The sequence below is a fragment of the Lewinella sp. IMCC34183 genome (assembly GCF_003390915.1).
Taxonomy (GTDB): Bacteria; Bacteroidota; Bacteroidia; order Chitinophagales; family Saprospiraceae; genus Neolewinella.
Genome location: NZ_QMEM01000001.1, coordinates 114,667 through 172,337, shown reverse-complemented (window position 1 = coordinate 172,337; position 57,671 = coordinate 114,667). Strand labels below are relative to the sequence as shown.

Here is a 57,671-nt window from a genome sequence, read left to right as displayed (position 1 = left end):
CCGCCACCTTCACGGTGGAGATCGACCCCAGCCTGGCCGGCGTCTACGAGTACGGCTTCCGCCTGCGCCCCACCCACGACCTGATGCCCCACGCCCAGGACCTCAACCTGGTCTACTGGATCTAAGCCGACCCATGGAATCCGCCACCGTACAGATGCTGAACCTCCGCCTGCCCACCGACCCCCGGTGGGTGGACCTCGCGGAGATGGACCTCGGCGAGATCCTCACCGATCACGCCTACTGCGAGCAGAAAGCGGCAACCAGCTGCATCTCGCTCATCCAGGGTTACCCAGACCGGGAGGAACTGGTACGGGAGCTCGCGCCCATCGTCACCGAAGAGTGGGGGCACTTCCGTGCCGTGCTCGCCGAACTGGACCGGCGGGGACTCAAGCTGGGGCGGCAACGCAAGGACGAGTACGTCAACGCGCTCATGAATTTCTCACGGAAGGGCGGCGGTCGCGACGCCGCCCTTCTCGAGCGCCTGCTCATCTTCGCGCTGATCGAGGCGCGAAGCTGCGAACGCTTCCGCCTGATGAGCCTCTACGTGTCCGACGAGGACCTGCGCAAGTGGTACCACAAGTTCATGGTGGCTGAAGCCGGCCATTACGTGCTGTTCATCGAGTTGGCCCGCAAGTACTTCCCCCGGGAAGAAGTGGACGCCCGCTGGAAGGAGTACCTGGCCTTCGAAGCCGACCTGATGACAAAACTGGAGGTGCGGGGCGACCGCATGCACTAGCTTAGTTACCGGCGGCCCGCTCGTCGCGCACCCGCAGCCAGCGCAGCAGGCCGGTCACGCTCATGTACGGTGGGTTGGCGGCGAGGTAGGAGGCTATGTCCTGCTCCCCCACCCCGGCGGCCCGCAGCTCGTCGGTGTAGAATTTCTTGAAGAGCGGCTCGATCGTTGCCGCCTCCGATCCGTCGCGATAGTACGGTTCGATCCACGCTACGTAGCGCGTCAGTCGCTGGCCCAGCGCATCGAGGTGGGCCGTCGTATCGGTAATACGGCCGTAGTGAGTGAGGAAAAACGCCTCGGCGTCGAGCGAGCGCAGCCGGTCGATGGATTCTCGCCACGCTTCCGCGTCGATATCGGGAGGCGGGCAGGGCGGCACTACCGGACCGCCGTGAATACGGCACCCGCCGACGTCTCCGGTGAAGACCACGTTGTCCAGTTGCCAGGCGATGTGGTGACTGGCGTGTCCGGGCGTATGGTGGGCGGTCCACTTCCGGCCGCCGATCTCCAGGGGTTCCCGGTCGCCGACCGCCGCGATCCGCTCCGGGTCGATCCCTTCCATTTTCCCCCAGAGTTTTTCCATCCGGTCGCCGTAGATCTGCCGGGCCGAATCGTACAGTCGCTCCGGGTCGATCATGTGGCGAAGCCCGCGGGGATGTACGTATACTTGGGTACCCTGCCGGGCCCACCACCACGCGGCGCCGGCGTGATCGAAGTGAATATGGGTAAGCAGTAGCGTGTGTACCCGTGCCGGGTCGATGTTCTCGGCCTTGAGCGCCGCCAGCAACTTATCGTGGGTACTGAACGGCCCGCACTCTACCAGGGTATACCCGTCGGCATCGGCGATAGCAAATGAGGCGATCGAGGACGGACTACCGAGGAAGTGAAGGTCAAGTGTGGTTACCATAAAAAGAAAATGTTAAATGAGTAATCAGGCGACCTCTTCTACTGCGCGAATGATTGCCTCGCCCACGTCTTCGACCGAAGCGGTGGCATCGACGGACACGATGTTCTCCCCCTCCCCGAAGTAGTGAAAGGCCTGCAGAAAGCTCTCCCGGGCATGGGTAAGTTTCTCCAGGGTCTCGTACAGTTCGTCGTTACCCGGCCGCCTGGCGATTCGCTCCATGCTCACTTCGGGGGGCAGGTCGAGGAAGAGGGTCAGGTCCGCGGGCAGGCTACGCTTCGCTTCCCGGTTCAGTGCGGCGATCCAGCCGGGATCGACGAACTCACTCTGGTAGGCCAGGCTACTGAAGTAGTAGCGGCTGGCGATGACGTGGTGACCGGCGGCCAGCTGTGCCAGGATACCGCTGTCGGGATGAAAGATGTGCTCCACCCGGTCGGCCGCGAACAGGGCGGCCAGGGTACGCGGATCGACGGCATGCTCCTTCTGCAGGATGCTCCGGATCAGGCGCCCGGTGGGTAATTCGGTGGGCTCGGCGGTCAGGTGGCAGGACGCGCCGCGGGCCTGGAAATAATGGCGCAGCCGCTCGACCTGGGTGGTCTTGCCGCTGCCGTCCAGGCCTTCCACTACGATAAAGAGGGGACGTTCCATACTATTCTTCTTCGCGGGGTGCAAAGCGCTCCCGACCACTGCGGTCCACCACGGTGGAGCTGGCCTGCTGCGTGCCCTGCAGCACGACGTCCATAATATTAACGTGGGCCGGGCGGCTGATCATGTAGTGAATGGTTTCGGCAACGTCGGAGGAGCGTAGCGGCTGGAAGTCCTCGTAAATCCTGGCCCGTTCGCGGTCGCCGTCGAAGCGGACGACGGCAAACTCCGTCTCCTCCACGTGGGCCGGACAGATCTGCCCCACGCGGATGCCGTGCTGCACCAGGTCGAGCCGCATGGCGTAGGTCAGGGCATCCACGGCGTGCTTGGTGGCGCAATAGACGTTGCCGTTCGGGTACACCTCCTTGCCGGCGGTGCTGGCGACGTTGACGATGGTCCCCGTACCCCGGGCCACCATGCCGGGCGTGACCGCGCGGGTGACGTAGAGCAGGCCGCGCAGGTTGACGTCGATCATCTCGTCCCAGTGGTCGAGGTCGCCGGTGTGGATGGGGTCGAATCCCTTCGCCTTGCCGGCGTTGTTGAGCAGAATGTCAATGTTGCTCCACGCCTCGGGCAGGCCGGCGATGGCCTCCCCTACCCGCTCGCGGTCGGCTACGTCCAGCGTCAGCAGATGCGTTTCGGTGCCGTGGGCGTCCCGGAGTTCTTCGGCCAGCTGCTCCAGGCGTTCGGTGCGGCGGGCGGCGATGATGAGGCGGTAGCCGTCCGGGGCGAGCCGGCGGGCGGTGGCCAGGCCGATACCGCTGGTGGCGCCGGTCAACAGTACGGTTTTGCCCTCGCCGGGGCGGGGCGGGGCCGCGGGTGCGGGGTCGGTACGGGCCGCCAGCATGGCCTCGAGGTCGGCGATATTCTGCTTCAGGGCGACCAGGGCATCGCCGGTCGCCGTGCCGGTTGTCGTGGGCGGCGGCGAGGAGGCTGCCATGGCACCACTCGCCGGGGTCACCCGGCCCAGAAAGGCGCGGCGGTTGGCCGGCGTGTCGTATTCCGGTTCGAGTTCCGCGGCGCGGAGGAAGTGCTTGCGCGCTTCGCCGTTCTCGCCGCGGTCGAACTGGCTCACGGCCAGCCGGTAATGGGCGGGCGCGTGGTCCGGATCGCGGTGGACGGCCCGGTAGAGCATGCTGATGGCTTTTTCTTCCCGCTGCAGGGGCCCGGCGAGCAGTTCCGCGTAGCGGTAGAGGACCTGGGCCGTGGCATCCTCTTGCTTACAGGCGACGCGCAGGTAGGCCGCCGCCTCCGCGGATTCGGCAGGGAAGCGCTCGGCCAGCAGCAAGCCCAGCCGCTGGTTGAGCTCGGGGTAGTCGGCCTGGACGTCGTAGAGCCGTTCCCAGTCGTCGCGCGCCTCCTGGTAGCGCTGTTCGGCCAGGTACAGTTCTCCGCTCAGGAAGAGGGCTTCCGGATAGTGCGGGTCGTTGTCGAGGAGGGAGTCGATCTCCAGCCGGGCCGCCGGCAGCCGGTCGGCGGCCAGGGCCAGCATCAGGGCGTACTGGTAGTGTAGTTCCAGCTCTTCCGGCTGGTGTTCCAGGCTGTGGTGCAGCAGCTCCAGCGCGGCGGGGGTCTTGCCGGCGTCGGACATCTCCCAGGCCTGGGCGATCCAGTCGCGGACGTGCTGCTGTAGCGGCTCTTCGGTAAGAGTTTCTTGCATGGTTTCGGTTGGTTCGGGTTCGAAAGGCTCCGCACCTGCGTCCCCGCCTGGGTCCGGGAGGCTCGTGCCGGCGAAGCGGTACAGGGGGGCGTAGGCGTCCCCGCGCAGGTCGGCATCCGTCACCGGCTGGCGGGTGAGGATGCGTTCGAGGACTTCCTCGACCCCGATGCTGGTTTCGCGGATCTTGCCCAGGTAGTTGCGGAAGGCGTGCTGGCCCACCGCATCGGGGTAGTCGCTGCCGCCCCGGCGCAGCTCGATGTAGCGGTCCTGCCAGTGGCTCACGTAGCGGGTGATGTCGGAGCGGTCGTGCAGGGTGGTGTGTACCGTGATCACCTCCCCTTCCTCGGGCCCGGGCCGGTGGGCGTCGATGATCACCGGCAATACGCGGCGGTCGGCCGGCAGCAGGTCGACGCCGTGCAGCATCGCGTTGGGGTTGGTAAGCAGGCTGTCGCTGACCAGCAGCACTACCGGCAGGCGGTTCTTGCGGAGCAGGTCGGCCAGCAGCTCGCCGTCGTTGGCACGGCCTACGGCGTAGTGCTCAAATTCCACGGCGGGGGCCACGGCGGCCGCGATACGCTGGGCGGCGGACAGGTCTTCGTGGGTATAGGCTAGGGCCAGCAGGGGCATAGGCAGGAGGCGGGTGGGCGGCAAAATAGGAAAAACGGGCCGGTCGGGGCGGCGTCGGCCACCCGCGAAACATCAACAATTCGTGCTACCCTAAAACTAATATTTACCTTTGCCCCTTCACTTGAGCATATGCAGAACGAGAGCAGAACCATCTGGACGCCCCTGACCTATAGCCTGCTACTCGGCGTAGGCCTGCTGACCGGCTACCTGCTCGCCAACGACGCCCCGCTGCTTTCCATCGGCCGCGGCAGTACCGGCGGCGAAGGGAGCGGACGCGTCGAACAGCTGATGGGCTACATCGAGGCCCGCTACGTCGATGCCCCGGATACCGAGGGGCTCTACGAAGCCGCCATCGAGGCCATCCTTAGCGAGCTCGACCCCCACTCGAGCTACATCCCCAAGGAGGAAATGCAGGCCCTCACCGAATCCATGGAGGGAAACTTCGAAGGCATCGGCATCGAGTACCTTGTCGTTGACGACACCATTACGGTGGTCAGCGCCCTGCCAGGCGGCCCCTCGGAGACGGCGGGACTACTGCCCGGCGACCAGGTGATCTACGTCGAGGACAGCCTGGTCACCCAGGTCGAGGAGCGCGGCATCGACCCCGCCAGCCTCATGCGCGGTCAGGGCGGCACCGACGTAAACGTGCGGATTCACCGCCCGGGGCAGGACGGGCTCATCAAGTTCGCCATCACCCGCGCCCCGATCCCCGTCTACAGCGTGGACGCCGCCTATACCATCGATCCGGAAACCGCCTACGTCAAGATCAACCGCTTCAGCCAGAACACCTACTCGGAGTTCATGAAGGCCCTCGAGGAGCACCTCGAGAAAGCCGGTGCCAAGAACCTCATCATCGATCTGCGCGGCAACCCCGGCGGCTACCTGCAGGAGGCCACCAAACTGCTCAGCGAGCTCTTCGTACAGCGGGGCGTCCTGCTCGTCTATACCGAAGGGCGCAACAGCAGCCGGCAGCCGTACCGCTCCAGCGGGCGCGCCCAGTACAACATCCAGAAGGTGGCCATTCTGGTAGACGGCGGCTCGGCCAGTGCCAGCGAGATCGTGGCCGGTGCCGTACAGGACCACGACCGCGGCATCATCGTCGGACGGCGAACCTTCGGCAAGGGGCTCGTCCAGGAGCAGTATCCGCTGGCGGACAGCTCCGCCCTGCGCCTCACCGTGGCGCGCTACTACACCCCCAGTGACCGCAGCATCCAGCGCAGCTACGAGGGCGATGAGGACTACCGCGGCGACCTCAACCGGCGCTTCGAAAGCGGCGAACTGACTGGCCGTACGGCCATCCAGGTCGACAGCTCGCTGGTGTACTACACCGACAACGGCTACCCGGTGTACGGTGGCGGCGGCATCACGCCGGACCATTTCGTGCCGATCGACAGCAGCCTCAACAACGAAAACTTCCTGCGCCTCCGGCAGCAGATCGTCCCCTACATGTTCACTTACGTACGCGCCCACCCCGCCGTGCAGGACTACGCCGACGCCACGGACCTGGTGCGTCGCTTCCGTCCTGATATGGAGGCCATCACGGAGGACCTGGCGGCACTGGCGCGGCGCGATTACCCCGACGTTAGTCCCGAGCTCCCGCGCCACCTGCGCGACGAGCTGCGGCGGCAGTTCGAGGCCCGGCTGGGCCGGCAACTGTTTGGCACCGCGGCCTACTATGAGGTGTACAACCGTGCCGACGAGACGGTGCAGGAGGCATTACGCCTGCTACAGAATTCCGATCCGCTGGCTGCGGCTCGCGACCGCCCGGCGGACATGGACTAGGGTTCCGTCCCCGCGCGATCTATTCGATGCCGCGGAACAGCTGCCACAACTGGTCGTTGCGCGGCGGCTCCGCCGTGATGAGCACTTGCTCTTTCTTTATGGGATGAAGGAACTCCAGGCTGCGGCTGTGCAGGTTGATGTTGCCGTCTTCGTTGGCCTGCCGGAAGCCGTACTTCAGGTCGCCGCGGATCGGGCTATTCAGTTGCTGCGCCAGCTGTACGCGGATCTGGTGGGGGCGGCCGGTTTCGGGAGTTACCTCCAGCAATACATTCGAGCCGACCCGGCCCAGCAGGCGGTAGTCGAGCACGGCCTTCTTGGCGCCCGGGTGGCGGTTGGAATTGGCCTTGGGCAGCACCTTGCTGATGTTCTTCTTGGCGTCCTTGTAAATGAAGCCTTCCAGTCGGCCTTCGATGGGGCTGGGCTGCTCGGAGACGATAGCCCAGTACTTCTTGGTCACCTTGCGTTCGCGGAAGAGCTCGGTCATGCGGGAAAGCCCCTTCGAGGTCCGCGCGAAGAGGATGACGCCGGACACCGGGCGATCGAGCCGGTGGATGGAACCGAGGAATACGTCTCCTGGCTTGTTGTAGCGCACCTTGATGTATTCCTTGACCAGGTCCATGACGGTCACGTCGCCGGTGGCGTCCCCCTGGCTGAGGTATCCCGCGGGCTTGTTAACGGCGATAAAGTGGTTGTCTTCGAATAGAACCTGGAGCTGCATGTAGGCGTCTGTTTTTTGGCCGGTGTGGCGAAGTAACGCCCACCGGGGGGTAACGTTAGCCCCGACGCAAAAATATCTTCCCGTGGAGAATCGCACCATCACGCTGGGTTTCAGTCCCTGCCCCAACGATACCTTCATCTTCGACGCCCTCGTCAACGGCCGGATCGATACCGAAGGACTCACCTTCGAGCCCCACCTCGCCGACGTGGAGGCCCTCAACCAACTGGCCTTCCGGCGCAAATTGAACGTCACCAAGCTCAGCTTCAACGCCTTCGGCCACCTGGCCGCCACCTACCGGCTGCTTAATGCGGGGAGTGCTCTCGGTCGGGGCGTCGGTCCGTTGTTGGTAAAAAAAGCAGGTAAGGAAAATTACGGAGGAGTAAAATATATCCCCCAATCGGTTGCCATCCCCGGCCACTTCACCACGGCGAATTATTTGCTTGACCTCGCTTACCCCGCCATTCCCCGCAAGGAGGAACTGGTGTTTAGCGAGATCGAGGGGGCGGTGCTCCGCGGGGAGGTCGAGGCCGGACTGCTGATCCACGAAAACCGCTTTACCTACGCCGAGCGGGGCCTCGAGAAAATCGCCGACCTGGGGGAATTCTGGGAAGACCGGACGGGGCTACCCATCCCCCTGGGAGGAATCGCGGTTTGCCGTTCGCTGTCGGTCGGGGTGCAGGAGAAGGTCGACCGGGTGCTCCGCCGATCCGTGCAGTACGCCTTCGACCATCCTGACGCCAGCGCGGACTACGTACGCAGTCACGCCCAGGAAATGGACCCCGAGGTCACCCGCCAGCACATCGACCTCTACGTCACCGACTACACCCTCGACCTGGGCGAGGAGGGGCGGGCCGCCGTGCGCCACTTCATCGACGACGGCCGGGCGCGGGCGATCATCCCGGCGGGCGACGATGACTACATTGTTTAAGTTTCCGTTTCTTTGTCGCCCACCCAATCAAAATCTACCCAACGTATGGCTAAGCAATCCTTCCGCGCGGGCGTCCTTCACGGCGATGAAGTGACCGAACTCTTTAACTACGCCCAGGCCAACCAGTTTGCCCTGCCGGCCGTCAACGTGACGAGTAGCAGCACGGTCAACGCGGTCCTGGAAACGGCGCGCGACGTCAATAGTCCCGTGATCATTCAGTTCAGCAACGGCGGCGCCCAGTTCTTTGCCGGCAAGGGATTGCCCAACGACAAGCAGCAGGCCTCCATCGCCGGCGGCCTCAGCGGCGCCATGCACGTACACACCATGGCCGAGGCCTACGGCGTGCCCGTCATTCTGCACACCGACCACTGCGCCAAGAAGCTCCTCCCCTGGATCGACGGCCTGCTCGACGCGGGCGAGAAATTCTACGCCAAGCGGGGATTTCCCCTCTACTCCAGCCACATGCTCGACCTCAGCGAAGAGCCGCTGGAGGAGAACCTCGAGATCAGCAAGAAGTACTTCGAGCGCATGGCCAAGATCGGCATGACGATCGAGATCGAGCTGGGCGTCACCGGCGGTGAGGAAGACGGCGTCGACAACACCGGCATCGACAGCAGCCGCCTATACACCCAGCCCGAGGAGGTCTACGAAAGCTACCAGGCCCTGAGCACGGTCAGCCCCCGCTTCACCATTGCCGCCGCCTTCGGCAACGTTCACGGCGTGTACAAGCCGGGCAACGTGTCGCTCACGCCCATCATCCTCAAGAACAGCCAGGAATATGTTAAGGAAAAGCTGAACGTGGAGGAAGATCCCATCCACTTCGTCTTCCACGGCGGCTCCGGCTCCAGCAAGGAGGAGATCCGCGAAGCCCTGAGCTACGGCGCCATCAAGATGAACATCGACACCGACCTCCAGTGGGCCTACTGGAAGGGGGTACGCGACTTCGACGCCCAACACCACGACTACCTCCAGGCCCAGATCGGCAACCCCGACGGCGATGAAAAGCCCAACAAAAAGTTCTACGATCCCCGCAACTGGCTCCGGAAGGCCGAGGATAGCTTCAAGGCCCGCCTGAAGGAAGCCTTCGAAGACCTTAATTGCATCGACCGGCTGGGCTAGTCCCCCGCCCCCTTCGCGGCTAGCTACCTTTACGGCGTGATCTTTTTCCTGTCGCTACTGCTGCTTTGTCTGCTGGGGGTGCTGCATACCTACCTCGTTTATCCTTTCGCGGTGCGCCGGGCGGCGGCGCGCAGGTGCGGTGATGCCCCGGTTCCCCGTCGGGCGGAGACAGAGTGGCCGCGGGTTACCGTAGTCATGGCGGTCCACAACGAAGCCACCGTGCTCCCGGAGAAGCTGGCGTCCCTGGCCTCCCAGGACTATGCCGGTGAGTTACGCTTCCTGTTCGGATCCGACCGCAGCTCCGACGGATCGGACGAGTTACTCGCGGCGTTCGCCGCCACCCGCGCCCCCGGCGATTGCCGGATCGTCCGCAACGACCGGCGCCGTGGAAAGCCGGCCACCATCAACCGGCTAGTGGCCGGCATGACCGCACCCACCGGCGTGCTGGTGCTTACCGACGCGAGCGTGCTGCTGCAACCCAATACCGTGACCGAGCTGGTACGGCCCCTGGTCGACGATCCGCGGGTCGGACTGTCGGACGCGCGGGTGGTGCATACGGGCACGGACAGCGGGGAGATCAGCCACCTGGAAGACCGCTACATCCGCGGGGAGGTGGCACTGAAGGAGGCGGAGACCTGCCTTTTCGGCCGCTTCGTGGGTCCGTTCGGGGGGTGCTGGGCTTTGCGGGCGGAGCTATACACGCCGGTGCCGGCCAATTACCTGGTCGATGATTTTTTCCTCTGCATGGCGGCCTACGCCCGCGGCTGGCGCGGCGTAAGCAGCCCGCGGGCCACCGTACGCGAGGGCGTGGGGCAGCTGCTGGCCGACGAGTTTCGCCGCAAGCGGCGGATTGGGGCGGGCAACTGGCAAAATCTGGTACACTTCCGCCGGCTGTGGTGGCCGCCGCTGCGCAACGGCTTTGCCTTCGCCTTCTTCAGCCACAAGGTACTGCGGTGGGTAACGCCCCACCTGCTGCTGCTCGGACTGGCTTGCGTGCTGGCGCTCGGGGTGTTAACGGGCAACTATTACGCTACCCTGGGGGTTGTGCTCCTGGTGGCCGTTCTCTGCACCTGCGTACCCGCCCTGCGCTACTTTGCGGCCATGAACGTAGCCCTGTTACTGGGCTGGATCGATTATGTAAACGGAATACGAACGAATGTCTGGCAACCTTCTCACCGACAGCCCCAGGATGGAGCAAACTGAAATACGCAAGCAGCTCAATACCATTGAGGAGGCCGTAGCCGACATCCGTGCCGGCAAGGTGGTGATCGTGGTCGACGACGAGGACCGGGAGAACGAAGGGGACTTCGTATGCGCGGCTGAGCGGGTCACGCCCGACATCATCACCTTCATGGCCACCCACGGCCGCGGACTGATCTGCACGCCGATCGAGGAGACGCTCGCCGACGAACTCGACCTGCCCCGCATGGTCAACACCAATACGGATATCCACGAGACGGCCTTCACGGTGAGCATCGACCTGATCGGCCACGGCTGTACCACCGGCATCAGCAGCTACGACCGGGCCACCTGCATGCGCCGCCTGACCGAGCGCAGTGCCCGCCCCTCCGACTTCGCCCGCCCGGGGCACGTGTTCCCCCTGCGCGCCGTGAATGGCGGGGTGCTCCGCCGGACTGGCCACACCGAGGCGGCCGTCGACCTGGCCCGCATGGCCAACCTGTTCCCCGCCGGCGTGGTGGTGGAAATCCTCAAGCCCGACGGCACCATGGCCCGGATGCCGGAATTGCTCGACCTGGCCAAGAAGCACGACCTGAAGATCGTCACCATCGAGGACCTGGTGGCCTACCGCCTCCGCACCGAACGGCTGGTGGAGTGCGAGTTCAGCATGGACCTGGAAACCCGGTACGGCCCCTTCCGCCTCCACGCCTACCGGCAAACCACGAACGAGGATGTCCACCTCGCCCTGACCCACGGGGAATGGCAACTGGACGAGCCCGTCCTGACGCGCGTACACAGCAGCACCAGCTCACGCGATCTATTGCACAGTCTGCTAAGTGGTTACAGTACAGGACTGCACGGACCACTCGAAAAGATCACGGAGGCGGGCAAGGGGATCCTGCTCTTCATGCGCCCCCATCAGGATGCCAACGACATCATTGCCGGACTCCGGCTGCTCAAGTCGCGCATGCAGGACGGCAAATCCGTTCAGCCCCCGGAACTGCGTAGCGAGGAGCAGCGTGACTTCGGAATCGGCGCACAGATCCTCCGCGACCTGCGCGTCAACAAGCTCCGCGTACTGAGTAACGCCCCGAAGCAGCGCGTGGGCCTGGAGGGGTACGGGCTCGAGATCGTGGAATTCGTGGGAATGTAGGCTGCCGCCGGTAGAACTATCGGCGCACCGCGTGCTACAAAGCGCGCATCAGATGTGGCATGCGTGAAATGTGGCAGCATCGGCCCGGATCGGGCGCGGTACGGGAGGCATGATGCCGCTACGTTTGGGTCATCGCCGGAAGCATAGTGCCCGGCTCCATCCAAACGCATTGCCTTATGAACCGCAAATCCTTTCTCCGCACCGGTCTGGCCGCTACCGCAGGCCTGGCCACCACTACCCTCTCCGCCGGCCACCGGCCGCTCCACCCCGAATCGGACGTTATCCTCCCCGCCAAGGTGGTAGCCTCCGGCAAGGGCGCCTTCCATAAGGTGCTCGGATCCGAGGTGACCCTCAAGCTGACGGGCGCGGACACTTACGGCTTCCTGACCATGCTCGAGGACCACAACGCGCCGGGCGTGGGCATTCCGCTGCACGTCCACACCCGGGAGGATGAGGTGTTCCGCGTCCTGGAGGGGCAGGTGGAATTCGTACTCGGCGAAGAAACGATGGTGCTGGGTGCGGGCGACGTTGCCTTTGCCCCGCGCAACATTCCCCACAGCTGGCGGGTGGTTGGTGACAAGCCGGCGCGCAGCATCATGCTGGCCAACCCCTCCGGCATCGAGTTCATGTTCGAGGAACTGGGCAAGCTGACCGGTGGCCCGCCCGACCTGAGCAAGGTGGCCGAGATCTGCGGCCGCTACGGAATCTCCTTTGTCTAATTCGCCTAGTCTACCCACTATGAAAACCTTTCTATCCGCCCGCTCCGCGTGGGCTACCCTACCCCTTATTCTCCTGGCCCTCTCCTTCGCGGCCTGCGAGGACGACGATTCCCTTACTCCCCAGTCCACCGTCCTGACGGGATCACCCCAATCCGTCGGCGACGGGGAAGCCTGGACCGAAGTGACGCTCGCCGCGGACGGTGAACCCAACGCGGTGTGGGTGGTGATGACGCCCGGCGCCCTGGAGAACCTGCCGACCGGACACGCCCACGCCCACGAATTCCTCCTGCCACTGCCCGCCGCCGCCGGGGTGCCGCCCTACGATCATGCTACTCTGGACTGGAACGAGCACGGCCACGCCCCGCCCGGGGTGTACGACGTCCCCCACTTCGACGTGCACTTCTACTTCATTTCACAGGCGGAGCGCGACTTCATCGGTCCCAATGACACGACCGAATTCAACGCACCGCTGCCGGCGGAGCAGCTGGCACCTATGTACCTGGAGACACCGGGCGGCGTGCCCCGCATGGGCGCCCACGTGATCGACCTGGAAAGTCCCGAGGTGAACGGTTCCGGCCCCTTCACGCACACCTTCATTTACGGCAAGTACGCCGGCGAGCTCAACTTCCTAGAGCCGATGGTGGCCGAAAGCTTCCTGCGGACGCAGCCCGACGTATCCGCGCCCCTGCGCCTGCCGCAAACCTTCGGCCGCCCCGGATACTTCCCCGCCAGCTACGCAGTGCACTACGATGCCGCCGCGAACGTGTACCGGGTAGGTTTGACCGACCTGACCCTGCAGTAGACCGCCCGGCCGCTCCGGACAGATGCTTATCTTAAGCCAGGCATTCGTACCCCATGTACCTCACCTTACCTCATCTGCCACGCTGGAGGTGGCTGCTTGCCGTACTGGTAAGTTGCGCCGTCCGGGCCCTGCCCGGACAGTCCGTCTACTATATCGACCCCGCGTACCCGGTACATCCACTCGGCGACCGCCTCGAGGTGGTCGCCGATGCGGGGCGGCAGCTCACCGTGGAGGATCTGCGCACCGACGGTACGCTGGATTGGAGCCCGCGGGCGGACTTTCCGGCCCTGCTCGATCCGGGCGAAGTCTACCACGCACGGTTGCGGTTGCGCAGAGCGGAGGACCTGGCCGGTTGGCAGCTGCACTGGGAGGATGGGCTGCACGAGGACATCGCGTGGATTCGCGGCAACGGACGCATCGACGTATGGGCGTTTGCCGAAAACCGCGAACTCTGGCACCGCGTCACGGGGGCGGACGTGGCCGACCGCGACCTGGAAGGGCCGCAGGTACTGGACCGGGTCCGGTTCGGCCTTCCACCGGATACCGTGACGACCGTCTACCTGACCGCAAGCGGCAACGGACTGGGAATAATGCCCAACCTGAACCTTAGTTTACGCGCCCCGGATTACCTGCACCACCAGCCCCTGTATCCCCGCGGCCCGATCTACAACGCGTTCAATTTCGGCCTCACGGCGATCATCTTTCTGTATCACCTCCTGCTCTTTGCCTTTCTCCGCGAACGGGTGTACGGATGGTTCTCGCTCTGGCTGCTACTCGGCGCGATCACCCAGGGCATGACCGTAGGCCTGGAACCCGCTGCTTGGCTGGGACTTACGGGGGGCCACGCACGCTTCACCGTGTGGCTGCTGATCCCCAACAGCATGCTGTTCGCCTTCTGGTTGTTTGGCCGGGCCTTTACCGATAGCGCCCGCCGGTTCCCCGTGCTGGACCGCTGGATGCTGGGCCTGCCCGTGGTGATGACCCTACAACTGGTGGTGGAAATCCTGTACGTGAATCTGTACGATCCCCCGATCATGCTTACGCGGTTTGGGTACCACTACCCGGGAATCCTGGTATATGCGCTCGTTGGCTGCGGCGTGGCGGTTGCGCTGATCACCCGCAGTGACGTCCTGGCGCGGGTCTTCGGGCTAGGGGCACTGCTGGGGTCGGCCTGCATTGCGATCGGTAGTCTGTGGGCGATGCGCTACGTACAGGTGCCGTTCGATCCCTTCGGTACCGCCATCCTGTTGCAGATCGTGGTGTATTCGGTGGGCATCGCCTACCGTCGCTACCTGCAACGGCAGGAGGTACGGGAGGCGGAGCTATCCGCCCTGCAGGACCGGAATGAAGTGGCGCGCATGCGCGACCTGGAGGAAGTGAAGAGCCGCTTTTTCGCCAACGTGAGTCATGAGTTCCGTACGCCGCTTTCGCTGATCGCCGGCCCGCTCGCGCTGGCCCGGGAGCGCGCCGGACGGACGGGTCAGGTGAGCCTGACGGAACAGGATCACGCCGTGATGCACGGCAGCATTGACCGCCTGAAGAAACTGGTGGAACAATTATTGGAACTCAGTAGCCTCGACAGCGGTCAGTTGTTTCTGAAGCTCCGCCGGGGCGGAATGGTGGCGTTTGTCCGGACGCTGGCCCTCTCCTTCTCAAGCCTGGCGGAGCAGGCCAACGTGAGCCTGGACAGCAGCTTTCCCGACGAGCGGCCCGACGCCTTCTACGATGCCGACAAACTGGAGACGATCCTCGTCAACCTAATCGCCAACGCGATCAAGTACGCACCGGATCGCGGCCGCGTCTCGGTGGTCATGCGTAATGAACCGGACCACGTGACGGTGGAAGTAACGGACGACGGCCCCGGGATCCCACCGGAGCAGCTCGAGCAAATCTTTGATCGCTTCTACCGGGTCGAGGGGACGGGCGTCGAAGGTTCGGGTATCGGTCTGGCCCTGACCAAGGAACTGGTCGAAGTCTATGGGGGCACCATCTCCGTACACAGCGCGCCGGGCCGCGGCACGACCTTCCGCCTCCGGCTGCCTACTTCGCTGGAAACGCCGCCGCGGGGTGTCATGGCCGATCCGGCGGAAGGGGACACCGGTTCCGTGGCGAAGACAGAACGTGATCCGGTGAAAGTAGCACCGGCTGCAACCGGTACGACCGATCCGGACGAGCAGGCGGCAACTGTATTAGTCGTCGAGGACAGTACCGAACTGCGGCAATTCATCGTATCCCTACTGCACCCGCGGTACCGCATACTACAGGCACCGGACGGAATGGCCGGCGAGCGCATGGCCCTCGAGCATGTGCCCGACGTGGTGATCAGTGACGTCATGATGCCGGGCAAGGACGGCTTCGCCCTCTGTAACGCGCTGAAGCGCAACCAGAAGACCAGCCACATACCCTTCTTACTGCTCACGGCAAAGGCGGACCAACAGTCTACCCTCGAGGGGCTGAACTTGGGCGCTGATGTTTACCTGCCCAAGCCGTTCGATCCGAAGGAGTTGCGCCTGCACGTCCGTAATCTGCTGGAGGCCCGGGAGCGCATTTGGGAGCATTTCCAGCGACTCGATCTGACGTTACTACCGGAGGTGGACGGCAGGTCGGTGGAGGACCAATTCCTGCAAGACGTTATCGGCACAATCAAGCGCCACCTTGGCGACGAAACGCTCTCGGTCGATACCCTGGCCCGCGAGGTCGGCTATAGCCGTTCTCAGCTGAGCCGCAAGCTCAAAGCACTGACCGGGAAAACCCCCAACCGGCTGATCACGGAAATGCGGCTTCACGAAGCCCGGCGGCTGCTGGAGAAGCGGACGGGTACGGTATCGGAGATCGCCTACCGGGTGGGCTATTCCAACCAAAGCTATTTCGCGAAAACCTTCCGCCAGCAGTTCGGCGAGCTCCCCAGTGAGGTGCTGGAGCAGTCGGGCTGAAGTCACCCCGCGCATTAGCGGCCGCCAACCTTGGGCGACTGGGTGAAGGGTGTATATTTGCCGAAAATCACCCTATTACCATGGGAAGAGCATTCGAATACCGCAAGGCCAGAAAGATGAAGCGCTGGGCCGGCATGGCCAAGGCCTTTACCAAAGTGGGCCGCGAGATCAATATTGCCATCAAGGAGGGTGGCCCCGACCCCGACTACAACCCCCGCCTGCGCCTGGCCATCGCCAACGCCAAGGCCGTAAATATGCCCAAGGCGAACGTAGACGCCGCGATCAAGCGCGCGACGGACAAGGACGCCACCAACTACGACGAGGTGACCTTTGAGGGCTACGGCCCCCACGGCATCGCGATTCTGGTGGAAGCGACCAGTGACAACAACAACCGCACCGTGGCCAACATTCGTCACGTGTTCTCGAAGTACGGCGGCAGCATGGGCGTGAATGGTTCCGTCGACTACATGTTTGAGCGGAAGGGGGAGTTTCGCGTCAAGCGCAAGGACCTGAAGGAAGACCTGGACGAGATGGAACTCGAACTGATCGACGCCGGCCTGGACAGCATCGAGCAGGATGAGGAAGAAATTACCTTCTACACGGCTTTCGAAGATTTCGGCAGCTTCCAGCAGGAGCTCGAAAAACGCAAGATCAACGTCGCTAACGCGGAACTGATCCGTGTGCCCAGCCACACCAAAGAACTCTCGGATACCGAGGCCGAGGCCGTCATTCGACTGATCGACATGCTCGAAGAGGACGATGACGTGGCCAACGTATTCCACACTATGGACGAAAGCGAAGAATGACCGGTCAGCTCCCCCAACACCTCCACGACTACCTGGCTTCACACAGCTTTCCCGCAGCGGCCGACTGGCCGTACCGCATCTGCTCTCCCGGTCGGGTCAACCTGATCGGTGAGCACGTCGATTACACCGGCGGACTGGTACTGCCGGCGGCCATCGATTACAGCATTTACTTTCTGGCCCGCCCCCTAGACGAGCCGGTCTGGAAACTTCACGCCGCGGACCTCGACGCCGCGGCCTCGGTCGCCCTGCCGCTGGACGGCCGGACCGGCGAATTGTGGGTCGACTACCTGGCCGGTGTGGGTACCCAGTTTCAGGACCAGGGCCATTTTCTGCCGGGTCTCGAAATCGTATTTGGCGGTGACCTGCCGCGGGGTTCGGGCCTGAGCAGTTCCGCCGCACTCGAGGGCGGGATGGCTTTCCTGCTGAATGAATTGCTCACCGCGGCACTCAGCCGTCCCGAACTGGCGGCGCTCTGCCAACGCTCCAGCAATACCTTTCTCGGGATTCCCTCGGGCGTTATGGATCAGTTTGCCAGCCTGAATGGCAGTGCCGACGGGCCCATCGTGCTGAACTGCGAAACCCTCACCAGCGAGCCGGTAAAGAACGAGATCCACGGCTACACCTGGCTCCTGGCCAACAGCAAAGTGACCCACGATCTTAGTGACGGTGCCTACGGGGAACGCGTTAAAGAATGTCAGCGGGCGCTTGAATATATCCAGCGGACGTACCCCCGCGTACTGCACCTGAGTGCCACCCTGCCGGACCAACTGCGACGGGTAATCGAAGAGATGGATGAGGTGGCCGCACTGCGCGCTACCTACGTGGTCGAGGAAAACACCCGGGTACGCCGGGCCGTCAACGCGCTGGAAGCGGGAAGCCCTACGGAAATGGGTGAGTTACTGAACCGCAGCCACGCCGGACTGCGCGATCAGTACGCGGTCACCTGCCCGGAGACCGACTTCCTGCAGGAGCGGTCTATCGCAAGCGACGGCGTTGCCGGGGCCCGGCAGATGGGTGGCGGATTCGGAGGATGCACGATCAACCTGGTGCGGGACGACGCGGTCGAGGCATTGAAGAATACGCTCACCGCGGCCTACCAGGAAGCGTACGGCCGCACGCCAGAATTCTATCCCGTACACATTACAGCGGGCACCCGCTTTATCTAGAGGATTTGCTGCAGCGCCCGCTCGATGGAGGCGGCGCCCCGCAGGCCGATCTCTACGATTTTACCTTCGCGGTCGATCAGGAAGGTGGCCGGAATGGCGCGTACGCCATACTTGGCGGAGGCGTCGCCGCTCCAGAAGCGTAACTCGCTACCATGGTTTTCCCAAACCAGACCGTCCTGCTCGATGGCTGCGGCCCATTTTTGCCGTTGGGTTTCCCGTGCCTCTTCCACTTGCTCGGGCGTGAGCCGGGCGGCCTGCGAATCGTCTACCCCATCGAGGCTGACACTAAAAATGGTGAAGCCCTGATCTTTGTACTTGTTGTATACCCTGACTACGTTGGGGTTCTCCTGGCGACACGGCCGGCACCAGGCCGCCCAAAAGTCCAGAAGTACCACTTGGCCCCGCAGATCGGAAAGGGACACCGTCTCGCCCTGGGGATTTTTCAGTTGCAGGTCGGGCGCGGGCTGCCCCGGCTGGATGAGCTCCTGGCTCTTCATGAACGCGAGCTGCTTCTCCAGTTCGCCAAGGTAGGCGGCGTAATTCTGGCGGTTTTGGTCACCCTCGGGCAGCCGCTGGATGGCCGCCCGGTGGAGGTCTACGCCGGCTTCGCCGGCCCGCTGTAAGGACATGAAGGTTACGTAGGCGGCGGTATAGGGGTTTTCCACTTCGCCGATCATCTCCTCGAATTCCTCGAGTCCCCCCAGTTCCTGGATTCGATCCATCACGCGTACCGTTTCGGCCGCGGTGGCCGAGCCGTCCACTTCGATGTCGTAGGCGCTCAGGCCGCTCAGGGGGCCGGTGAGGCTCACCGTGCCGTCGGCATCATCGAGTGCGAGGGTTGCCTTCTGCGCACCTACCCGGATCTGGTACAGTCCGTCCGGGAGGGGTTCGGCGAATGCGAAGGAGAAGTTGCCGTCAGCATCGATGGGAGCGCTGCGCAACATTTCTTTTTCCCCCGCAATCGTAATCCGATCCAGGTTGGCGGACAAGCCATTGGCCTGTTCAAGGTGGACGTTGATCACAGTACCGCCGCTATTTTCGGAGGAAGAGCAGCCCGACAGAATTGCACCGAGAAGAAGCAGCGGAAACAGTAGCGTACGCATCATCGAGGGGTTTGTAAGGGAAGGATTTTGCGCCGGCTTTGGTTGAATTAGCCTTCCAGGATCGCGGCCAGCGTGTCGTTGTGGCGAATCTCCCATTCCATGATTTGTCCCCAGTCCTCTCCGTCGACGGTAAGGTCGTCGCCGCTGACGCGGCCGATGACGCGGTAGCCGACGCCATGTTCGCGCAGGACATCCTCCAGGTCGCCGGTCTGGCTCTCGTCGGCCGTGACCACTACGCGGCCCTGTCCCTCCCCGAAGAGGAAGGCGTCGCGGCGGATGGTGTCGGCCGTCTCGATGGTGAACCCGTGTCCGCCGGCGATGGCGCTTTCGCAGAGCGTCTGGAACAGGCCGCCGTCGCTTACGTCGTGGGCGCTGTTGACGTGCTGCCCGCGGATGGCCGCCAAAATGGCACGGTGCAACTTCTGCTCCTGCGCCAGGTCGAAGTAGGGCACGCTGCTGTGCTCGATCCCGTGGATAGTGCGGAGGTATTCCGAGGAACCGAAGTCTTCCTTGACGTCACCTACCAAGTAGATCACGTCGTCCTGCTCCTTGAAGGACAGGGACATGGTCCGTTTGATATTGTCCACGATGCCGAGCATGCCGATCGTCGGGGTTGGATAAACGGGTTCGATGCGGCCGCCTTCGTATTGCGACTGATTGTAAAAGCTGACGTTACCGCCGGTGACGGGGGTGTTGAAGGCGCGACAGGCTTCTCCCATGCCCTTGATCGCATTCACGAACTGGTAGAAGGCTTCGGGATTGTAGGGGTTGCCGAAGTTGAGGCAGTTGGTGATGGCTACGGGCTCACCGCCGGAGCAGGCGATGTTGCGCGCGGCTTCGGCCACGGCGATCATCGTACCCACGTAGGGGTCGGCGTAAACGTAGGCCGAGTTGCAGTCGGTGGTTACGGCCAGGGCCTTGTTGGTCCCCTTCACCCGTACCAGGGCGGCGTCGGAGGGGGTATTTTCGGTAATGCTGTTGGTACGCACGGTACCGTCGTACTGATCGGTGATCCAGTGCTTGGAGACGAGGCTGGGAGCTTTGAAGAGTTGCTTGGCCACGTCCAGCAGGTCCTCCGGCTCTTCGACCTGGGTGGCGTCGAAGGCGTCGATCTTGTCGAGGTAGGTGGGGCGGCGCGTCTCCCGTTCGTAGACCGGGGCGCCTCCACCGAGGACGAGGGGTTCGGCGGGAAGGTCGGCGACGAGCTCTCCACCCGCGTAGAACTCCAGGCGACCGGTGTCGGTCACTTCACCGATCTGCTCGCACTCCAGGTCCCACTTGTCGAAGACGGCCAGCAGGTCCGCTTCGCGTCCTTTTTCGCAGACGATGAGCATGCGCTCCTGGCTTTCGCTGAGCAGGATCTCCCAGGGTTTCATGTCAGCCTGTCGCGTAGGGACCTTGTCGAGGTCGATGCGCATGCCGGTGCCTGACTTGGCACTCATCTCGGAGGTCGAGCAGGTGATGCCCGCGGCTCCCATATCCTGCATGCCGACCACGGCACCGGTGGCGATGACTTCAAGGCTGGCCTCCAGGAGAAGTTTTTCCTGGAAGGGGTCACCTACCTGGACAGCCGGGAGGTCTTCGGCACTGTCTTCGGTGAGGTCGGCCGAAGCAAAGGTGGCACCGTGGATACCGTCCTTGCCCGTTGCCGAGCCGACGATGAAAACTGGGTTGCCGGGGCCATCGGCTGAGGCGGAAACGGTTTCGCCCACGCGGACCACGCCTACGGACATCGCGTTGACCAGGATATTCTGGTTATAGCTGGAGTGGAAGTAGACTTCCCCGCCCACTACGGGTACGCCAAAGCAGTTGCCGTAGTCGCCGATCCCCTTCACCACCCCGGCTATGAGGTGCTTGGTATGCGCCAGGTGGGGGTCGCCGAAGCGCAGGCTGTTAAGCGACGCAATCGGGCGGGCGCCCATGGTGAAAATGTCGCGGTGAATCCCCCCTACCCCGGTGGCCGCGCCCTGGTAGGGCTCGATGGCCGAGGGGTGGTTGTGGGATTCGATCTTGAAGGCGCAGGCCAGGCCTTCACCGATGTCTACCAGACCGGCGTTCTCCTCACCGGCCCCGACGAGCAGCCGCTCGCCCTCACGCGGCAGCGTCTTGAGCCACATGATCGAGTTCTTGTAGCTGCAGTGCTCGGACCACATCACCGAGAAGATGCTCAACTCGTTGAAGTTGGGGGTTCGCCCCATCATCTCGACGATACGGTCGAACTCTTCGGCGGTGAGGCCGAGATTTTTGGCGATTTCTACGTCTACGGGGGGCTGGTTCTCTGTGGCCATGTCGGGGGTTATGAGGGCCTAAAAGTAGACAAATATGGCGATCTGTCGCGTCCGTCCTGCGTATGTCGAAGGCTTGTCTAGAAAAGTCGCCGGTCCACTGGTGGACCGGCGGCTAGTGGACCGGCGGCTAGTCGACCGGCGAGTAGCCGTACGTACCAGTTCGCGATTCTTAACCTACAGTTAACATAGGGCAAGATCGACTGAATCAACTCCCGGCTTCCAGAATTTTGCTGCCATATCTCTATTAAAAGACAGCTGCGTCGCTGCCGGTCTACCCGACCACATACTCCGCTGGCCACACGTTACCCAAGCTGTACCGTGTTCCCCGTGCCACCGCCCCCGCGACCCCGCCCCGGACACCTTGACGCACAACAACTGTCAAGGGTCTGACAATTTGACCGTAGCGCTAAGCTGGCACAGTCTGTGTACCCTCGGAGGTGACACCGGAGACTATTCGGGGTCAGAACAAACCCATTGTATAACCAAAACAACAATACATGAAGCCGATCAACGATCGAGTAGTGGTTAAGCCCGCCCCCGCCGAGGAAAAGACCAGCGGTGGAATTATCGTACCCGACACCGCCAAAGAGAAGCCCCAGCGCGGCGAAGTAATCGCCGTAGGCCCCGGTAAGGAAGGTAACGCGATGACCGTCAGTGTTGGCGATATCGTCCTTTACGGCAAGTACGCCGGCCAGGAACTGAAGCACGAAGGGCAGGATCTGCTCATCATGCGGGAAGACGACATCCTGATCATTCTTTAGGAAGCGTCCCCCACCCCGCCTAATTACACCAACAACTAAAATTATATACAACTATGGCTAAGGATATTAGCTTTGATCGCGTAGCACGCGAAAAACTCCGCTCGGGCGTCGATGCCCTGGCAAATGCCGTTAAGGTGACGCTCGGCCCCAAGGGACGTAACGTCGTCATTCAGAAATCTTTCGGTGCCCCCCAGGTCACCAAGGACGGCGTTACCGTCGCCAAGGAAGTCGAACTGGAAGACCCGGTCGCCAACATGGGCGCCCAGATGGTCAAGGAGGTCGCCAGCAAGACCGCCGACATCGCGGGTGACGGTACCACCACCGCCACCGTTCTCGCCCAGGCCATGATTCAGGCCGGTTTGAAGAACGTGACCGCCGGTGCCAATCCGATGGACCTGAAGCGCGGCATCGACCTCGCTACCAAAAAGGTCATCGAGCACCTGAAGGGACAGAGCGAAGTGGTCGGTGACGACTTCGATAAGATCCAGCAGGTTGCCGCCATTTCCGCGAACAACGACAACGAAATCGGTAGCCTCATCGCCGACGCCATGAAGCGCGTGAGCAAAGACGGTGTCATCACCGTCGAGGAAGCCAAGGGTACCGACACCTACGTAGAAGAGGTGATGGGTATGCAGTTCGACCGCGGCTACCTGAGCCCTTACTTCGTGACCGACACGGAAAGCATGACCACCGAGTACGAGAACCCCTACGTGCTGATCCACGACAAGAAGATCAGCAACATGCAGGATATCGTGCCCATCCTCGAGCAGGTCATCCAGAGCGGCCGCCCACTGCTCATCATCGCCGAAGACATTGAGAGCCAGGCCCTCGGCGTCCTCGTCGTGAACCGCCTCCGCGCCCAGCTTAAAGTGGTAGCCGTCAAGGCCCCCGGCTTCGGCGACCGTCGCAAGGCCATGCTGGAAGACATCGCCGTCCTGACCGGCGGTACCGTCATCAGTGAGGAGAAGGGCTACAAGCTCGATCAGACCACCCTCGACCTGCTCGGCAGCGCCGAGAAGATCACCGTTGACAAAGACAACACCACCATCGTGAACGGTGCGGGTGAGGAAAGCCAGATCACCGGCCGCGTCAACCAGATCAAGCAGCAGATCGAGACCACTACCTCCGACTACGACCGCGAGAAACTGCAGGAGCGCCTGGCCAAGCTGGCCGGCGGAGTTGCCGTCCTTTACGTCGGTGCCGCCACCGAGGTTGAAATGAAGGAGAAGAAGGACCGCGTCGACGACGCCCTCCACGCTACCCGTGCCGCCGTTGAGGAAGGCATCGTAGCCGGTGGTGGTGTCGCCCTGGTACGCGCCATCGATGCCCTCGACGGACTCGAAGGCGACAACGAAGACCAGAAGATCGGCATCCAGATTGTCCGCAAGGCATTGGAAGCTCCCCTCCGCACCATCGTCGACAACGCAGGTGTGGAAGGCAGCGTAGTACTGCAGAGCGTACGTACCAACACCGGCAGCTACGGCTACAATGCCCGCACCGGTGAGTACGAGGACCTGAAGGCAGCCGGAGTCATAGACCCCACCAAGGTGACCCGTATCGCCCTGGAGAACGCTTCGTCGATCGCCGGAATGGTGCTCACCACCGAGTGTGTGATTAACGACATGCCCGAGGCCGAAGGCGCCGGCGGTGGCCACTCCCACGGAGGTGGCATGCCCGGCGGCATGGGTGGCATGATGTAATCAGCCCCCGCTGGAAAATTCGAAGACCCCGGTCGGCAACCGCCACCGGGGTTTTCTCATTAGTGACCTGAGCAACCGCATTTACTTTATTACTGCTATGGAAATCGAAGAGGGCAAAGAGAAATTCATCGAGGCCTGGGGGGCCCTGGGCAGCTCCTGGGGCGTCACCCGAACGATGGCCCAGATCCACGCACTCCTGCTCGTGGCCAACGAGCCCCTGAGTACCGACGACATTATGGACCAGCTGCAAATCAGCCGCGGTAACGTCAATACCACCACCCGCATGTTGCTCGACTGGGGGCTGGCGCACAAGAAGCTCATCCCCGGGGAACGCAAAGAATTCTTCATCGGGGAAAAGGACATGTCCAAGGTGGTCAAGAATATAATCATCGCCCGCAAAAAGCGCGAGCTGGAGCCCATGTTGCGCCTGCTCGATGACCTGACCGGCGTTTCTGGCAATACGCCCGAAGCGGAAGAGTTCCGGGAGGTGATCAAGGAACTGAAACTGTACAGCCACAAGGCCGACTCGGCCCTCGCCGCGCTAGTGAAGGTGGACAGCAACTGGTTCTTCTCCACCTTCCTCACCATGATCAAGTGATCACTCGATCACTTCGATGATCATCCATCCTCCCCGGGCATCGTTCGAAAGCAAAGTGAAACTTCGGTCGTAAGGCGGACGCAATACCTCCGAGCGCTGCGTACCCAGGTGCCCCACTACGGTGACACGTCGCGGTACTTGGCGGCGATCCGGAAGCCGTACCGTAACGTTGCCCGCGGTCGGAATAAAGATCAGGCAGTTTCCCGCCGGATCCGAAGCGGCCCGCGCACCCGTCGGGTTGGCAGCTCCGAGGACCACTGAATCGGGCTGCAATACCGGAAAATCGAGGTGTCGCTCTACCGTCCGTACGCCGCGCAAGCCGTTTAGGGCCGCCTGCGTGAAGGAGGTAAAGGCCAGCCGCCCCCGCCCGGCAAGCAGGGAACGGTGGAAACTACGAGGTCCCTCCACCGGCTCGGCCCACCCGGCCTGCGTCGTATCGAGCAGCAACCCGTGCGCAACCGCCCGGGAAACTTCTTCTACTCCAATTGAATCATCTATCTGCTGCGGGTTGACGCGCAGGTAGTTACCGCCGTTCGCCTCCAGCTGGTCGACAATTAGCCGTAGTCTTGCGGGGGCGATGAGCGTATCGTAAAAGTCGAACCCCAGCAGCAGGGCGGGCCCGTCGGGAGTCGCCAAATAAGCCGAATCGCTGGTCCAGTCCGGCTCGGCTGACGCGACCTCCTGGGGCCAGTTGGATGCGGCGGGGTCGCCGGTGCAGTGCAGGCCCGCAAACACAAACAGGGCAAGGAACGGGACAAAGCATCTTCTCACGCCGTGAAGGTACCGCAACCTCACCGCGCGACCGTGACGCCCGTCGTACCTTGCGCACTTTATTACCCTGCCGGTTAGTGCCGGTCAATCCGCAGCTATGTCTCGCAAAAAAATCGTGGTGGCCGTCGGCGGCAGCAGCGGATCCCTTTACGCCAAGGTACTGTTTGACCGGTTGCGTGAAACGCAGGCCAACTGGGAAAATGTTGGAGTAGTAATTACCGAGAACGGTAAGTACAACTGGAAATTCGAGCTCGGGAACGAGGATTGGCGGAATTATGGTTTCGACTATTACGGCCAGCGCGACTTCACTGCGCCCTTTGCCTCCGGCTCGGCACAGTACGGCACGATGATCGTGTGCCCCTGCAGTATGGGACTGATGGCGCGTATCGCTTCGGGCATTTCCACCGACCTCATCACCCGCGCTGCGGATGTCGTACTGAAGGAGCGCCGTCGGCTCATCCTGGTACCGCGGGAAGCGCCCTACAGTCTGATCCACCTGCGTAACATGACCGCCATCACCGAGGCGGGCGGCATCATCTGCCCGGCCGTTCCGAGTTTCTACGGTGGCGCCCAGACGGCCGAGCAGATCGTGGGTACCATCGTCGATCGCGTACTCGACCTGGCGGGCTTCGAGCTGGAGGATACCTACCGCTGGGGAAGCGGAGATGACCTGCCCGCCACCGATTAGCCACCCCAACCAACTGATACGCCCATGTCCCACGATCTATCTCTCGCCCTGCCGACCTTTGCCGGTCTGGAAGAAGTACTGGCCGCCGAGGCTACAGAACTTGGCCTCACCTCTGTGGAGGCCGGCCGGCGCGTCGTGACCGCGCGCGGCGACCGCACCCTCCTGTACCGGGCCAACCTGGAATTGCGTACGGCCGTGCGGGTACTGCTCAGCATCGACCGGTTCACCGTCACCCACGAACAGTCGCTCTACGACCGCCTGCGCGCCATCAACTGGCGACCCTACCTGCCGGTGGAGGGCAGCCTATTTGTAGACGTGGTGGACCCGGGCGGGTGGTTCCGCAATACCCACTTCATTGCGCAACTGACCAAGGACGCCATCGTGGACCAGTTTCGCGACAAGTACCAGGCCCGGCCCTCCGTCGACAAATCCAATCCGGACCTCCGGATCAACCTGCGCATCCACGGTCGCGGGGAGGTAGACCTGAGCCTGGACAGCTCCGGTGACGGCCTCCACCGCCGCGGCTACCGCCGGCGTACGGGCGAAGCACCGATCAACGAAGTGCTGGCGGCGGGCCTGCTGGGCCTGGCCGGGTACCGCGGCGAGCAGCCGCTGGTCGACCCGATGTGCGGATCAGGAACCATTCTTGCGGAGGCTGCATTGCTGGCCACCCACCGGGCCCCGGGCCTCTTGCGCTCGTTCGGTTTCGAGCGGTGGCCGGACTTCGACCGCGCGGAGTGGGCAACCGTCCGCCAGGCCGCCCTGAACCGCATTCGGACGGCCCCCTACCCCATTCTCGGCGGAGACATCGACGGGGTAGCCGTCGCCATCAGCCGCGCGACGCTGGACCGCGCGGGGGTTCTCCCCTCGGTCCGTCTGGAGGAGAGTCCCTTCGCCGCCCTCGATCCACCGACATCGGATGTGCCAGGACTGTTAGTCACCAATCCGCCCTACGAACTCCGGTTGCAGACCGGCCGTATCGAGGAATTCTACGCCGAGATCGGCGACACGCTGAAGCAACGGTGGCCGGGCTACACCGCCTGGCTCGTTTCCGCGAATCCCGCTGCGGTCAAGCGCGTAGGGCTGCGGAGCGCGCGCAAGATCCCGGTTATGAACGGGCCGGTGGAGGCGCGTTTTGTCCGCTACGACCTGTACCGCGGCAGCGCGGAGGATTAGGACATCGCGTAAAACAGTGTAAATTCATACCAAACTACCCGTATGAAGACACTGCTACCCCTGCTCATTCTGCTCCTCTGCCTCCCGGTCCTGCAGGCCCAGGACATCCCCGCCCCCAAGGAAAAAATCATTGCGGCCATCGACGCACGCCGCGCGACGCTGACCGATATGTCCGACCAGATCTGGGCGCTGGCCGAGACCGCCTTCGAGGAAACGGGGTCCGCACAAATTCTTTCCGACTACGCCGAAAGCCAGGGCTTGCGCGTGGAGCGCAACCTGGCCGGTATGCCCACCGCCTTCACCGCCGAATACGGCAGCGGAACGCCCGTCATCGGCATTCTGGGAGAATTCGACGCCCTGCCGGGCATTAGCCAGAAAACAAGCCCTACCAAAGACCCACTTAAAGAAGGTGCGGCCGGACACGGCTGCGGCCACAACCTCTTTGGCGTAGGCAGCCTGGCGGCGGCCGTAGCCATAAAGGAGGCCATGGACCGCGGTGAAGTGAAGGGCACCATCCGCTACTACGGGACTCCCGCCGAGGAGAAGTACTTCGGCAAGCTGTTCCTGGCACGCGAGGGCTTCTTCGACGACCTGGACGTCTGCCTGGACTGGCACCCCGCCGACGAGATCAAGGCGGACGTGCAGAGCTCCCTGGCGCTCGTCGACTTCATCGTGGAGTTCCGCGGGCAGGCCGCTCACGCTTCCGGAGACCCTTGGAACGGCCGCAGCGCCTCGGACGCGATGGAACTCATGTCGGCCGGCATCAATGCCTATCGGGAGCACATTCGCCCTACCGTACGCATCCATACTCACATGCAGCAGGCCGGAGACGTGGTCAACGTGGTACCCGACTACGCCAAATTTTGGGTCCGCGTCCGCGACTCCAAGCGGGAGGGAATGCTTTCTACCTACGAGCGGGTCAAGGAGATAGCGCGTGGCGCGGCCATCATGGCCAACGTAGACTACGAGATCTCGCTGGTCAGTGGGCTCCACGAGGTGCTCGTCAACCGCACGGGCGGCGAGGTGATGCAGCAAAACCTTGAGTTACTCGGTCCCATCACCTATACCGACGACGAAATTGAATTTGCCTACGGTATCCAGGAATCGACCGGTAAGGAAAAGAAAGGCATCGACGGCACCGTGAAACCCCTGGCGGATACCAAGGAACACCCCGGCGGCGGCAGCACGGACGTGGGCGACGTCAGCTGGCTCGTCCCGGAAGTACGCCTGGGCGTCACCACCGCCCCCATCGGCACGCCCTGGCACAGCTGGGCCGTGGTAGCCTGCGGCGGCATGAGCATTGGACACAAGGGCATGGTAATGGCCGCCAAAGCACTGGCGCTCACCGCCTATGACCTGTTCAACTCACCCGATACGGTAGCCACCATGAAGGAAGAGTTCCAGGAGCGAAAGGGGAACGCTACCTACGAGGCAATATTGCCCGCCGGCCCACCCCCGATTCCCGCCCGCAAATAGGGCGACCTAGCGGGAGGCGTGAATGAGGCCGCCCCCTACCACGTCGTCGCCTTCGTAGAATACGGCGCTCTGGCCGGGCGCCACGCCACGCACGTTGGCGTAGAAGTCTACCGCCACCTGATTCGGAGACAGCTGCGAAACCTGGCTGAGGGTGCCCGCGTCCTTGTACCTGACCTTCGTGACCAACTCGGTGCCGTCGGCGGGCAGTTGCGGGTACTTCTGGAGGGTAATGCCGCCCACGAGCATGCCGTTCTTGACCAGCGCGTCTACCGGACCCAGGGTCACGATGTTCGTCGCGGCGTCGATCTTGGTGACGTACATGGGTTGGCCGAAGGCCTGACCGAGTCCCTTCCGTTGGCCGATGGTGTAGAAGGGGTAGCCATCGTGCGTTCCGATCACCTCCCCCGCCGTGTTGACGAACTGTCCGCCGGCTACCTCAGCCTCGAGACCCGGTACGCGCCGTTTCAAAAAGCCGCGGTAATCGTTGTCGGGCACGAAACAGATCTCGAAGCTCTCGGCTTTCTTGCTGAGTTCCTCGTAACCGAAATCGTAGGCCAGCTGCCGGACTTCGGGCTTGGTCATGTGTCCCAGGGGAAAGCGACTGCGGGCCATGCATTCCTGACTCAGGCCCCAGAGGACGTAGCTCTGGTCCTTCTTGTCGTCGGCACTCTTGCGCACGTGCCACCGCCCGGCGTCGGTCTGATTAAGCTGGGCGTAGTGGCCGGTGGCGATGAATTCACAGTCCATGGCGTCGGCCCGCTTGAGCAAGGCGCTCCACTTGATGTGGGTGTTGCAGAGTACACACGGATTGGGCGTGCGGCCGGCCATGTACTCGTCGACGAAGTTGTCGATGACGTGATCGCCGAACTCGTCGCGGATGTCGATGATGAAGTGGGGGAAGCCCATCTGCACGGCCACCGACCGCGCATCGTTGATCGAATCCAGGCTACAGCAGCCCGTTTCTTTTTTTGTCCCCCCGGAATTGGCATAATCCCAGGTTTTCATCGTTATACCTACGACCTCGTAACCCTGTTCGTGCAGGATCATCGCCGTTACCGTGCTGTCGATGCCGCCACTCATGGCGACGAGCACGCGTCCTAATTTGCTCATACGTGTAGATTTTCGCGCGGGTTCAAGGGCCCGGCCAAAACGGAAGGCAAAGGTAACGGTTGGCGGCGGGGCGAAGTTGCTATCTTTACCCAACATGCCCGCATTCACCTATTACCAACAGTTTGAGGAGATGGACTGCGGGGCGGCGTGCCTGCGGATGGTGGCCCGCTCCCACGGGCAGGAATACGGCCTGGAACAACTGCGCGAACGCACCCGCCTGAGCCGCGAGGGCGTTAGTTTGCTGGGTATTTCCGAGGGCGCCGAGAGCATCGGCCTGCAGACGCTCGCCCTGCCGGTCTCCCTGCAGCAACTGGAAGAAGAGATCCCCCTGCCCTGCATCCTCCCCTGGAACGGCAACCACTTCGTAGTGCTGTACGCGGTCCGTGGCGACACCTTTTTCGTGGCCGACCCCGATCCGGCGGTGGAACGCGTAGAACTCGACCGCCTCGCCCTGGTGGAGGGCTGGGCTACCGGCGTCACGGAGGACAACACCCCGCTCGGCAACCTGCTGGTGCTGGAACCCACCCCGGCCTTCCGGCAACGGCAACCCGTCGGCAACGACGAAAGCAGCATCCGCTACGTGCTGCAGTACGTGCTCAACTACGGGCGGCTGCTTACAAACCTGGCCGGCGGACTTGTCCTGGCACTGCTGCTGCAGTTGGCCATGCCTTTTTTGCTGCGGAGCCTGGTCGACTTCGGCATCGTGCTCAACGATCCCGACTTCATCGTCCTGGTCGTGATCGCCCAGGCGGTGGTTATGCTGACGATGATCCTCCTGGGGGGCCTGCGTCAATACATGCTGACCCACATCGGCGGTCGCGTCGACGTGAGCCTGGTCAGCGACTACATCAGCAAGCTCACCCGCCTCCCCCTCGAGTTTTTCGACAGTCGCAGCCGGGGCGACATCTTCCAGCGGCTGAACGACCACCAACGGCTGCAGGACTTCATGACAGGCACCACCCTGCTGCGGGTGTTCAATCTGCTTAATTTTGTCGCTTTTGCCGCCGTACTGGCATTTTGGAACCTGACCATTTTCGCCATCTTCATCGTGGGTACCGCCGCCAACTTCCTCTGGGTAGGCTACCTGCAGCGCAGCCGCCGGTCGCTCGACTACCGCCACTTCGAGCAGGCGGCCGCCAACCAGGAGCAGCTCATCGAAATGATCGAGGGCATCGAGGAGATAAAGCAGAACGACGCGGCCCGCCACAAGCGGTGGGCCTGGGAACGCAAACGGGCCGGCCTCTACCGGACACGGCTGCGGCTTAATCAGCTCGATCAGTACCAGCGGACCGGCGGAAACGTCATCGATACCGTCAAGAACCTGGCCATCACCCTCATCGCCGCGCTTGCCGTCGTGGACGGCTCGCTCTCTATCGGTGCGCTGGTCGCCATCCACTACATCATTGCCCAGCTCAACAGCCCCATCGAGGACCTGAGCGAATTCTTCCGCGGCTACCAGGAAAGCGCCATCAGCCTGGAGCGCATGAACGAGATCTATACCAAGGAAGACGAGCACTCCGGCGACGGCCACCGCCTGAGCGTTATTCCCGGCGACGGGGAGCTGGAGCTGCGCGACGTAACGTTCCGCTACAACAGCCCCGGTGCGCACCCCGTTCTTACCCAGGTCAATGCCACCATCCCGCCCGGCAAGATTACCGCCGTGGTAGGGCCTTCGGGAAGCGGCAAGTCTACCCTGCTCAAGCTACTGATCGGCTTTTATCCTCCTACGGAGGGTGACGTTCTTCTCGACGGCACCCGCCTAACAAGCATCGATCCGTCCTTCTGGCGGAAGAACCTGGGGGTCGTAAGCCAGGACGGCTACATCTTCAGCGATACCGTGGCCCGCAACATCGTCCTGGGAGAAGGGGTGATCGACGAACACCGGCTGTTGCAGGCCGTCAAGATCGCCCAGGCCGAACGCTTTATCGAACGGTTACCCGAGGGTTTTCACACTCGTATCGGGGCCAGCGGCATCAGCCTCAGCAAGGGCGAGCAGCAGCGCATTCTCATCGCCCGGGCGATCTACCACAAGCCGCCCTTCGTGTTCCTCGACGAGCCCACCAGCGGCCTCGACGCCTTCACGGAGGTGACCATCATGGACAACTTGTTCGAGTTTCTCCGGGGGTCGACGGTCGTCATTGTCGCCCACCGCTATGCGACCTTCGAGCAGGCCGATCACATTATCGTCGTCGACGAAGGTAAGGTCGTGGAGCGCGGCAGCCACGCTGACCTGATGGCCGAACGAAACAACTATTACCGCCTGGTCAAGAACCAAACCCTGCTAGGGAGCTAAGCCATGTCCACCACCGAACGCTCACAGGAAGTCAACGAGATAATCGGTACGCCGGCCCCCTGGCTGACGCGGAACGGGACCTGGATGCTCGCCGGCATATTCCTGGGCTTGCTGCTGCTTACCCTCAACTACCAGTACCCCACTACCGTGCGCGGGGAACTTCAGCTGACGACCGTCGACCCGCCCCGCCGGCTGGAAGCCAAACAGGACTTTGACATTCAGCGCGTCATGGTGGCGAGCGGCGACACGGTCGAGGCCGGTCAGACCCTGCTGGTCGCCCGCCGTGGAGAGGCCCGCTTCGAGCACGTGCTTTACCTGGAGGACGAACTGATCGGTCAGTCGGGCGTGGAGCCCGCAACCTTACTTGAACTCAAGATCCCCGCCACCCTGGTGTTGGGTGAAATGCAGGACGCGGTCTACCGCTTTCAGGAGAAGCAGGAACTGTACCGGAACCTCGTGGCCCGCCGCCTCGACGCCTACACCTCCACCGAGCTGCAAGCCATGATCGCCCGCAACGAGCGCGACGTGAAGGCGCTGCGCTCCCGGCAGGAACAACTCAAGGACCAGGTGGTCACCGCCCGGGTGGAACTCGCGCGGGAAGAGGAGCTTTCCAGCAACGGAGTTGCCTACACCGAACGGCTCACCGCGGCGCGCGAGCGCCTGGAACGGGCGGAGGAGGACCTACAGCGCACTACCGGCAACCTGCGCTCCACCAATTTCGCGAGCGAACTCATGCGCAACCAGATCGAAAGTTACCGGTCCGGGCAGCAGGGCAGCAGCAGCCAGGCGGCCATCGAACTGCGAACGGCCTACGATGACCTGCACGGTGCCCTGCTTCGCTGGAAACGCAACTATACTACCGAAAGCCCGGTGGCGGGTCGCGTGATCCTCAGTCCCGAGGTGCGGGAGGGGACCTACGTCGCGGAAGGCAAGCTGTTGGCTACCGTACTGCCGCGTGACGCAGGTACCACCGTGGGACGCATGGACCTAGACGTGCGCGGCAGCGGACGCGTGGAAGCGGGACAGCGCGTGGTCATAGCCTTTCCCAAGTGGCCGGCCCTGGAATACGGCTCCGTTGAGGGCCGGGTCGCGGAGGTCGGCATGGTTCCCGCCGACGGCAAGCTTCCCGTGCGCATCACCTTTCCCGGGGGGTTGGTAACCAGCACCGGCCAGACCATCCCGGCCGATCCCTTCCTGCAGGGGGAAGCTACCGTCATCATCGACCGCCAACGGCTGCTTACCCGACTACTGTCGGGGTTCTAGGCAAACAGCTCCTCGAACAGCTCCCGTACGGTGGATACCGTATGAATACGAATGCTGTACCGGTCCGGATCCAGTCCCTTCGTGTTGTACTTGCTGACGTAGATGCCCCGGAAGCCCAGTCGGTCCGCCTCCTGGATGCGCTGTTCGATTCGGGTCACCGCCCGGATCTCGCCGCTCAGGCCCACCTCCCCGGCGAAGCAGAGTTCCGGAGACACCATGACATCCTGTGCCGAAGAAAGCAGGGCCGCGATGATCGATAGGTCGATGGCCGGATCGTCGACCCGCAGTCCGCCCGCGATATTCAGGAAAACATCCTGATTACCCAGCGACAGGCCCGCCCGCTTCTCCAGTACGGCCAGCAGCATCGACAGCCGACGCAGGTCGAAGCCCGTAGCGCTGCGCTGCGGCGTGCCGTACACCGCAGTGCTGACCAGCGCCTGCACCTCGATCAACATCGGCCGCATCCCCTCCAGGGTGGCGCAGACGGCCGAACCGGAGAGGTTCTCGTCGCGCTCGCTGAGCAGCAACTCGCTGGGGTTGGACACTTCACGTAGTCCGGCGGCCTCCATCTGGTAGATACCGAGCTCGTCGGTGGATCCGAAGCGATTTTTAAGCGTGCGCAAAATGCGGTAGGTGTAGTTGCGGTCGCCCTCAAACTGGAGGACCGCATCCACGATGTGTTCCAGCAGCTTAGGTCCGGCGATGCTACCTTCTTTGGTAATGTGGCCGATGAGAAACACCGGGATACCGCTCTCCTTGGCGAAGCGTTGCAGTTCGGCGGCGCACTCCCGCACCTGACTGACGGTGCCGGCCATGCTTTCCACGTGGGGGCTGCTGAGCGTCTGGATCGAATCGGCGATCACCAGGTCGGGCTTCAGATTGGCGGCGTGCTTCAGCAGCTTGTCGGTGTTGGTCTCCGTGAGCAGGTAGCAGTTTTCCATCGATCCGCCGATGCGGTCGGCCCGCATCTTGATCTGTTCCTCGCTCTCCTCCCCGCTCACGTAGAGCACCCGCTTGTCGGTGCGGAGCGCCAGTTGCAGCAGCAGGGTCGACTTACCGATCCCCGGTTGCCCCCCGAAGAGGACTATGCTGCCCGGTACGATACCGCCACCGAGTACCCGGTTGAGCTCCCGGTCGGGGGCGATGAACCGCTGCACCTCGCCGGCGGTCACCTCGTCAAGGCGTACGGGCTTGGGGCCTTTCCCGATCGGACCGGCCGCCGCGGCGGCGGCCCCGTTGCCCACACTACGCCAGTCGGGCTGGTTATCGAGGCGATCGTTCTTCGTTTTGACGACCTTCTCTTCCACGAGGGTATTCCAGGCTTTGCAGGAAGGACACTGACCCATCCACTTCGGGGTTTCGGCTCCGCAATTCGTACAGAAGAAGGCGACTTTAACTTTGGCCATGGGCGAGATTTGCTACTGCCGCGAAGATAAAACAAAATGTTTTACCACCCCTTGCTGCGGCCGATTACCACGACTCCCCCGATGATCAGGGCGGCGCCCGCCCCCTGCAGCAGGTTGATGTGCTCGCCGAGGAGGTAGTATTCGAGTACGATCGTGGCTACCGGCCCCACGGCACCGACGATGGCCGCGTCGCCGGCCCCCAGCCGCTTCACGCCCTCCGTGACCAGGTAACTCGGAATGACCGTACAGGCTACCGCCATAAGCACCGCGTAGGCATACACCGCCGTGGGCAGTCCGAACAGCGGTTCGCTGCTCACCGTCACGTGGGTGATCACGGCTACGGAAGAGGTGATGAGGGCCAGACTGGTGAACCGTACGTTACCCAGCCGGGGGGCCAGCCGCCCGCTGCCAATGATGTAGCTGCCGTAGAGCAATGCGCTGAGAAATACGAGCCCCGCCCCCTTCAGGAAGTCGCTGCCCGCCGAAAGGTCCGACCCGCTGAAGGCGATCACGATGCCCAGGTAGCACATCGCCGTGGCGGCCCACTGCACCGGTCGGATCCGTGTGCCGAAGATCACGCGCTGGATAATCAGCACTAGCGTCGGATAGGTGAACAGGATCACCCGCTCCATACCGGCCGTGATGTACCGGAGCCCCAGGAAGTCGGTGTAGCTCGCCAGGTAATACCCGACTACCCCGAGGAGGAGGATCGTGACCAGATCGCGCCGTCCGAGGGGCGGGCGTCCAGGCTTCCTCCGCGCGTAGCCGATGAGCAGGAACAGGGGGAGGGAAAAGATCATCCGCAGTCCCAGCAGGCTGATGCTGCTGACGCCGTAGGCGTAGGCCAGCTTGATCACCACCCCTTTGGAACTGAAGAGCACCGCCCCCAGCAGCAGGCACAGGATCCCGATGGTACGGGCGGATAGTGGAGTGGAACGCTTCATGCGGCGGAGCGCGGGTTCAGTGAACGGTGAGGTAAGCTACGCCCATACCGGCCACGATAATCAGCAATTTTACGAACGATACGCCATGCCGGTGCGAGCCGTCGGCCTCGAAGAGAATAGTAGTGGAGATATGCAGGAAACTACCCACTACGAGGGCAAGGATGCGGGCCCGCCATACCGGGTTGATGCTCAGCGTCTCGGCAAATACGGCGCCAACGGGCGACATCATTCCAAATATTGCCAAGCACGTCCACACAAACCCCTTACTGTACCCCGACCCGCGCAGCAGCAGTCCGAGGGCAAAGGCGGCCGGCAGTTTGTGCAGGGCGATCCCGTACAGCAGGTGAGCGTCGTGTACGTGGGGGGCGTGCCCCGCCGGCACCACCGCACCGGCACCGAGCGGAAGGCCCTCCAGGAAAGCGTGAACCCCCAATCCGAACATGATCCCGAGGGCAAAGCCCGTACCCTGCCCCCGGTGGGCGTGAACGTGGCCGTGCTCTACGCCCTGGCTCAGTCCTTCCAGCAGGAGCTGGACGAAAAAGCCCAGCAATAACCAAAGGCCCGCCGTGGTCGACCCCTCGCCGAAAACGTCAGGTATTAGCTCGAGGGCCGCGATACCTAATAAATATGCCCCGCTAAAGGAAAGCAGTACCGGCAGGGCCCGACGAAAACGCTCGTCGCCGAGCAGGGCGATCCCTCCGCCGAGGATGGCCGTGGAAAACAAAAGAGCATACTGCCAGAGAGTCATAGTGAGCGGGTGAGCTAACGCAAACGTCACGTGCCGCCCTTAGGTTACGGGTTCGCGGGAGGTAACATGCCGAAGGATCCAGACACCTACGATGCCCAGCGCCGTCCCGAGCGAGGCACCGGCGAGTACGTCCACCGGAAAATGCTTGCCCACGTACACCTGGGCGAGCGCAATACTTGCCGCCCAGAGAAACAGCACCACCTGCCAGTACCAGCGCCGCACCAGGGTCATGGCCAGCACCGTAGCCAGGGCGAAATGATTCGTGGCGTGGTTGCTGGGAAAGGTGAACTTGCCGCCGCAGGGAACCAAGCTACGCACCCGACCCTCCAGCAGGGGATCGGCACAGGGTCGCAATTTCCCCACCCACGGTTTGAGCACGGAGGCGGCAACCTGGTCCGCAACGGCGATGACCACTCCGATGCAGAGCAGCAGGTAGACCGTGTCCCGGAGTCCCATCCGGCGGTAAATCAGCCAGAGCAGGCCCGCATAGAGGGGGATCCAGGTCAGCTTGTCGCGGTACACGGGCACAACGGCATCCAGGAAGGGGTTTGCCGCCTGCCGGTTGATCAGGTCGAAGACTGCGTAGTCTACCGTCATCGCGCGCCGGCGACCACGGCCACCAGTTTGAAGGATTCGGAGAGTCCATCGGGCGTAAATACCTCTACCAGTACCACGTAGGGCCCCGGAACTACCGGTACGCCGGTGGCGTCGCTACCGTCCCAGCTAAGTTGCCCGCTCCGCGCCAGCAGGTCGGCAGCCGGCGTATCTGCCACCCGCCGCCCGTCGAGGTCGTAGACCAGCAGCCGGGCCAGACTGCCCGCCGGTGCTTCCCGGTAATCTATTAAGTAGTTGTCCTGGTAGCCATCGCCGTCGGGGGTGAATACGGTCTCCTGTGCGGTGAGGACCACGGTGGATGTACTACCACCTCCTGCCGACTGCGAATTGGGCTGGGTAGGGGTACCGTAACCGGCCGCGGCCGCCGCTGAGCTCCAATCGCCGCCCGGCTCGCGCTCCAGCGTCACTCCCTCCACCGAGCGGAGCAGGGGCGAGTGATCCGTGGCGGTGTAGTCCACGGCATCGATCAGGGTGCCATCCGGGGCCAGCAGTTCGATGGCACCGGATTCGTTGGGCAGGGCCGGCAGATCGGTGGTGACCAGGCGTTCGGGGTCGACGCCCGGGTAACTGCGCCGGACGTAATCCGGGTCCGGCGTAAGCACCAGATACTCCTCCGCTGCGATGAAGCGGCCGGTGGTAAGGATGACGGGCCGGCTGCTGGATTTCGGGTTGCTGACCGTGAGACCGGTGAGCGCGTACGCTCCGGGACCGGGGTTGTACAATTCCACGAAGTCACTGCCACCGGCCACGGGATCGAAGAGTAGCTCACTGATGTACACCTCACCCGGACCGGGCGGGTCGGCGAGCAACAGCGGCAGGATCGTGTCGCGTTCGGCAAAGTTCCCCGCGCAGTCGCCGTAGTCGGCCAGAATTGTGAGGGCGTAGACCGTCCCCCGGACCGGCGCGAACGGAACGAAGTAGTCCCGGTCTCCGACGGGGTTCGCCGATACCAGACGGTCATCGAGCGAAAAGAAGGGCGGTGCCACCAGAGTTTCGTCGAAACGAATTTTGGCGCCGGACTCCGTGAGGGTCGCGTTCAGGAGGCGCGGTGGCAGCGTATCGGCGCGCATCCCGTACGCGGCGTTCGGGCGGCCCGGGGTACCGCCCGCGGGGGCGGGGCTGGCCCGCCAGTTGCCGCCGCATGCCGGATCGCCGCTCCCGGTATACTCGAGGCTGTAGCCCCCGCCGTCGCGGGCTGGATCGTGGTACCACTCGGCAGTATAGGTTAAGTGCACCAGGGTATCGCCGTCTAGCAACAGGGTGATCGCGTCGCCCGCGTTGCTAAGGGTAGGAAGGGCCAGGGGCAGCACGCGGATACCGAGCGACGCGAAGCCATCCACGAACGGTTCCCGGACCAGAACCACGTATTCATCAGGATCCAGGGGTGGAAACCCCGCACCCGCGGCTACCGCCCGCCCGCCGCTGGCTACCGCGACGCCCTCCAGGGAAATGGCCGTCGGCCCCGGATTGTACAGCTCGATATACTCGGCCTCCGGCAGTCCCACCGGGGGGTTCGGATCAGGCATGAACTCGGTAACTTGCAGGGATTGGGCACCCGAGGAAGCAACACAGAGGCAGCAAAAAACCAGCGGAATCAGGTAAGATCGCACACGGCGAAGATACGGGGTCCGCCGGAAGTACGAACAAATGCTTGGAAGTCCGAAAGATTCCTTACCTTTGCGCTCCTAAAAATAAAAAGCGATGCAAAAGGAACTGCACCCCGAATCCTACCGCACGGTGATTTTCCGTGACATCAACGCCAACGTCGACTGGCTCGGCAAGTCGTGCGCCAAGACCCGCGACACCGACACCTATGAAGACGGTAAGGAATACCCCCTCATCAAGCTGGAGATCTCCAGCGAGAGCCACCCCTTCTTCACGGGCAAGATGCAGTTCGTCGACACCGCCGGCCGGATCGACAAGTTCAACAAGAAGTTCGGCAAGAGCCGCTTCGCCAAGAAGATCGACGAGCCCGAGGCCGAGGCACAGCCCGAAGCGGAAGCCAAGACCGAAGAGGCCTAGTCTCTTCGCCCCGAAAAATGTAAAGCCCCGTCGGACCAGGTCCGGCGGGGCTTTTTCCTTGTCCGGTGGCGGGGAAAAGAAAAAAAGGGCTTCACCGAGATTGCATAGAGATCGAAGGATCTTCTGCTCCCCGGTGAAGCCCTCGCTGGCTGTTGTCGGTGGTCGACCGACAGCAGGCTTTTTGCTTACAGGTGGATCACCTCATCGTAGGCCGCCGCCGCTGCCTCCATCACCGCCTCGCTCATCGTGGGGTGCGGGTGGACGGTTTTGATGATTTCGTGGCCGGTCGTTTCCAGTTTGCGGCTGGCGACGACCTCGGCGATCATTTCGGTGACGTTGGCGCCGATCATGTGGGCGCCGAGCCACTCGCCGTACTTGGCGTCGAAGATCACCTTGACGAAGCCTTCCTTGGCTCCGGCGGCGCTGGCCTTGCCGGAGGCGCTGAAGGGAAATTTGCCCACCTTGATCTCGTAGCCGGCCTCGCGGGCGGCTTCCTCGGTGTACCCGACGCTGGCTACCTCGGGCGAGCAGTAGGTACAGCCGGGAATGTTGCCGTAGTCCAGGGGCTCGGGGTTGAGGCCGGCGATATTCTCGACGCAGATGATGCCTTCGGCACTGGCGACGTGGGCCAGGGCGGGGCCGGGGACGATGTCACCGATCGCGTAGATGCCGGGAACGTTGGTGCGGTACATGTCGTCGACCTGCACGATGCCGCGCTCGGTTTCGACGCCCAGGTCTTCCAGTCCGATGTTCTCGGTATTGGGGGTGACGCCGGCGGCGGAGAGGACGATGTCGCACTCGATGACCTCTTCCTTACCGGTCTTGCGGTTCTTGGTGGTCACCTTGAGCATATCGCCGGAAGTGTCGACCTTCTCGACACTGGTGTTGGCGAGGGTCTTGATGCCCTTCTTCTTGTAGATCTTGGTCAGCTCCTTGCTCACGTCGGCATCTTCCCGGGGCACCAGGCCCTGCTCCATGTACTCGACGATGGTCACCTCCGTACCGATGCTGCTATAGAAGTAGGCAAACTCGACCCCGATGGCGCCGGCACCGACCACGACCATCCGCTTGGGCTGTTCGGGGAGCGTCATGGCTTCGCGGTAGCCGATGATCTTTTTGCCGTCGATCTCCAGGTTGGGCAATTGCCGGGCCCGGGTACCGGTGGCGACGATGATGTGCTCGGCGTCGTAGGTGGTGGCCTTGCCGTTCTCGTCGGTCACTTCCACTTTCTTGCCGCGGATAAGTTTGCCGGTACCGTTGAGTACCTCGATCTTGTTCTTGCGGAACAGGAAGTTGATGCCCTTGCTCATGCCGTCGGCGACGCCGCGGCTGCGCCCGATCATTTTCTCGAAATCGGCCTGCGGCTCGGCCACGGTGATACCGTAGTCGCCGGCGTGGCTGATGTATTCAAAAACCTGGGCGCTCTTCAGGAGGGCCTTCGTGGGGATACAGCCCCAGTTGAGGCAGATGCCGCCGAGGCTTTCGCGCTCCACGACGGCTACTTTCATTCCTAACTGAGCGGCACGGATGGCGGCCACGTATCCGCCGGGACCGCTACCGACAACGATAAGATCGTAAGCCATAGACAAGGTGTAATTTTAAGTGAGCAGGTTAAACGTACCCGCTCCGGTTCTGGTTGGCGCCGCGAAGATAGCAGAGAATCGGCAAGGGCCGGGAAGCCCGTGAGCAAGGTCGGGCAAAATAACCGTGATGGCACTGAACGTAAGCGGGCCAAATCCTTTCTATGCCTTTATTCCATCCCCCCGACCCTATGCAGAACCGCACCATAATCGATCACGTCAAACCGCAGGTAAACCACGGAAGATTTCCGGCAAAGCGCGTGGTGGGCGAAAGCGTCGCCGTCTCCGCCAGCATCTTCGGCGACAGCCACGATTACCTCCGCGCCCTTGTCGAGTACCGCAAGGAAGGTACCGAGGCCTGGCAGGCCACCGAGATGGAAGAGGAGGCCAACGACCTCTGGACTGGCGCATTTACGGTCGCCGAACAGGGCTATTACGACTACCGCATCGTCGCCTGGGTCGACCACCTCAAGACCTGGTACCGCGGATTCAAGAAAAAACAGGCCGACGGCCAGGAAATGGGCATCGAGCTCCAAATCGGCGCCAACTTTCTGAGCGAGAAGGCCGACCTGTTGTCGGGTGAGGACCACCGCCGCGTTACCGAATCCATCCAGCGACTGGGGGGCAACGAAAAGGAGGCCGTAGACTACGTCCTGAGCGATCAATTCGCCGAGGTGCTACGCCATTACCCCCTGCGGCGCCACGTGACCGTCTATGACCCCGGCCTGAAGATCAAGGTCGGTCGCCTGCGCGAGCGCTTCAGCAGCTGGTACGAATTATTCCCCCGGTCGACCTCGCCGGACCTCGACCGTAGCGGCACCTTCCGTGACGTCGAGCAACTGCTGCCCCGCATCCAGGAGTTCGGCTTCGACGTCCTGTACATGCCGCCCATCCACCCCATCGGCTACCGCAACCGAAAGGGCCGCAACAACGCCGTAGAGGCCATGGAGGGAGAACCCGGCAGCCCCTGGGCCATCGGTGCCAAGGAGGGAGGCCACAAGGATATCCTGCCGGAGCTCGGGACCCTGGAAGATTACCAGCACCTCATGAACCAGTGCCGCGATTATGGTATGGAGGTTGCCCTGGACCTGGCCTTTCAGTGCGCCCCCGACCACCCCTACATCGAGGAGCACCCCGAGTGGTTCATCTGGCGGCCCGACGGGTCCATCATGTACGCCGAGAACCCCCCGAAAAAGTACCAGGACATCGTCCCGATCAACTTCGAAACCGAAGATTGGAAAGCGCTCTGGCAGGAACTGCTGGAAGTGACACTGTACTGGTGCGAAGCCGGCGTGCGGATCTTCCGCGTGGACAACCCCCACACGAAACCCTACCGCTTCTGGGAGTTTATCATCCGCGAAACCAACGCACGCTACCCGGACGTGGTCTTCCTGGCCGAGGCCTTTACGCGGCCGGCCATCATGGCGGAGCTTGCCAAGCGTGGCTTCCAGCAGAGCTACACCTACTTCACCTGGCGAAACACCCCGGCGGAGATGCGGGAGTACCTGGAGGAACTGACGACGACGGAGCTCGGCGACTTCATGCAGCCGAATTTCTGGCCCAATACCCCGGACATCCTGGCCTACGAAATGATGGGCGCTAACGAAAATCAGTTCGTGAAGCGACTCCTGCTAGCCGCTACCCTGTCCAGCAGTTACGGCGTCTACGGCCCCAGCTACGAGCTGATGGAAAACCGCGGCAACACTAACGGCAAAGAAGAATACTACGACAGCGAAAAGTACATGGCCCGCCACTACGACTGGTCGTACCGCAACCGCATCACCGACACTTACAAGCGCATCAACGCGATCCGCAAGGAACACGCGGCGCTGCAGCAGACGAATAATATCGTCTTCACGGATACCAATAACCCCAACCTGCTGAGCTACGTCAAGTACAGCGAGGACCGCTCCAGCATCATCTGGACTATAGTGAACTTCGACCAGCATAACGTGCAGGACGGCTACTGCGCCGTACCAAAGGACATCATTGGTAAAACCGGCTTCCAGGTCGCCGACCTGCTCACCGGGGCGACCTACTGGTGGAACGCGGACGCCAACTACGTCCGCCTCGACCCCGGCTACTGGCCGGCACACGTGCTGGAGGTGAAGCTCTAGCGGAGCGTCCTGCAAAAAAAAACGGCCGGCCGGGAGATTCCCGGCCGGCCGTTTGCGCTTCGGGCCTATAGGTTACGGACGAAGAGGTACTGGGTGCTGCCGCCGGTCGAGCTGGCGTTGCCCTCGCTGGGCAGTACCATGGCCTCCTGGTAGGTCCAGCCGTTGGCAATCAGGTAGTTGACCGCGTGCATGACGCTGTTGAAGCGTATGCGGTCGCCGTTGTTGGGATCGATCACCTCCATGCGGTTACGCGATCCGCCGTTGATGCTCTGTCCGTAGTCGACGAAGATCGTCACCTTGTTGGACAAGAAGCGCTCCTGGGCGATCATGCGGATCATCTGTACTTCCTGCAGGTTGTTAATGTTGACGCCGTCGACGACTACCTGGGAAAAACCGGTGACGGCAAAGCCGGCAACAAACGCCAGGCTGAGAAAGAATCTTTTCATGGGGAGATGAATTGTGTACCTCAATAATGCCCGCGTGGGCCAAGTGTATGCACGTTGGCCCAAGTATAGGAGTTCCTTAACGAAATAGGGCCGCCGCCCCGACGTTACTTTCCCATGCTTCTCTTTCTACTCTTTCTCACTACCCTTGCCGCTCCCGAATCGCCCGTAGAGTGGCTGCAGCCCCAGACCGTAGCGCTCGGCGACACCTTCCTCGACGAGGCGGTCACCTACACCTTCCGCTACCGGAATGAAACGGACACCCCCCTGCTGATCGACAACGTACGGGTCGGCTGCGGCTGTACCGCCACCGAGTGGCAGGAACAGCCGGTGGCGCCGGGCGAGACCGGACAGCTCACCGTCACCTACGACGCCGGAGTCACCGGCTACTACCGCAAGTACGTGAAGGTGTACTTCAACGGACACCGAGGTGCCCACAAGCTGTGGATCGAAGGATTTGTCGAAAACGAACCCTAGACCCTGCCCTAAAAACGTACCTTCGCCGCTTCGCTACTAAAGATTGCCTATGACCTGGTTACTGTGGGTGCTGCTCCTCGGCTACATCGGCCTGAGCCTCGCGCTGTACCGCCTGTTTCCGCGCGCCAACCGCCCGGCCATTCACGCCCTGATCCCCGGCTACAATATGTGGGTAGTGGCCGAACTGGTGGGCCGCAAGGGCAGCTACAGCCTGCTGCTGCTGATTCCCTACTTCAACATGATCTGGTTTGCCGGACTGATGGTGGACCTGGCGCGCTCCTTCAACCGCTTCGGCTTCTTCGAGCACGTACTGGCCGTGGTGGCCAGCTGGGGCTACTTTGGGTGGCTGGGAACCCAGGAGCCTGTCTACCGCGGTCCGATCCTCGTGGAAGAGCGAGAGTGGCAAGCCAAACTTGCCGCAGCGGAGAAGGCCAAGGACCAGCGCGAGATCCGCAAGCTGCGCGCCCAGGAGCCATTCGCCAAACCGCAACTGCGCGACTGGACCGAGGCGGCCATCTTCGCCATTTTTGCCGCCGCCCTCATTCGCTTGCTGCTGATCGAGAGCTACATCATCCCCACCCCGTCCATGGAGGGCAACCTCAACGTAGGTGATTTCCTCTTCGTTTCCAAAGTCAATTACGGCCTGCGGCTACCGGAAACCATCCTGATGTTGCCGCTTGTGCACAACCGCGCGCCCGTGGTCAACGCCGAAAGCTACATCGACGGGGCGGGCCTTCCCTACCGCCGCCTGCCCGCCCTCGAGGCCATCGACCGCTACGACCCGGTGGTTTTTAACGTCCCCTCCGGCGACAGCGTCTACATCTTCCCGTACCGCACCTATTCCGCGAACGACTACGAGATGGGCAACATCGACGCCAACGCCCAGCAACAGATCCGCAACGGAAGCGTCGATCTGGTCACCCGCCCGGTGGATAAGAAGGATCACTACGTCAAACGCGCCGTGGGACTGCCCGGGGAAACACTTCAGATCCGCGACCGCCAGCTCATCATCAACGGGGAGCGCATCCCCGATCCCGAGAACATCCAGTTCCTTTACGACATCACCTTCAGCGGCCCGCCCAACCAGACCAACTGGTCCGACATGGGCATCAGCCAGGACGACTGGCAGCAGGCCTCCGCCACCCGCTACGTGATGTACCTCGACGAGGACCAGCTGGAATCCCTGCGGGCCGGTGACCCCTCCGCGTCCATCGACTTCTACGATCAGACCGAACCCAATGGCGTACGGCTCTACCCCCACAGTGCCAAGTACTTCGGGGATTGGACCGTAGACAACTACGGCCCCATCACCATCCCGGCCCGGGGCATGACCATCACCCTCGACGAACGCAACTACGAGCTATACTGGCGCCCCATCAAGGTGTACGAGAACAATCCCAGCTTCGAGCGCCAGGGCGGTAAGTTCTACCTCGACGGCCAGGAGATCACCGAGTACACCTTCCGGCAGGACTACTACTGGATGATGGGCGACAACCGCCACAACTCCGAAGACAGCCGGGTGTGGGGCTTCGTCCCCGAGGACCACATCCTGGGCAAGCCGCTCTTCATCTGGTTCTCCGTCAAGGAGGGCAGCCTGTTCAACGGCGTGAACTGGGACCGCATTTTCCGCTCGGCTTCCAAACAGGGCGACTGACGTTGGCGGGCTCCGACTTCCTCACCGACCGGCTCAGGCCGCTGCGGAGCGGCGGGCAGTACCGCGAGCTGCCCGGCGATCCGGCGGGGGTGGACTTCTGGTCCAACGACTACCTCGGCTTTTCGCGGCAGCTCGGTCCGGTGGATTCCACCCCGGCGCATACCGCTCCGGGCAGCCGCCTGATCTCCGGTGACGGGCCCGCCCTGACCACCCTCGAACGGCGCATTTCGGAGTTCCACGGCTACGCGAGCGCCCTCCTTTTCGGTACCGGGTATACGGCCAATCTGGGCCTGCTCAGCGCCCTTCCGCGACGCGGCGACACGGTCATTTACGACGCACTGATCCACGCCAGCCTGCGCGACGGCCTGCGGCTCAGCGGGGCGGCGGCGCGCAGGTGCAAGCATAACGACCTGATGGATGCCGACAGGTTATTGTCCGCCGGCGCCGCGGGGGGCGGGCAAACCTTTTTCGTCACCGAAAGCCGCTTCAGCATGGACGGGGACACGGCACCCCTAGCTGAGTTGGCCGACCTATGCCGGGCGTACGGGGCACACCTGATCGTCGACGAAGCCCACGCCATCGGCATCGACGGTCCCCTGGGTGGCGGTCTGGTAGCCGCTTACCGGCTACAGCCGCAGGTATTCGCTACGGTGGTCACCTACGGCAAAGCGCCCGGCTTCCACGGTGCCGCCGTGCTGGGCAGCGCCGAGTTGCGCAACTACCTCATCAACTACAGCCGCCCCTTCATTTTCACTACGGCACCCCGCCCCGAACAGGTGGCCGGCATCGGCCGGGTATACGACCTGCTCGAGACGGCTTACGCGGCTTCGCGCGAGGCCCTCGGGCGGGTGATCGACCGGTACCGGGAGCGCGTGCGGGACCGGCTGAGCGACCGGATCCTTACCGCAGACGGGCCGATTCAGCTCGTTCCCGTAGCCGGCAACCGCGCCGTGATGGAGGCGGAGCGGCTCCTGCGGGCGGATGGCTACCTGGTCAAGGGCATTCGGTCGCCCTCCGTGCCCGAGGGGGCGGAGCGGCTGCGTATTTGCCTCCACGCCTTCAACACGCCGGAAGAAATTGACGGGCTGGTGGATCGGCTCGCGGTACACCTACTCCAGCTGAAATGAGGTACGGAATCGCAGCTTACGGAAGTGTATCCAGTGCGGGTACAACACCCGCCGCGGCGGCCGCCGCCTACGCGGATGCCGAAATCACCTGGCGACGGGATACCGCAACCGGGCTTCCGGTGTATCCGGTGGCCGCCCTGCCCGAAGTACCTGCCCTCTCCGCGTTTGCGGACGACCGGGAAATCGACCGGGCGGGACTGCTGGCGCTGCACGCGGCCCGACAGGCCGTAGCGGGGGCCGGATGGGAGGCGGAGAACTTTACCGTTCTCGTGGGCTGCTCGCGCGGTCCGACGGTCAGCTGGGAAGCCACCCACGCGCGCCACCTTAGTGGCGAAGGATTGCCGGTACGCACTTCCCCCCGGACAACACTCGGAAGCCTTGCCTTCGCGGTGGGCGACTATTTCGGTACGACATCGCCGACCGCGGGACTGAGCGTGACTTGCTCCAGCGGATTGCACGCTCTCCAGCACGGCATGGCCCTGCTGTCGGCCGGTTTCGCCGGCCGGGTACTGGTCGGCGGCGCGGAAGCCCCCCTGACTGCCTACACCTTGCGGCAGATGGAAGCGCTACGCGTCTACGCGGCCATGCCGCCCCCTACCCTGCCGGCCTGCCGTCCGCTCGCGCACCCGCCGTCGGGGATGGTCCTCGGCGAGGGGGCCGCCTTTCTCGCGGTGGAAGCCCTGCACGACGGACACGCCTGCGAGTTGCTGGGGATTGGCGCCGCCCGGGAACGGGCCGGTAGCGCCACCGGCATCAGCCCCGACGGCGACGCCCTGCAGGCGGCTATGCGCCAAGCCCGCACGATGGCGGGTAGCGACCCCGACGTGGTCATCGCCCACGCTCCCGGGACCGCCCGCGGCGACGCCGCCGAGCGGACGGCGATTCGCGCGGTCTTCGGTCATAGCCTCCCGCTGGTCACCTCGCTGAAGTGGGCGACGGGCCACACCTTCGGAGCCAGCGGTCCGCTGGCCCTGGCCGACGCGCTCGAAATGCTTCGTACGGGAAAGGTGTACCTGCCGCCCTACCTCGACGCGCCGGCTACCCGAACACCGCGCCGGGTCATGGTCAACGCTACGGGATTCGGCGGCAACGCCGTCAGCGTTATGGTGGGGCTGCGCTAAGCGCGGCCTACCGCGACGGAGCTCCCTTCACTACCAGTACGCCCCGCATCACCTTGTAGTGCCCCGGTACGGTACAGACGTACTCGTAGGTTCCGGGTTTGGTGGGAGCGGTGAAGTAAATGGTATCCTCGGTCTCCGGCGCAACGAGCTCGGTGTGAACCAGTACCTCCGGCATATCGGGGATGTAGTCCTTGGCGGCGCCCTGCAGTCCGAGGTCCAGCGCGGCCAGTCCGACGCGATCGCCGAACTTGCCGCTGGTCAGCACGAAGTTGTGCTCCATATCATCCGGGTTCCGGAAGGTAAACTTGATCTTGGCGCCGGGCGTGGTCGTCAGGTACTGCTGTTTGTATTTCATGCCGAGGGCCGACTCGAGGACGATCTCCTCGTCAAAGCTGCCGCCCCAGTCGGCGGGCATCTCGGTAGGTCGCTTGGCCGCGGATTCTTCGCCGGCCAGGTCCTGTTGCTGTTCTTCCGTAGCGCCACCGCCCCCGGGGATAGCGTTGAGGGTGTAATAGCCAAAGTCGTGCAGGAGCGGGGTACCGTCGCCACTCTGCAGGCCATTGACCTTCAGCTCGTAGATGTAGCCCGGCCGGAAACCCTCGATGTCGATGCGCACTGTCTTTCCGTCGGGCTGGAGCTCGGCCGAAGTCACGGCGTTGGACTTGATGTCCACTACGGGGCTGCCGTAGTTGTGGTGGTAGAGGTAGGTAAAGTTCTGGATGGCGAAGCTGCTGGAACGTACGCTGCCGGGAGCGATTGGCTTGGTGAACTCGACGTCGAAGCCGGTTTCCGTGGCCCGCACGCTATACATTTCGAAGGGAGTAGCCCCCGTCCATTGCAGGCGCTCGAGCGCGAATTCCTTGCCCCCCGTCGCGGCCCAGCCGCGGGCCGTCTGTCCTGCGTACAGGGCGTTGTCGGGTCCCCAGTTCAGGCGCAGCAGTCCGCTGCTGAAGCCCTCCCGGAAGGGGAATACGACGCCCTGGTATTCGCCATCTACTTTCTCCAGCGCAACCCGCATGATCTTGCTTTGGCCCTGGTCGCTCACCAGCAACTGGCCGGCGAAGGGACCGAAGGCTCCTTCCGTCCGGTCGGCGATCACGGCCGCCGTCGAGATCCCCAGGATGCCGTGGGGGAACCAGACGGCGGGCAGCTTGACGTTGCCCAGTTCCTTGCGGGCGTTGTACATGGTTTTAAAGTCGTCGTTGAGGTCGGTCTCCTTGAGGTTCACCTCCGAACCAGGCTCCCCCGCCCACCGCAAACTCGCGGGGTGGCCGGCAAAGTCCCCCTTTTCCAAATGGGTGATCCGTCCCGAACCGATCCAGTCGCCCTGGTTTTCGGCCATGAAGATGTCGCCCTCCAGGTTGGTACCGAAGCCGGCGGGGCTCCGCATCCCGGCGGCGAAGGGAATAAGTTCCCTGGATTTTGGGTCGTACTGCATCATCCAGCCCCGGAAGGGGGATTTACTTACGCCCTGTCCTTCCCAGCCCACGTTGCGGGTGGTCAGGAAGGTGCCGTCCTTCATGAACAGCGGACCGTAGTGGTACTCGTGGTAGTTGCCCGTCAGTGGCATGTCGTATACGGTTTCGTATACGTCGGCGGTGCCGTCGTCGTTGCGGTCCACCAGCCGCGTAACTTCCCCGCGCTGGGCCACGTAGATAGCACCGTCGTGGTACGACAGTCCCAGCGGTTCGTGCAGGCCCCGTGCGAATAGCTTGTACGCCGGCGTGCCGGTAGGGTCGGTGATCATCCATACTTCACCGCGGCGCGTCGTGACGGCCAGGTCGCCGTCGGGCAGGAAGTCCATGCCCCCGACTTCCAGTTTGATGTCCTCCGGTATGTCAATGGATTCCAGGACGTAATAGTCCGCCTCATCCTGGGCCGGCAGGGCAAGGGTAAACAACAGCAGGAATAGGAAATAAAGGAAGCGCATAGGGGCGTCGTTTGCGATATGAAAACGAAAGTGGGTAGCGGTCATTACCAGTCGAACGAGTAGGTCAGGTGCTCACCGGGCGGCAGCTCGGCCACCAGGCGCTGTACGCCCTGCCCCCGCAGGAGGCGCAGCCCGCCGGTGGCCAGCTCGTCGACGTGGACGTTGAGGCCGGGATCGACCAGCTCGAAGGTGCCCGGGCCGGTCTCGCGGATGGCCGAGGCGGCCACCACGGTGGTGTATAACGTTTCGCCCTCCGTACGGTTGGTGAGGGTACGCTGCAGGCCGCCGGCCGTGGGGACCACCCGATCGGAAAGCTCCCCACCCTCCTCGGTTCCGAAGTAGAAGGTCGGGCGGCCGGCGTCGTCGAGCTCGTAGCGGAGGTGACGGAAACCTTCGTTCTCCTGTGGCCAGCGGTCGGTGGCATCGCTCCACTGGGGGCGCCCGTCGAAGGCCACGACAGGTCCAAGCGCCTGCATCACCTGCGGTTCCCCGCGTTCCACCCACATCTGGCTGACGTCGGCAAAGGGGCCACGCCAGACCTGCAGCAGGCTGCCGTTGCGCAAGTCATAGCTGTAGTGGGGACCATCGCTTTCGCCTACGCTGATCACGTGCGTACGCTTATCGGTGTAGTCATAGATGCGGCTCGGGGGGAAATTCAGGAAACTGCGGAGCAGGTAAGGGCGGTCGTCCATTTCCACGGGCTCCGGATCGCCGCTGTTGAGTACGGCTACCGCGCGGTCCTCGGGGATGTCGTTCAGGCTGGGCAGCTCTTCCTGTCCGGCCGGACCGGCCTGTAGCTTGAGCCAGTTCCAGCTACCGGTCTGGTAGTAGGTCAGGCGTAAGCGGTGGCTGCCCTCGCCCAGGGAAACGGTTTCGCGGCGCTCGATGCCCTCGTGACCGGCCCCCATGTCCACGACCAGCTCGTCGTCGAGGTAGAGCCGGGAAATGGCCGAGGAGCGCAGGCGGAAGGTATACTCGCCGGCCTTGGGGATGTCGAGATCGGAAGTAAAGTTAATGGCGTAGGCGGTCCGAGCTTCGCGGATGGCGTCGATGTCGAAGCGGGAGATGTAGCCCTCCTTGGCGGGAGTGCGTCCGTCGAAGTCGATAACGTCCTTCGGTGATCCCTCGATATCGTAGTAGGCGTAGCGGATCAGGGGCAGGTTCAGCTCCACGTCTCCGTTGCTGGCCAGGGTCGAGGATCGGCCCGCCCGGTCCAGGGTACGCACGTTGGTCAGCGACAGGCTGCCCGCCTCGAGGTCGAGGGTGAGCGGTCCCTCAGCGGCGCCGCCCGTTACGGACAGGGGCTGCTGGTAGTAGACCAGGTTGTTGTTCAGGTAAGCCGCTACCAGCAGCGGCGGGTCGGTACCGTCGGCCGGCAGGTAGGCGATCTCCAGGTTCTGCCACACGCCGGGGGTGACGTCAACCGTAGTGCGCTTCACGGCCATGGTATCCAGATCGAGGGCGGGTAGCGTGAGGGCATGCTCCCCGCCGAGCATCAGCGTGGCCCGGGTGTCAGCGTCCGTGCGGAAACTGAAGGCAACCGTCAGTGCGCCGTGGGTAGGAAGCAGGGTAAGGGATGCGGGTGCCGTCGCCGTCAGAACACCGTCCTCCGTAGTCCAATCGGCGGCGTCGTCGGCCATATCCAGCGACGCCAGACCGTCGGAGGTAGCGGTTTCGTCGGTGTCGGAGGTCTCAACGACCAGTGGGTCGGAGCTGCACCCGTACAGGGCGAGCAGGGCGGTGAGCAGAAGGTACTTAAGCATGTGGCCAAGGTAAACAGATTGCCGACGCGTACCAAGGCTAATGTCTTTATGACTTCCGATTGTCGGCGGGGAACAGTAAGTTTACCCACTCACAACCCCTCGATCATGCACCGCCGCAACGCCCTTAAACTTACCACCGCCGCCCTCGGCCTGTCACCGCTCGCCTCCGCCGCCGGATTCACCCCCACCGCACCTGCGCGCCCCGCCGCCGAAACCTTCAACTTGGCATTCGCGCCCCACGCCGGGCTCTTCCCCACCCTCGCCGGTGAGGATTACCTCGACCAAATCCGCTGGGCCGCCGACATGGGCTTTCACGCCTGGGAGGACAACGGTATGGGCGGCCGTGAACCCGCCATGCAGGAAAAGATCGGCAAGCTGCTCGATGAGAAAAATATGCAGATGGGTGTCTTCGTCGCCAACCGGATCAATTGGCGCGAACCCACCCTGACCAACGGCGCCGGGGAACACCGCGACGCCTTTCTGGAAGATATCCGCCAGGCCGTCGACGTAGCCAAGCGGTGCAACGCGACCTGGATGACCGTGGTGCCGGGCTTCGTACAGATGCGCCTCGAACCCTTCTACCAGATGGCCAACGTGGTCGAAACCCTCAAGCAGGGCGCCGCCATCCTGGAGCCGCACGGGCTCGTGATGGTCCTCGAGCCGCTCAACTACCGCGACCACCCCGGTCTGTTCCTCAATAAAGCCGCCCAGGGCTACGCGATCTGCCAGGCCGTCGGTAGTCCCTCCTGCAAGATCCTCTTCGATATCTACCACCAGCAAATTCAGGAGGGCAACCTCATCCCCAACATCGACGCGGCCTGGGACGAGATCGCCTATTTCCAGATCGGCGACAACCCCGGACGCAAGGAACCCACAACCGGCGAGATCAACTACCAGCGCGTCCTCGCCCATATCCACGATAAAGGCTTCGAGGGCGTCTACGGTATGGAACACGGCCGTAAGAACGACGGCAAGGCGGGCGAACTGGCCGTACTGGAGGCCTACCGGGAGGTCGACGTTCCCGCCTGATAAATGCCCGTTATGACGACGTGCCGCGCCTACCCGCTTCGCTTCCTAACCGTGAGCCTGACGGTGCTCTGCCTTTGTGCCTGTGGCGGCCCGGAACCTTCCGACGATCGCCAACCCGTCGTGCCGGAAGCGGAAGCGGCAGAGGAAGCACTACCTCCCGTGCCGGAGACAGATCCGACCCTGGCGGATACACGTCCCCCTGTGACCAATACGCAAGACCCTATCGACTGGATCAGGGAGCGGTATAGCGACTTCCAGCGTATAGAGCGCGACGGGCAGCTGGACTGCGATACCGTGACCTATGAATGCCCGGGGGAAGCCCGCTTCGGCAGTTTCGTGTTTTGCTACAGCGATGTTGGGTTGACGCGGATCACCCACGAGATGACGCTGGGAGACCACTTCGGGGTAACGGAAAGCTACTTCTACGACGGTGAGGAGCTGTATTTCGCACACCTCACCCAGGGTGCCTGGTCGTTCGGCGGGCCGCCCCGGATCGACGAGGCCGGCAACGAGGTCCCCGGAACCATCGACGAAGTACACGAGGAACGGCGTTATTACGACCAGGGTGCTTTGATCCAACGCCTTTTCAAGGACTACACGATCACCTCCGGTCAATCCTCCCCCGGCCCGGATGAAATCCCCAACCGCCCGACGGGCGAGGGGGTAACGGCCGGCCTGGGCAGCGAAGCGGTCTTTGACGTTTCTACCGCCTATACGTACGATTGCCCCTAGCGCTCGGTGTACCAGTTCTCGAGGCGCACCTCGATGTCATCGTTGCGGTCGGTCACCATCGTCTGAAAGGCCTCCACGTCGCTTTTAGTACCGTCTTGGTTGCGGTAATGGTAGGGATACACGACGGAGGGCGCGAAGTCGACCACGGCGTCCGCGGCTTGCTCGATATCCATAGTGTAGGGCAGATTCATGCAGACAAAGGCGATGTCGATGTCACTCAGGTTGCGCATGGCGGGGACCCCTTCCGTATCGCCACTGAAGTAGATCCGCTCCTCGGGACCGGCAAAGTCCAGCACGTAGCCGTTGAACTGGCCTTCGGGGTGGAAATTCTCCTTTGGGGGCGGGTTGTAGGCGGGGATGGCCTCGATCGTTACATCCTGCCAGTCCCAGCTCTCGCCGTTGGCCAGCGCGTGGGTACTCGCAAAAGTGGTGTTGGGGTTAGCCTCCATGACGGCGGCGGGGGCCACCAGGGTAGCCTGCGTCAGGTCAAGACCGGCCAGCGTGGCGGAGTCGAGGTGGTCGCCGTGGGTGTGGGTGATGAGGACCAGGTCCGGCGGTCCGTAGCTGGTGTAGCGCTCGGCACCGTCGTAGGGGTCGACGAAGATCGTACGGTCGCCCTGGGTGAGCACGACGGAGCCGTGGACGATCGGGTGCACTTCTACCTCAGCGGTGTTTTCGGATTCGACCGCGGGGGTGTCGGAGGTGCTTTCGGGCGCGTCGGTGTTCGCGGTGTCCGGATTTCCGCAGGCGGCGAGGACGCAGGTGCAGAGGAACAGGTAGAGGTAATGGCGCATGGTAAAGTGGGTTAGTGTATGTCGGTACAACGGAAAGGGGCCGGGCGGGTTGGTTTGCAGTGGACTATCTTTCCCGGTCGTTTTACGTCTCCCCTTCCCTTGCGCACCCTCCTCGCCTGTACCGGCCTGCTCTTCACCGCCGCCCTGAGCGGTCAGCTCAGCCTGTTTTCCGGCACCTCCTTTGAGCACGAAGTGACGCCCCGGTGGGGGTATAACTTTGACGTGGAATATCGGCAGGTACTGCCGACGGGACAGGAAAACCGGTTTCTGGTACTCCTGGCGGCCAACCGACTCGTCACCCGCGGCCTAGATGTCACGGGTGGCCTGCGCCTTACACCCTACTACGGGACCGACCCGACTACCCTGCGCCTCTTCACCGACCTCAACTACGCATACCCGATCGGTGAAAGTCCCTGGGCCGTAGAGTTGCGGTTGCGCGGCCAGTACGAACGGGAATTTACGCGCGACGACGTGCGGCCGGAAGTGGCCGTACGGCCCCGCCTGGGGTTGGCGTACAGATTGTTTGCGCACACCGGACTGGTAGCCGAGTATGAGTTCCGGTACCGCTTCGACGTGCGCGACGAAATCGTTCAGCACCGGTATACCCTGGTCCTCGAGCAACGCATTTCCACGCGCGTCAACGTGGACGCCTTCTTCCGTTTCGAGCGCGAGCCGTCGGGTGCGGGCGTTGCGGCGCACCCGTACGTGGGACTGTACCTGTTGTACGTCCTGCCCGACCGACGAGACCGCGACTGGCGCTACCGGTCGCCCTTCGGACACAGCCTGCTATTCTGATCCTACATGCCGGGCACCAGCATGACCGCGTTCTGCATCAGCCGGCTGGGGCCCCGCCAGAACATCCGGTAGTGAGGATTGTCGATCAGGTAGACGATCTGTCCCTGCCCGATACTTCGCACGCCGGCCCAGGTAGTACCGGCCAGCAGGTCGAGGCTTTCCTCCGGGGCGTAGCCGGCCGCGAGCAGGTTGGTAGTATCCGGAATATAGCGCCCGACGGATTGCAGGCCGGCGGCGGGCTGCAAAGCCGTACTCCCGAACTTGAGGGTGTACACCTCGTCCTTCATGCCGAAAGCCAGCGGGTGGGTGGTATCGAGGGAAGCACGGAGCGCGGTGCCGGGCACGTTCTTCTTTCCGTAGTAGTCGGTCCGCTCCTGGTAGGTAAGGTTGGCGGCGGCGGCCGAGGTATCGCGGCTCGGCGTCACGAGCTGCTGATCGGTGAACTTGCGGTCCGCGGTAAAAAATTCGGAGGATTCGCCGACGGTCACCAGGGTACCGCCCGCGGAGATCCAGTCGCGCAGGGTAGCCCGCTCGGTTTCCCCGAAGACCGCTTCCAGGTTGTTGGCGTCGGGCAGGATGAGTACGTCGTAGTCGTTAAGGTCCGCGTAGCCGTAGCGGGAACCGAACTTGGGTACTGCGGTCTGCCGCAGCACCGAGGTACGGATACGGGTCACCGGCAAGCGCGTTTCCCAGTCGAAGAGAAAGTAGATCTGCCCGCTGGTGTAGGTATCGAAGGGCTCGTCGACTAGCATGGCCACCCGGGGTTCCCGCAGGGGAAAGTTCCGGGTGCTGGCCAGGTCGTTTCCCGACTGCATGCGGCCGGTGGTGAATCCCCGGATCGTCAGGCCGTAGTCATCCGCCAGCCGCTGCATGAGCTCGGGCAGACTGGCTTCCACGTCGAGGTTCCTGCCCCGCAGCACGATAAGGCTGCCGGCGCTAAAGGCGTTGCCGTCATCGTCCGTGAAGCCCTCGAGGGATGCCCGCACCCGTACCCCGGCCTTCCACAGTTCGGCGAGCGCCTGGGGGGCGTTGCGCTGCGACCAGTCGATGGCGTAGGCGTAGACCAGCCCGCCGGCAGGCATGGTGAGCCCGCCCCTTCGCTCGATAAGGGTAACGGGTTCGGTATCAACCGTCAACGGCCCTCCGAAGCGGTACGCCTCGAGGTTGTAGGCCAGCGGAGCCGACCAGGTACTCATGTCGTACATCACGCTGTCCTCGATCTCCAGCTGCTCACCCAGAATGCTGTTGACGAACAGATGGCGGGGCTGCTCCGTAGCTACGATGAGGCTTCCGGCGGCGTGGGTACGCTCCCGGGTCGCGCCGCCTTCCCGGTAGCCAATACCCGAGGCGGTGAGGGGTTCCAGCGTGCGCTCCACCTCCACCCCGTTCAGCAGCAGCAGTTGCAGCAGGTCGTCGAAGTAATCGCTGCCGTCGTTTTCGATCAGGTAAGCGGTGGTTTCGGCGCGGCTGTTCAGGGGATCCCAGGCCGCGAGGCTGTACCGCTGCAGTGCTTCGCGATTGGCGGCGGCGGTCTGCAGCTGGGCTACGCTCGATGCGTAGTGGTCCCAGATACGCTGGCGCAACGTCAGGATAAATCCGTCCTCCGTTTCCACGGCGCGCCCGGCCCCGATGCCGCCCTGCTCGTTGAGCATGCCGATGCCTCCCATCACGGACGGGTAGCTGCTGCCGTAGCTGGGATAGAAGAAATCAAAGCGATCGCGGGTGAAGTAACTGATCCCCTGGGCGTCGAAGTTGGCAATGTTGGCCCGGCCGAAGGTGTCGGTCCATCCCTCGTAGGCGTCAGGGAGGATGAGGTTGCGGGGCGTGGTGCCGGGGGTGGTAAAGTAATTGGCGTCGTAGCCCTGCTCGTGGTAATCGGTATGCACGTTGGGCATCCATCGCTGGTAGGCGGCGGTGTGGCCCCGGCTCTCGGGATGGACGCCCCATACCCAATCGCGATTGAGGTCGAACCAGTAGTGATTCGTCCGGCCGTTCGGGAAGGGGGCGTAGTGCTCCAGGTCACGCGGCTCCTCGCCTCCGGTGGCCCGGGCCATGCCGTTGTACCAGTACACGTAGCGGTCGCGGCCGTCGGGATTGATGCAGACGAACAGGAGGTTGACGGTTTGGTCGAGCGCCGCCAGGGTAACGGGATCCTCGGTGGTAGCCAGTTCGTAGGCAAACTGCATGGCCGCCTCGGTGCTGCTGGCCTCGTTGCCGTGGATATTGTAGCTGTAGCTGTTAATGACGGGTTGATCGTCCAGGATACCCTGCACCTGCGCCCCCGCCGTCCGGTAGCCGTTGACCAGCGCGAGTTGATTGCGACGGATGAACTCGATCCGGTTCATGTTCCGGGCCGAGCTGACGGTAAGCAACAGCAGGGGGCGGCCTTCGTAGGTACTACCGTAGCGCTCCAGCCGGATCCGGTCGCTCACCTCCGCGAGGTACTCGAAGTAGGCGACCGACCGGGCGTACTCGGTAAATCGCTCCCCCAGGCGGTAGCCGAGGAATTGCCGGGGACTGCGCACGTTGGAGGCCGCCAGGTTCTCGGGGAAGGTCAACCGTTCGTAGACGTCCGTCTGTGCACTGAGCTGCAAAAGACAAAAAAAGAAAATTACGAATGAGTAAAAGCGCATACCTTATATTCCGGTGAGGCTGGCAAAATAGGGCGGAAGCCATGCCGAACCCTTTTCCGCGGGTGTTTTCTACAAAATTTCCCACGGTCGCGGGGGCCGCTACCGTTCCGTGGGCTGGTGGTACCGTTCCGTCAAAGGGTGCGGTTATTACCTCCAGGACACGCAATTTTAGGAGGGTCACTGTGGCTATTAGGGCGACACACCCGTTATATTTCGCTATCAGCGTCTCTCTCAGAATGAACGTATTGTTTTTGCTTTAGTACCGGCCCCGTCCCGCACGCTGGCCGCACCCGTTACCAACCGGGTGTTTTGTTTGAGACCTGATACCGTACACATTCTTACACGTCAAACATGTTGAAATTCCTTTTCCTGCCGTTGCTGCTTATTTGCACCACGGCACTCAGCGCCCAGGGACGCTGTCAACGAGGCAATTGTTACACCGGCGAGGGCGTCCTGCGATTTGCGGACGGCGCGCTCTACACCGGAACGTTCCGGGAGGGACAGTTCAATGGCACCGGCACCCTGACCTACCCCGATGGCTCGGTCTATTCCGGCAGTTTCCGGGCCCAGCTCCAGAGTGGTCCGGGGAAGCTCATCGACGCCAGCGGCAACCGCTACGAGGGCATGTGGCGTGAGGGGCGTC

The 57,671-nt window shown here is 63.0% G+C and carries 48 protein-coding genes and 1 pseudogene (2 of these 49 only partly in view); 30 read left to right on the top strand and 19 right to left on the bottom strand.

The window, feature by feature from the left end:
• Positions 1-125, top strand: partial view of an alpha-glucan family phosphorylase gene (glgP, locus tag DQG19_RS00735; protein ID WP_116124321.1) — the end only. It extends 2,434 nt beyond the left edge of the window; the window shows 125 of its 2,559 coding nt (coding positions 2,435-2,559); the start codon falls outside the window, past its left edge; the stop codon is at positions 123-125.
• Between the two features lie 8 nt (positions 126-133).
• Positions 134-736 (top strand): tRNA-(ms[2]io[6]A)-hydroxylase, encoded by a 603-nt coding sequence (locus DQG19_RS00730; RefSeq protein ID WP_116124320.1) that lies wholly within the window; start codon positions 134-136, stop codon positions 734-736.
• Position 737: 1 nt separating this feature from the next.
• Here DQG19_RS00730 and DQG19_RS00725 read toward each other — a convergent pair whose 3' ends face one another.
• From DQG19_RS00725 to DQG19_RS00715, 3 genes are read right to left on the bottom strand one after another with little or no spacing between them, the layout of a single operon-like run.
• Positions 738-1,637 (bottom strand): MBL fold metallo-hydrolase, encoded by a 900-nt coding sequence (locus DQG19_RS00725; protein WP_116124319.1) that lies wholly within the window; start codon positions 1,635-1,637, stop codon positions 738-740.
• 24 nt (positions 1,638-1,661) lie between these two features.
• Positions 1,662-2,282, bottom strand: coding sequence for a dTMP kinase (tmk, locus tag DQG19_RS00720; protein WP_116124318.1), 621 nt, complete (start codon positions 2,280-2,282; stop codon positions 1,662-1,664).
• A 1-nt stretch (position 2,283) separates the two neighbouring features.
• Positions 2,284-4,566 (bottom strand): SDR family NAD(P)-dependent oxidoreductase, encoded by a 2,283-nt coding sequence (locus DQG19_RS00715; RefSeq protein WP_116124317.1) that lies wholly within the window; start codon positions 4,564-4,566, stop codon positions 2,284-2,286.
• 129 nt (positions 4,567-4,695) lie between these two features.
• Here DQG19_RS00715 and DQG19_RS00710 point away from each other — a divergent pair, with 129 nt between their 5' ends.
• A complete protein-coding gene (locus tag DQG19_RS00710) occupies positions 4,696-6,348 on the top strand; it encodes a S41 family peptidase (RefSeq protein ID WP_116124316.1) in 1,653 nt (550 codons plus the stop codon).
• A gap of 19 nt (positions 6,349-6,367) precedes the next feature.
• Here DQG19_RS00710 and DQG19_RS00705 read toward each other — a convergent pair whose 3' ends face one another.
• Complete coding sequence (locus tag DQG19_RS00705; RefSeq protein ID WP_116124315.1) at positions 6,368-7,066, bottom strand: RluA family pseudouridine synthase; 699 nt, start codon at positions 7,064-7,066, stop codon at positions 6,368-6,370.
• Between the two features lie 82 nt (positions 7,067-7,148).
• On the opposite strand from DQG19_RS00705, the gene DQG19_RS00700 reads away from it, so the two are divergent.
• From DQG19_RS00700 to galK, 9 genes are all read left to right on the top strand, one after another.
• On the top strand, positions 7,149-7,994 hold the full coding sequence (locus DQG19_RS00700) for a 1,4-dihydroxy-6-naphthoate synthase (protein ID WP_232826406.1): 846 nt from the start codon (positions 7,149-7,151) through the stop codon (positions 7,992-7,994).
• Between the two features lie 45 nt (positions 7,995-8,039).
• Positions 8,040-9,113 (top strand): class II fructose-bisphosphate aldolase, encoded by a 1,074-nt coding sequence (gene fbaA, locus DQG19_RS00695; RefSeq protein WP_116124314.1) that lies wholly within the window; start codon positions 8,040-8,042, stop codon positions 9,111-9,113.
• A gap of 36 nt (positions 9,114-9,149) precedes the next feature.
• Positions 9,150-10,316 carry a glycosyltransferase gene (locus DQG19_RS00690; RefSeq protein WP_116124313.1) on the top strand — a complete coding sequence of 389 codons (1,167 nt, stop codon included), beginning with the start codon at positions 9,150-9,152 and terminating at the stop codon, positions 10,314-10,316.
• Entirely contained in the window at positions 10,270-11,445 is a 1,176-nt protein-coding gene (gene ribB, locus DQG19_RS00685; RefSeq protein ID WP_116124312.1) for a 3,4-dihydroxy-2-butanone-4-phosphate synthase, read from the top strand. The genes DQG19_RS00690 and ribB overlap by 47 nt, the downstream gene beginning before the upstream one ends.
• A 176-nt stretch (positions 11,446-11,621) precedes the next feature.
• Entirely contained in the window at positions 11,622-12,164 is a 543-nt protein-coding gene (locus DQG19_RS00680; RefSeq protein WP_116124311.1) for a cupin domain-containing protein, read from the top strand.
• A gap of 19 nt (positions 12,165-12,183) precedes the next feature.
• Complete coding sequence (locus DQG19_RS00675) at positions 12,184-12,966, top strand: DUF5602 domain-containing protein (RefSeq protein WP_116124310.1); 783 nt, start codon at positions 12,184-12,186, stop codon at positions 12,964-12,966.
• A 53-nt stretch (positions 12,967-13,019) separates the two neighbouring features.
• Positions 13,020-15,899 carry an ATP-binding protein gene (locus tag DQG19_RS00670; RefSeq protein ID WP_116124309.1) on the top strand — a complete coding sequence of 960 codons (2,880 nt, stop codon included), beginning with the start codon at positions 13,020-13,022 and terminating at the stop codon, positions 15,897-15,899.
• 80 nt (positions 15,900-15,979) lie between these two features.
• Entirely contained in the window at positions 15,980-16,705 is a 726-nt protein-coding gene (locus DQG19_RS00665) for a YebC/PmpR family DNA-binding transcriptional regulator (protein WP_116124308.1), read from the top strand.
• Positions 16,702-17,871: a galactokinase gene (gene galK, locus DQG19_RS00660; protein WP_116124307.1), complete on the top strand. Its 1,170-nt coding sequence runs from the start codon at positions 16,702-16,704 to the stop codon at positions 17,869-17,871. Before DQG19_RS00665 ends, galK begins: the two co-directional genes overlap by 4 nt.
• Here the strand turns inward: galK and DQG19_RS00655 are convergent.
• Together DQG19_RS00655 and purL are read right to left on the bottom strand one after the other, a co-directional pair.
• Positions 17,868-18,977 carry a peroxiredoxin family protein gene (locus DQG19_RS00655; protein ID WP_198661609.1) on the bottom strand — a complete coding sequence of 370 codons (1,110 nt, stop codon included), beginning with the start codon at positions 18,975-18,977 and terminating at the stop codon, positions 17,868-17,870. The genes galK and DQG19_RS00655 overlap by 4 nt on opposite strands.
• A gap of 44 nt (positions 18,978-19,021) precedes the next feature.
• Positions 19,022-21,262, bottom strand: a complete 2,241-nt coding sequence (purL, locus tag DQG19_RS00650; RefSeq protein ID WP_116124305.1) for a phosphoribosylformylglycinamidine synthase subunit PurL — start codon at positions 21,260-21,262, stop codon at positions 19,022-19,024.
• Positions 21,263-21,759: 497 nt separating this feature from the next.
• Between purL and groES the strand changes: the two genes are divergently transcribed.
• The 3 genes from groES to DQG19_RS00635 all read left to right on the top strand — a co-directional run bounded on the left by groES (position 21,760) and on the right by DQG19_RS00635 (position 24,321).
• Positions 21,760-22,023, top strand: coding sequence for a co-chaperone GroES (gene groES / locus DQG19_RS00645; RefSeq protein WP_116124304.1), 264 nt, complete (start codon positions 21,760-21,762; stop codon positions 22,021-22,023).
• A gap of 53 nt (positions 22,024-22,076) precedes the next feature.
• Positions 22,077-23,723, top strand: coding sequence for a chaperonin GroEL (gene groL / locus DQG19_RS00640; RefSeq protein WP_116124303.1), 1,647 nt, complete (start codon positions 22,077-22,079; stop codon positions 23,721-23,723).
• A gap of 97 nt (positions 23,724-23,820) precedes the next feature.
• Entirely contained in the window at positions 23,821-24,321 is a 501-nt protein-coding gene (locus DQG19_RS00635; RefSeq protein ID WP_116124302.1) for a GbsR/MarR family transcriptional regulator, read from the top strand.
• On the opposite strand, the gene DQG19_RS00630 is transcribed toward DQG19_RS00635, so the two are convergent.
• Complete coding sequence (locus tag DQG19_RS00630) at positions 24,322-25,092, bottom strand: hypothetical protein (RefSeq protein WP_157974250.1); 771 nt, start codon at positions 25,090-25,092, stop codon at positions 24,322-24,324.
• A gap of 97 nt (positions 25,093-25,189) precedes the next feature.
• Between DQG19_RS00630 and DQG19_RS00625 the strand changes: the two genes are divergently transcribed.
• From DQG19_RS00625 to DQG19_RS00615, 3 genes are read left to right on the top strand one after another with little or no spacing between them, the layout of a single operon-like run.
• Positions 25,190-25,780: a UbiX family flavin prenyltransferase gene (locus tag DQG19_RS00625; RefSeq protein ID WP_116124300.1), complete on the top strand. Its 591-nt coding sequence runs from the start codon at positions 25,190-25,192 to the stop codon at positions 25,778-25,780.
• Between the two features lie 24 nt (positions 25,781-25,804).
• Complete coding sequence (locus DQG19_RS00620) at positions 25,805-26,956, top strand: class I SAM-dependent RNA methyltransferase (protein ID WP_116124299.1); 1,152 nt, start codon at positions 25,805-25,807, stop codon at positions 26,954-26,956.
• Between the two features lie 42 nt (positions 26,957-26,998).
• Complete coding sequence (locus DQG19_RS00615; protein WP_116124298.1) at positions 26,999-28,432, top strand: amidohydrolase; 1,434 nt, start codon at positions 26,999-27,001, stop codon at positions 28,430-28,432.
• 6 nt (positions 28,433-28,438) lie between these two features.
• Here the strand turns inward: DQG19_RS00615 and mnmA are convergent, their stop codons facing one another.
• Entirely contained in the window at positions 28,439-29,542 is a 1,104-nt protein-coding gene (gene mnmA, locus DQG19_RS00610) for a tRNA 2-thiouridine(34) synthase MnmA (RefSeq protein WP_116124297.1), read from the bottom strand.
• Positions 29,543-29,636: 94 nt separating this feature from the next.
• Between mnmA and DQG19_RS00605 the strand changes: the two genes are divergently transcribed.
• Positions 29,637-31,835, top strand: a complete 2,199-nt coding sequence (locus DQG19_RS00605) for a peptidase domain-containing ABC transporter (protein WP_116124296.1) — start codon at positions 29,637-29,639, stop codon at positions 31,833-31,835.
• Positions 31,836-31,838: 3 nt separating this feature from the next.
• Positions 31,839-33,098, top strand: coding sequence for an HlyD family efflux transporter periplasmic adaptor subunit (locus DQG19_RS00600; protein ID WP_116124295.1), 1,260 nt, complete (start codon positions 31,839-31,841; stop codon positions 33,096-33,098).
• Here DQG19_RS00600 and radA read toward each other — a convergent pair.
• From radA to DQG19_RS00575, 5 genes are read right to left on the bottom strand one after another with little or no spacing between them, the layout of a single operon-like run.
• Entirely contained in the window at positions 33,095-34,504 is a 1,410-nt protein-coding gene (radA, locus tag DQG19_RS00595; protein ID WP_116124294.1) for a DNA repair protein RadA, read from the bottom strand. The two genes, DQG19_RS00600 and radA, sit on opposite strands and share 4 nt — an antisense overlap.
• A gap of 41 nt (positions 34,505-34,545) precedes the next feature.
• Positions 34,546-35,448 carry a DMT family transporter gene (locus tag DQG19_RS00590; protein ID WP_116124293.1) on the bottom strand — a complete coding sequence of 301 codons (903 nt, stop codon included), beginning with the start codon at positions 35,446-35,448 and terminating at the stop codon, positions 34,546-34,548.
• A gap of 16 nt (positions 35,449-35,464) precedes the next feature.
• Positions 35,465-36,196, bottom strand: coding sequence for a ZIP family metal transporter (locus DQG19_RS00585; protein WP_157974249.1), 732 nt, complete (start codon positions 36,194-36,196; stop codon positions 35,465-35,467).
• Positions 36,197-36,235: 39 nt separating this feature from the next.
• Positions 36,236-36,793 (bottom strand): phosphatase PAP2 family protein, encoded by a 558-nt coding sequence (locus tag DQG19_RS00580; RefSeq protein WP_116124291.1) that lies wholly within the window; start codon positions 36,791-36,793, stop codon positions 36,236-36,238.
• Entirely contained in the window at positions 36,790-38,337 is a 1,548-nt protein-coding gene (locus DQG19_RS00575) for a lamin tail domain-containing protein (RefSeq protein WP_157974248.1), read from the bottom strand. The genes DQG19_RS00580 and DQG19_RS00575 overlap by 4 nt, the downstream gene beginning before the upstream one ends.
• A 175-nt stretch (positions 38,338-38,512) precedes the next feature.
• Here DQG19_RS00575 and DQG19_RS00570 point away from each other — a divergent pair.
• A pseudogene (locus DQG19_RS00570) lies at positions 38,513-38,755 on the top strand (type B 50S ribosomal protein L31); the annotation flags it as partial.
• Positions 38,756-39,018: 263 nt separating this feature from the next.
• Here DQG19_RS00570 and lpdA read toward each other — a convergent pair.
• Complete coding sequence (gene lpdA / locus DQG19_RS00565) at positions 39,019-40,416, bottom strand: dihydrolipoyl dehydrogenase (protein ID WP_116124288.1); 1,398 nt, start codon at positions 40,414-40,416, stop codon at positions 39,019-39,021.
• A 161-nt stretch (positions 40,417-40,577) separates the two neighbouring features.
• On the opposite strand from lpdA, the gene DQG19_RS00560 reads away from it, so the two are divergent.
• Complete coding sequence (locus DQG19_RS00560) at positions 40,578-42,530, top strand: alpha-1,4-glucan--maltose-1-phosphate maltosyltransferase (protein WP_232826405.1); 1,953 nt, start codon at positions 40,578-40,580, stop codon at positions 42,528-42,530.
• Between the two features lie 65 nt (positions 42,531-42,595).
• Here the strand turns inward: DQG19_RS00560 and DQG19_RS00555 are convergent, their stop codons facing one another.
• Positions 42,596-42,976, bottom strand: coding sequence for a hypothetical protein (locus DQG19_RS00555; RefSeq protein ID WP_116124286.1), 381 nt, complete (start codon positions 42,974-42,976; stop codon positions 42,596-42,598).
• 114 nt (positions 42,977-43,090) lie between these two features.
• Between DQG19_RS00555 and DQG19_RS00550 the strand changes: the two genes are divergently transcribed.
• From DQG19_RS00550 to DQG19_RS00535, 4 genes are read left to right on the top strand one after another with little or no spacing between them, the layout of a single operon-like run.
• Positions 43,091-43,450: a DUF1573 domain-containing protein gene (locus DQG19_RS00550; RefSeq protein ID WP_116124285.1), complete on the top strand. Its 360-nt coding sequence runs from the start codon at positions 43,091-43,093 to the stop codon at positions 43,448-43,450.
• A 49-nt stretch (positions 43,451-43,499) separates the two neighbouring features.
• Positions 43,500-45,104 (top strand): signal peptidase I, encoded by a 1,605-nt coding sequence (lepB, locus tag DQG19_RS00545; protein WP_116124284.1) that lies wholly within the window; start codon positions 43,500-43,502, stop codon positions 45,102-45,104.
• Between the two features lie 2 nt (positions 45,105-45,106).
• Entirely contained in the window at positions 45,107-46,231 is a 1,125-nt protein-coding gene (locus tag DQG19_RS00540) for an aminotransferase class I/II-fold pyridoxal phosphate-dependent enzyme (RefSeq protein ID WP_157974247.1), read from the top strand.
• Positions 46,228-47,352 (top strand): beta-ketoacyl synthase N-terminal-like domain-containing protein, encoded by a 1,125-nt coding sequence (locus DQG19_RS00535; RefSeq protein ID WP_116124282.1) that lies wholly within the window; start codon positions 46,228-46,230, stop codon positions 47,350-47,352. The genes DQG19_RS00540 and DQG19_RS00535 overlap by 4 nt, the downstream gene beginning before the upstream one ends.
• Positions 47,353-47,359: 7 nt before the next feature.
• Here DQG19_RS00535 and DQG19_RS00530 read toward each other — a convergent pair whose 3' ends face one another.
• Entirely contained in the window at positions 47,360-49,282 is a 1,923-nt protein-coding gene (locus DQG19_RS00530) for a plastocyanin/azurin family copper-binding protein (RefSeq protein ID WP_116124281.1), read from the bottom strand.
• Positions 49,283-49,326: 44 nt separating this feature from the next.
• Positions 49,327-51,045, bottom strand: a complete 1,719-nt coding sequence (locus DQG19_RS00525) for a PA14 domain-containing protein (protein WP_116124280.1) — start codon at positions 51,043-51,045, stop codon at positions 49,327-49,329.
• Between the two features lie 105 nt (positions 51,046-51,150).
• Between DQG19_RS00525 and DQG19_RS00520 the strand changes: the two genes are divergently transcribed.
• Both DQG19_RS00520 and DQG19_RS00515 read left to right on the top strand, forming a co-directional pair.
• Entirely contained in the window at positions 51,151-52,074 is a 924-nt protein-coding gene (locus tag DQG19_RS00520; RefSeq protein WP_116124279.1) for a hydroxypyruvate isomerase family protein, read from the top strand.
• A gap of 12 nt (positions 52,075-52,086) precedes the next feature.
• Positions 52,087-52,806, top strand: a complete 720-nt coding sequence (locus DQG19_RS00515; protein WP_157974246.1) for a hypothetical protein — start codon at positions 52,087-52,089, stop codon at positions 52,804-52,806.
• Here DQG19_RS00515 and DQG19_RS00510 read toward each other — a convergent pair.
• The gene (locus DQG19_RS00510; RefSeq protein WP_116124277.1) at positions 52,803-53,600 is read right to left on the bottom strand and encodes an MBL fold metallo-hydrolase; all 798 of its coding nucleotides are present in this window, start codon (positions 53,598-53,600) and stop codon (positions 52,803-52,805) included. The two genes, DQG19_RS00515 and DQG19_RS00510, sit on opposite strands and share 4 nt — an antisense overlap.
• A gap of 99 nt (positions 53,601-53,699) precedes the next feature.
• On the opposite strand from DQG19_RS00510, the gene DQG19_RS00505 reads away from it, so the two are divergent.
• Positions 53,700-54,395, top strand: coding sequence for a DUF2490 domain-containing protein (locus tag DQG19_RS00505; RefSeq protein ID WP_157974245.1), 696 nt, complete (start codon positions 53,700-53,702; stop codon positions 54,393-54,395).
• A 2-nt stretch (positions 54,396-54,397) separates the two neighbouring features.
• On the opposite strand, the gene DQG19_RS00500 is transcribed toward DQG19_RS00505, so the two are convergent.
• A complete protein-coding gene (locus DQG19_RS00500; RefSeq protein WP_116124275.1) occupies positions 54,398-57,028 on the bottom strand; it encodes a M14 family zinc carboxypeptidase in 2,631 nt (876 codons plus the stop codon).
• A gap of 351 nt (positions 57,029-57,379) precedes the next feature.
• On the opposite strand from DQG19_RS00500, the gene DQG19_RS00495 reads away from it, so the two are divergent.
• A protein-coding gene (locus DQG19_RS00495) for a caspase family protein (RefSeq protein ID WP_116124274.1) crosses the window boundary here: on the top strand, positions 57,380-57,671 show its beginning. It continues 1,346 nt past the right edge of the window; the window shows 292 of its 1,638 coding nt (coding positions 1-292); it begins with the start codon at positions 57,380-57,382; the stop codon falls past the right edge of the window.

Coding starts and splice junctions, on each gene's coding strand:
- DQG19_RS00730 (WP_116124320.1), top strand. CDS start 134: ATGGAATCCGCCACCGTACAGATGCTGAACCTCCGCCTGCCCACCGAC.
- DQG19_RS00725 (WP_116124319.1), bottom strand. CDS start 1,637: ATGGTAACCACACTTGACCTTCACTTCCTCGGTAGTCCGTCCTCGATC.
- tmk (WP_116124318.1), bottom strand. CDS start 2,282: ATGGAACGTCCCCTCTTTATCGTAGTGGAAGGCCTGGACGGCAGCGGC.
- DQG19_RS00715 (WP_116124317.1), bottom strand. CDS start 4,566: ATGCCCCTGCTGGCCCTAGCCTATACCCACGAAGACCTGTCCGCCGCC.
- DQG19_RS00710 (WP_116124316.1), top strand. CDS start 4,696: ATGCAGAACGAGAGCAGAACCATCTGGACGCCCCTGACCTATAGCCTG.
- DQG19_RS00705 (WP_116124315.1), bottom strand. CDS start 7,066: ATGCAGCTCCAGGTTCTATTCGAAGACAACCACTTTATCGCCGTTAAC.
- fbaA (WP_116124314.1), top strand. CDS start 8,040: ATGGCTAAGCAATCCTTCCGCGCGGGCGTCCTTCACGGCGATGAAGTG.
- ribB (WP_116124312.1), top strand. CDS start 10,270: ATGTCTGGCAACCTTCTCACCGACAGCCCCAGGATGGAGCAAACTGAA.
- DQG19_RS00680 (WP_116124311.1), top strand. CDS start 11,622: ATGAACCGCAAATCCTTTCTCCGCACCGGTCTGGCCGCTACCGCAGGC.
- DQG19_RS00675 (WP_116124310.1), top strand. CDS start 12,184: ATGAAAACCTTTCTATCCGCCCGCTCCGCGTGGGCTACCCTACCCCTT.
- DQG19_RS00670 (WP_116124309.1), top strand. CDS start 13,020: ATGTACCTCACCTTACCTCATCTGCCACGCTGGAGGTGGCTGCTTGCC.
- DQG19_RS00665 (WP_116124308.1), top strand. CDS start 15,980: ATGGGAAGAGCATTCGAATACCGCAAGGCCAGAAAGATGAAGCGCTGG.
- galK (WP_116124307.1), top strand. CDS start 16,702: ATGACCGGTCAGCTCCCCCAACACCTCCACGACTACCTGGCTTCACAC.
- DQG19_RS00655 (WP_198661609.1), bottom strand. CDS start 18,977: ATGATGCGTACGCTACTGTTTCCGCTGCTTCTTCTCGGTGCAATTCTG.
- purL (WP_116124305.1), bottom strand. CDS start 21,262: ATGGCCACAGAGAACCAGCCCCCCGTAGACGTAGAAATCGCCAAAAAT.
- groES (WP_116124304.1), top strand. CDS start 21,760: ATGAAGCCGATCAACGATCGAGTAGTGGTTAAGCCCGCCCCCGCCGAG.
- groL (WP_116124303.1), top strand. CDS start 22,077: ATGGCTAAGGATATTAGCTTTGATCGCGTAGCACGCGAAAAACTCCGC.
- DQG19_RS00635 (WP_116124302.1), top strand. CDS start 23,821: ATGGAAATCGAAGAGGGCAAAGAGAAATTCATCGAGGCCTGGGGGGCC.
- DQG19_RS00625 (WP_116124300.1), top strand. CDS start 25,190: ATGTCTCGCAAAAAAATCGTGGTGGCCGTCGGCGGCAGCAGCGGATCC.
- DQG19_RS00620 (WP_116124299.1), top strand. CDS start 25,805: ATGTCCCACGATCTATCTCTCGCCCTGCCGACCTTTGCCGGTCTGGAA.
- DQG19_RS00615 (WP_116124298.1), top strand. CDS start 26,999: ATGAAGACACTGCTACCCCTGCTCATTCTGCTCCTCTGCCTCCCGGTC.
- mnmA (WP_116124297.1), bottom strand. CDS start 29,542: ATGAGCAAATTAGGACGCGTGCTCGTCGCCATGAGTGGCGGCATCGAC.
- DQG19_RS00605 (WP_116124296.1), top strand. CDS start 29,637: ATGCCCGCATTCACCTATTACCAACAGTTTGAGGAGATGGACTGCGGG.
- DQG19_RS00600 (WP_116124295.1), top strand. CDS start 31,839: ATGTCCACCACCGAACGCTCACAGGAAGTCAACGAGATAATCGGTACG.
- radA (WP_116124294.1), bottom strand. CDS start 34,504: ATGGCCAAAGTTAAAGTCGCCTTCTTCTGTACGAATTGCGGAGCCGAA.
- DQG19_RS00590 (WP_116124293.1), bottom strand. CDS start 35,448: ATGAAGCGTTCCACTCCACTATCCGCCCGTACCATCGGGATCCTGTGC.
- DQG19_RS00585 (WP_157974249.1), bottom strand. CDS start 36,196: ATGACTCTCTGGCAGTATGCTCTTTTGTTTTCCACGGCCATCCTCGGC.
- DQG19_RS00580 (WP_116124291.1), bottom strand. CDS start 36,793: ATGACGGTAGACTACGCAGTCTTCGACCTGATCAACCGGCAGGCGGCA.
- DQG19_RS00575 (WP_157974248.1), bottom strand. CDS start 38,337: ATGCCTGATCCGAACCCCCCGGTGGGACTGCCGGAGGCCGAGTATATC.
- lpdA (WP_116124288.1), bottom strand. CDS start 40,416: ATGGCTTACGATCTTATCGTTGTCGGTAGCGGTCCCGGCGGATACGTG.
- DQG19_RS00560 (WP_232826405.1), top strand. CDS start 40,578: ATGCCTTTATTCCATCCCCCCGACCCTATGCAGAACCGCACCATAATC.
- DQG19_RS00555 (WP_116124286.1), bottom strand. CDS start 42,976: ATGAAAAGATTCTTTCTCAGCCTGGCGTTTGTTGCCGGCTTTGCCGTC.
- DQG19_RS00550 (WP_116124285.1), top strand. CDS start 43,091: ATGCTTCTCTTTCTACTCTTTCTCACTACCCTTGCCGCTCCCGAATCG.
- lepB (WP_116124284.1), top strand. CDS start 43,500: ATGACCTGGTTACTGTGGGTGCTGCTCCTCGGCTACATCGGCCTGAGC.
- DQG19_RS00535 (WP_116124282.1), top strand. CDS start 46,228: ATGAGGTACGGAATCGCAGCTTACGGAAGTGTATCCAGTGCGGGTACA.
- DQG19_RS00530 (WP_116124281.1), bottom strand. CDS start 49,282: ATGCGCTTCCTTTATTTCCTATTCCTGCTGTTGTTTACCCTTGCCCTG.
- DQG19_RS00525 (WP_116124280.1), bottom strand. CDS start 51,045: ATGCTTAAGTACCTTCTGCTCACCGCCCTGCTCGCCCTGTACGGGTGC.
- DQG19_RS00520 (WP_116124279.1), top strand. CDS start 51,151: ATGCACCGCCGCAACGCCCTTAAACTTACCACCGCCGCCCTCGGCCTG.
- DQG19_RS00515 (WP_157974246.1), top strand. CDS start 52,087: ATGACGACGTGCCGCGCCTACCCGCTTCGCTTCCTAACCGTGAGCCTG.
- DQG19_RS00510 (WP_116124277.1), bottom strand. CDS start 53,600: ATGCGCCATTACCTCTACCTGTTCCTCTGCACCTGCGTCCTCGCCGCC.
- DQG19_RS00500 (WP_116124275.1), bottom strand. CDS start 57,028: ATGCGCTTTTACTCATTCGTAATTTTCTTTTTTTGTCTTTTGCAGCTC.